Below are 46,115 nucleotides of genomic sequence, written 5' to 3' on the forward strand. Positions count from 1 at the left end.
ATGGGATGACGGGGGGTCTTCGTGTTTCACTCTCGCAAACGAATAGCTTGCACGGGCAAAGTTGAGCGGGCCGGCCGGGCCGGCGTTGAGCGGGCCGGCCAGGCCGGCGTTGAGCGGGCCGACCGGCCGGTAAGACGAGGAGTGACGCGCGATGAAGGACCGCCGCAAGGTCAGGGCCGGTCTCGCCGCGGCGGCGGCGCTGTGCGCGGTGGCCGCGGCACCGGGCACGTCTCTCGCCGACGGCGCCGCCGGGGCCCGGGCGTACGAGACCCGCGGCACCCGGATATCCGGCTCCGACGGTGACGCGGGAGCCCCTTCCCTGACGGCCGGCCATACCTATGTCGACAGCGTCGGGCCGGGCGAGAAGCGGCACTACGGCGTGACGCTCGACACGAAGTCGGCCGCTTATGTCTCGGCGGTCGCGGCACCCCGGCCGGGCGCGGAGGTGACCTCGTATCGCGACGGCGTGAAGGTGACCCTGGAGAGCCCCGACGGGGGCATCTGTGGCACCGCCTCCCCCAAGATCGAGACGAGCGGTGTGGCCTATCCCCTGGCCGACTACGCCTCCCGCCAGATCGACTCCGGCCCGGCCTCCTGCCACCAGGCGGGGCGCTATGCGGTGACGCTGGAGCGCCAGGACGGGTCCCCGGACCCGGAGCGCTGGCCCGTGGAACTCCGGCTGATGGTGGAGCCACCGGTGAAGGGCGGGGCCACGGGGGCGGCCCCGGAGGGGAGTTCGAGCCCGCCGTCGCCCGAACCGCTGGACGGCACTCCGTTGCCGAGGCGCGGCGGGCGCGGCTTCACCGACGCGCCGACCCTGGGGACCGGGGTGTGGAAGGACGAGATCACGCCGGGGGAGACGCACTTCTACCGGGTGCCCGTGGACTGGGGGCAGCGCCTCTCCGCCGTCGCCGAACTGTCCGCCGACGGCAAGGACCAGAGCACCCGTCCGCTCGACCGCGCCCTGGCGCTGCACGCCTACAACCCGGCGCGCGGGCTCGCGAAGCGCGGCACCCCCGCCGCACAGGACGGCGAGTCGCTCCGCACCCAGGTGGCCACCGCGCCGGTGGCCTACGGAAACCGGTATGCGAACACCGGCTCCACGGTCCGCGCGATGAGCTTCAGCGGTGGGTACTTCCTGGCGGTCACCCTCAACCCGCCGCGGGTGGCACCGCATCTGAACGGTTCGGTGCCGGTCGTGCTGCGGGTACGGGTCGCGGGCGACGCGCGCGGCGGGCCCACCTACGGCAAGGACCCGGTCAAGGCGGGGTTCGGCCTCACGGCGGCCGACCGGCGGGCGGCCAAGCGGCATCCGGCCGCGGCGGACGGCGACGGGGCGGGGAGTTCCGGCTCCGGCGCCGCCGACTCGAAGGACGCGCTGCGGGTGGTGGGGTACGCGGGGATCGGCACCGGGACGGCGCTGGTGCTCGGGCTCGGGGTGTGGACGCTCACCGCCCGGCGGCGAACCTCGGCGCGGCAGCGGTACGGGCCGCCGCCCGCTTGGTAGTTGGCGGCCGTTTCGTAGTTGTGGCCCGGGGCCGTGTCAGCCCGCTGCCACCAGGGCCCAGGCGCCGATCGCGAAGCACAGCGCCGCCACGACCAGGATCGAGAGCGTCGCTTTTCGGGACGGTCCGGGGCGCCGCCGTGTCGTGGCGGGAACCTGCGGCCGCTCCGCGGTGTATGGACGAGTAGAAGGGAAAACACGCGGGGGCGGCGTGGGTGTCGGGGTCGGAGTCGGCGTGGGTGTCGGCGTTGGCGTCGGTGTCGGCGTGTGTGCCGCGTTCGGAGCGGGAGCGGGGGTGGGCGTATGCGGGTGCGGGTGCTGCACCGGCTGTACGGGGTGTGGGGGCTGCTGTGGTGCGTGGTGCGGGTGGTGTACGGGCGGCTGTGGGGCCGGTGGGATCGGGGCCGCGGTCGAGGGGGTCGGCGGGGTCAGCGGGTGGGGTATGGACGGCCGCTGGACCGGTGGGGGCGGAGTCGCGGGCTGGGCGGTCGGCGGCGGGGGTGTCGGCGTCGGTGGGCCCGCGGGCCGGGGCGGCGGGGTCTGGTGCGGTGGGGGCTGGTTCGGAGGCGTCTGGGCGTGCGGCGGTTCGGGGTGCCGGACTTCGGCGTGCGGGACGCCGGAGGACGGAGTTCCAGGAGCCCCGGGGGCCTCGGTGTGCGGGGCGCGCGGCTGGTCGTTCCGGGGGAGCGGCGGTGGGAGGGTGAAGCTGCCGGTGTCGGACATGGAAGGCCGTGGGGCGGCCGGCTGCTGGGGAGCCGCGTCGGGGCCGGGGGCCGCCTCGTCGGAGGGGCCCGAGTCGGCCGCGGACTGGTGCCGGGCCGGCACCGCGCCGTTGCCCTGGGGCGGGTCGGCCTTCGCGTGGCGGCGGCGCGGCCGGGTGGGACCGTCGGGGCCGAAGCCGGTCGGCAGCGGCCCGAGTTGGTCGAAGACCTCGATGGCATCGTCGTCCAGGTCGGCCTCGGGCAGCAGATCGACCGCCGTCGCCAGCGCCTTCCGCGCGCCCGTGGCGGTGCGGAAGCGGTTCTCGGGGTCCGGCTGCAGCAGTCCCGCGGTCACCTGCCACAGGGGTTCGGGCACCCCGGCGGGTGCGTTCGGCACGCCTTGCTCGAAGAGCTTGACGAGCGCCTCCCCGTCCGGCTTGTGCCCGGTGATCAGATAGAGCGCCACCAGCCCGACGGCGAAGAGGTCCGCGGGAAAGTCGGGGTCGTCGCCCATCATCTGCTCGGGCGCGAAGTAACCCGGCGTGCCCATCACGTAGTTGGCCTCGGTGAGGCGCGGCTCGCCCTTGGTCAGCGCGATGCCGAAGTCGGACAGCCGGACGTGCGGCCGTCCGGTCCCGGTGGATTCCAGCAGAATGTTCGCGGGTTTGATATCCCGGTGCACCACGCCCTCGGCGTGCACCGCGGCCAGCCCGGAGAGCAACTGGTCGATCAGGGTGCACACATAGCGGGGCGGCAGCGGGCCGTAGTCCCCGATCAGATGGGCGAACGAGCCGCCGCCCACCAGGTCCATGGTGAACAGCACCTTGTCGTCGTCGGCCGCCCAGCTGGCCGGTGCCAGCACATGGGGGTGATCGATCCGGAGGGCCTGTTCCCGGACGAAGCGCAGCAGCGTATGGGCGTCACGTTGCTGGAGTACCTTCGCTGCCACGTACCGTCGGCGGCGGTGGTCCCAGACGCGCCATACCGCGCCCACGCCCCCGCGCCCGATCGGGTCCACCAGCTCGTACCGGCCCGCGAAGATCTCACCCATCGCGCCGTGCCCGCCCCGTCATCGACTCGTCAGCAGTTCAGCCCGTCAGCTCTGGTACGCCTCGTAGTGGGCGACCGCCTCGGCGGTCCGCCCGGCGCCGTACACACGGAGAAACTCTGCCAGCTCGGGGTGGGTGGGGGCGAGGGAGTCGGCGGCATCGATGATGTCCCCCGCGGCCGCCACGGACCGCAGCAGCGACTGGATCTCGCGCACCACTCGCCGTACGGTCGGGGCGCCCGTGCTCGCCGTGGTCTGGGTGGAGTTGAGGACCGAGCCGCCCGCGGACTTCTTGATCTCCTCCATGCGCTCGGCGGCCTCGGCGGCGCTGACCCTGCCGTCCGCCGCCTGGCTGGACAGCTCCTGCAGCGCCTGCACCCGCTGGACCACGGCAGGATTGCCGATCTTGGCGCGCTGACCGCTCATGAGCTGCGAGAGCATGGGCGCGGACAGACCGAGGACGGCGGCGAGACGGGCTTGGTTCAGGCCGAGATCGTCGATGAGACGGCGAAAGAGCGCTCCCAGCGGCTCCCCGTACCAGCTGCGCTGAAGCTCCCGTGCACGCGCGGTGGCATCCTGCTGTGTTGCGTCCATCTCGCTCTCCCCTTCGCTTCGCTGCCGCGAATCTTGCGTGGCATCCTACGGAGAGCGCTACGCGCGAGCGATACCCGGTCGGGAATGGTGGTCGGTACCAGGTATCCTGATCGGCGAAGGGGCCTTAGCTCAGTTGGTAGAGCGCCGTCTTTGCATGGCGGATGTCAGGAGTTCGACTCTCCTAGGCTCCACCTCCCACATCAGCCAGGACAGCGGACCGATGTCCTGGCTGATGTGTTTTCGCCCCCGATATCGGTGTTGCCACTCTTGCTCATTGCCCGGCGCAACACCCGTGGGATGCTCCAGGGTGTTTTCCACAACTCGGGCAGATCGCCCGGGAGTCGTCTGATCGGTGCGTTGCGCCGTACAGGGGGACACGATGAGTGGGCTGCATCCGCTGGGCGGGAACCTGCCCGAGGAGTGCCGGGCGTTCGCTGTGGAGCTGAGGAAGCTGTTCCTGGGGCTGGGGGTCTCGGTGCGCAGATACGCGGTGCGCAGGCACCGGGATCCGAGCACCATCTCGCGGTTCCTGAACGGCACCCGCATCCCGCCGTGGGAGTTCGTCTTCGATCTGTTCACCGATCTCGCCGAGCGGCGGGGCGTCGCCCCCACCCCGGCCGCCATCGAGCTGGTGCGGGAGCTGCACCGGGCCGCGGTCCGCACCAGCCGCTCCCCCGGGCATGCCATGGAGATCCTGCAGATCCAGCTTGCCGACGCCGACCGGGACGCGCGGGTCTCCATGGCGCACCAGGACGTGCTGGGCGGGGCGCTGCTGGACCTCAAGCACCGCATCGCCGATCTCGAGGTGCGGCTGAACCAGGCCGAGGCGGCATGGGCGACAGAGCGCGCCCGGGCGGACGCGCTGGAGCGGGACATCCCGGACCGGGAGGAGCTGATCAAGGAGCGGGACCTGCTCCAGCAGGAGGTGCGGCGGCTCACCGAGGAGCTGGACGAGGTGCGGCTGCGAGGGCGGCTGGCGGAGGAGCGCTGTCTGGTCCTGGAGCGGCAGCTGGCCATGGTGGAGTCCCAGCGTCCGGCCGTGGTGCCACAGCAGGAGGAGGAGCCCATGGGACGGGAGGGGCCCGCGGCGCCCCAGCGGGCCGTGGGGCCGCGGCCGAAGATCCTCGTGGTGGACGACCAGCAGAACAATCTGCTGGCCATGGAGGCCGTGCTGGCCACGCTCGACCAGGAGCTGGTGACCGCGACCTCCGGGCAGGAGGCCCTGAAGGCGCTGCTCGACCATGACGACTTCGCGGTGATCCTGCTGGATGTGCAGATGCCCGAGATGGACGGCTACGAGACGGCGGCCCACATCAAGCGGCGCCCCCGTAACCGCGACATCCCGATCATCTTCCTCACCGCGATGGGCTCCGATCCCGAACACTCCTCGCGGGGCTATGCGGCCGGTGCGGTGGATTACATGGCCAAGCCGTTCGACCCCTGGGCACTGCGGGCCAAGGTCTCGGTCTTCACCGAGATCTTCCTGGAGCGGCGGCAGCGCCGTTCCCACGGGGAGGACCCGGTGGACTGAGCTGGGGCCGGAGTCGGAGCCGACCCCCGGGCCGGAGCGGGAGCCGGGGCCGGGCTGGGGCCGGGGAAGGCGCCGGGGCCGGGGAATAGGACGAGGGGCGGGCGATCAGGAGATCTCCCGCCCCTCGTGGAGGGCCTCGTGGAGGGCCTAGTGGAGGGCTTGCGCCGGGCGCCGTGGGCGGCGCCGTTCAGCGCTCGTCGTCCCTGCGGGCCTCGGCCTCGGCCTGCTTGGCCTGCACCTCGGGGTCGAGGGCGTTCTGATCGCTGCCGTCCACCGCCGAGAGCCGCTCGCGGTCGCCCACCTCGGTCGCCGCCGGGGGCTCGACCAGCCAGTCGGGGTTGGCCTGCTTGTCCCACCACTTCCACGCGGCGTAGACGGCCGCACCGACCAGCCCGATGAAGGCCGCCCGCTTGGCGAAGCGGGCCGTCCGGGCCCGGCGGCGGTGCTTCCGGGCGAGCTTCTCGATCTCCGCGGCCGTCACATGGGTGCGCAGCGCCGCGATGGCCGCCGCCGTGCGGACGGTCGCCTCCTCGCGTGCCGGTCCTGCGGCGGCGCGCACTCCGGCCATCGCCTGCTCCACCCGCGGTGCGGTGTAGTCGGCGGCGTGGCGTGCCGCCTTACGGGTCCGCTTGGCGGCCCGGGTGGCGGCCTTGTCCACCTTCGGCGGCAGGGTGCCGCGGGCCTGGTTGAGCCGTGGCGCGATATGGGAGTGGTACTGGGCTCCGGCCGTGCACCGGGCCTGGTGTGCCGCGGTCGAGACCTTCGGCGCCAGCCGGACGCGGGCCTCGTGCGCGTAGTGCGTCGCGGTGTCCTTGGCCGTGCCGGCATAGGGCGCCACCGCCTCCGCGGCGTGCAGGACGCTGCCCTTGGCTGTGCCGGTCGCGGCTCGCACGCTGTCAATGCGGGTCACGGGATCCTCCTCCTCGGTGGCGTGGTCAAGCTCCGGGGTTCAGAGTCGTGCGTTCTCGTTGCTCGCTCTATTTGCCCAGTTTCGTGTTTCCATCCCAAGAAAGATCATGCCTGTTTGTGGAGATCATGCCCGTTCGCAGCATGGCCGGCATGTGTGATCGGGCATCTGGGTCATACGGAGGATTCTCGGGGAAACCGCGCGGATCGGCGCGCCGGGCGTCGCCTCAGCCGCTACTCGTCCGCCTTCCGTCCGTGCGAGGATCAGGAGACGTAAGTGAAAACGATGGAAGGTTGATCGTGGCCGAGCAGCTATACGCCACCCTGAAGACGAACAACGGCGACATCGTGGTCCGGCTGCTGCCGAACCACGCGCCCAAGACGGTCAAGAACTTTGTCGAACTGGCCGAAGGCAGTCGCGAGTGGACCCACCCGGCCACTGGCAAGAAGGCCAAGGAGAAGCTCTACGACGGCACCGTCTTCCACCGGGTGATCAGTGGCTTCATGATCCAGGGCGGGGACCCGCTGGGCAACGGGACCGGTGGTCCCGGCTATGAGTTCGGCGACGAGTTCCACCCGGACCTGGCCTTCAACAAGCCGTACCTGCTCGCGATGGCCAACGCCGGCCCGGGCACCAACGGCTCGCAGTTCTTCATCACGGTCTCCCCGACCGCGTGGCTGACCGGTAAGCACACCATCTTCGGCGAGGTCGTCGACGAGGGCAGCAAGAAGGTCGTCGACGCGATCGCGGGCACCGCGACCAACCCGCGCACCGACCGTCCGCTCCAGGACGTCGTCATCGAGTCGGTCGTCGTGGAGACGCGCGAGGGCTGAACCCGTACGGGGAACTTTCATGCCCCGCTTGTCCGTGTGAACAAGTGTCCGTGTGAACAAGCGGGGCGGGGGAACGCCCGACTAGAAGTGGACAAGGGGCGAGGGGACACCATGGAGGACCAGGCGGTCTGTTGCTACCGGCACCCCCAGCGGGAGACCGGCATCAGCTGCACCCGCTGTGAGCGCCCGATCTGCCCCGAGTGCATGATCAGCGCGTCTGTGGGGTTCCAGTGCCCCGAATGTGTGAGCGGACGGGCGTCCGTCGGATCCGGGGCCTCGGCCGCCGGTCCGCCGCCGCGCGCCGCCCAGCCGCGCACCCTGGCCGGCGGCACGATGGCCTCCGACCCCCGGCTGATCACCAAGATCCTGGTGGCCATCAACATCGCGGTATGGCTCGCCGCGCTGTCCGTGGGCGACCGGCTGGTGAACGATCTCGACCTGGTCGGCCGGGCCTACGACCCCGGCACGGTGCAGATCGTCGGCGTCGCCGAGGGGCAGTGGTGGCGGCTGGTGACCTCGGTCTTCCTCCATCAGCAGCTGATGCACATCGCCTTCAACATGCTCTCGCTGTGGTGGATCGGCGGCCCGCTGGAGGCCGCGCTCGGCCGTGTCCGCTTCATCGTGCTCTACGCGCTGTCGGGGCTGGGCGGCAGTGCGCTGTCATATCTCCTGGCCGCGCAGAACCAGCCGTCGCTGGGCGCCTCCGGCGCGATCTTCGGCCTGCTCGGCGCCACCGCCGTGCTGATGCGCCGGCTGAACTACGACATGCGGCCGGTCATCGCGCTGCTGGCGCTGAATCTGCTCTTCACCTTCACCTGGTCCGGCATCGCCTGGCAGGCCCATGTCGGCGGCCTGGTCGCGGGCACGGTGGTGGCGTACGGGATGGTGCACGCGCCCCGGGAGAAGCGGGCGCTGGTGCAGCGGGGGACCTGCGTCCTGGTGCTGCTCGCGATCGTCGCGATGGTGTGGATCCGGACGGTGCAGCTCACCGGCTGAAGCCACCGGCTGAGCGGGGCGGCCGACCGATGAGCGGTCGGCCACGGCCACCTGGGACGAGCCGGACCCGGTCAGTTGTCCACAGCGCGTGGCGGATCTTACGCAACCTGTGGAGAACTTGCGCACGCCCCCCGACTGACCTGCGTTTTCGCAGGAAGGCGGGGGTGTGAACGATCGAACAGACACCCGTCACCGGTCACACCGGCGTCAACACGGCAGAGGTTATCCACAGATCTTCTGAGTTTTCCCCGGCTGTGGATAACTCTGTGGACAACCTGGGGACGAGCGTGGGGACCGCTGGGTCACTTCCACTGGGTGGAGACGACGAACCCCGCGGCGATGAAGCCGAAGCCGACCACGATGTTCCAGTTGCCCAGCGATTCGACCGGCATGTCCCCCGTGGTCACGTAGAAGATGACGATCCACGCGAGGCCGATCAGGAACATGGCCAGCATCAGCGGTGCCACCCACCGGCGGCCGCTGTTCAGACTGATGCTGGCTGCCTGCTTCGCCGGCGGCGGCGTGAAGTCGTCCTTCTTGCGGATCCGTGACTTCGGCACGAGGAACTCTCCTGTCGATGCGCTGCGTGACCGCGCGGGGATGTGTACGGACGGCGCCGGGGCGGGACAGCGACGGGGACCACGTCCCTCCCCCACACGTCCGTTAGCGTAGTCCTTCCGCGGCGTCGTAAGGAGTAAGGGTACGTTGAGCAATTCCGCTGACTCCCCCACCCCGGCGTCCCGCCGCCCCCGGTTCCGCCCCGTGCGGCTGCTGACCGGCGCGGTCTTCGCGCTGGCCGGAGTGATCTTCTGGACCAGTTTCAATACGGCCCAGGGCACCAACCTCCGCAGTGATGAATCGATGCTGCGGCTCTCCGATCTCATCCAGGAGCGCAGCCGTAAGAACGGCACCCTGGGCGACAGCACGGGCAAAATACGCTCCGAGGTCGACGCCCTCGCCCGGCGGGACAACGGCAGCACCCAGGCCGAGCGCCGCAAGCTGGCCGAGCTGGAGCAGACCGCCGGGACCAAGAAGCTCACCGGCCCCGGCCTCACCGTCACCCTCACCGACGCCCCGCCGAACGCCACCCCGCAGATCCCCGGCGTCCCGGACCCCCAGCCCAATGATCTCGTCATCCACCAGCAGGACCTCCAGGCCGTGGTGAACGCGCTGTGGCAGGGCGGCGCCGAAGGGATCAAGGTCATGGACCAGCGGCTGATCTCCACCAGCGCGGTGCGCTGCGTCGGCAACACCCTGATCCTCCAGGGCCAGGTCTACTCGCCGCCCTACAAGGTCACCGCCGTGGGTGACCGGGGCAAGCTGGGCGCCGCCCTCGCCGCCTCGCCCGCGATCCAGAACTACCGCAGCTATGTCGACGCGTACGGCCTCGGCTGGAAAGTCGACCAGCACAACACGGTGACTCTTCCCGGCTACTCCGGCACAGTGGATCTGCACCAGGCACAGCCCATCGGATAGCACCGGCGGACCGGCGCGCGGCACCGGCTCAGCGGGGCGGACAGTGGGGGCCGATGAGAACGCGGCTGATCGTCAGGACGCTCAGTGAGATCTGCGTCACCGTCGGAGCCTTGATCATCCTTTTGGTGGTCTACGTCCTGTACTGGACCTCGGTACGGGCCGACCGCGCCATGGACGGCGAGATCGACCACCTCCAGGACCGCTGGGCCACCGGTACGGTCAGCGCCGGTGCCGAGCCCTCCGCGAAGCCCCGCCGCTACCGGCCCGGCGCCTCCTTCGCGATCATGTACATCCCGCGGTTCGGCGACGGCTGGGCCAAGCCCGTCCTCGAGGGCACCGCCACCGGCACCCTGAAGAAGGGGCTCGGCCACTACTCCCGCACCGCCCGCCTCGGCGCCCTCGGCAACTTCGCCGTCGCCGGGCACCGCCGCACCTACGGCGACCCCTTCAAGGACTTCCCCGAGCTGCGCCCCGGTGACGCGGTGGTGCTGACCGACGGCACGACCTGGTTCACCTACCGCGTCGACCGGCGGCCCTACCGCACCCTGCCGACCGACACCGGGGTGATCGATCCGGTGCCGCGCGCGTCCGGCTTCCGGCGCCCCGGCCGCTATCTCACGCTGACCACCTGCGAGCCGGAGTGGGGCCACAGCCACCGGCTGATCACCTGGGCACACCTCGACGCGACCCAATCCGTAGCCCAAGGCAAGCCCAAGGCTTTGTACAGCTGACCCTCCGGCCCCACCCCTCGCCCCTTACTCTGGTGCTGCACTCCGGTGCTGCAATCGACTTCGTCATCGGTGAGTAGGGATGGCATGTACGGCTGGATCTGGCGGCATCTGCCGGGTAACGCATGGGTGCGGGCAGTGATTTCGCTCGTGCTGGTGCTGGCGATCGTCTTCGTGCTCTTCCAGTACGTCTTCCCCTGGGCGGAGCCCCTGCTGCCGTTCAACGACGTGACGGTCGACCAGGGAATGGCGGGTCCGCGATGAGCACGCGCATCCTGGTCGTCGACAACTACGACAGCTTCGTCTTCAACCTCGTCCAGTACCTCTACCAGCTCGGCGCCGAGTGCGAGGTGGTGCGGAACGACGAGGTCTCCCTCGGCCACGCCCAGGACGGCTTCGACGGAGTCCTGCTGTCCCCCGGGCCCGGCACCCCGGAGGAGGCCGGGGTCTGCGTCGACATGGTGCGGCACTGCGCGGGCACCGGCGTACCGGTGTTCGGCGTCTGCCTGGGGATGCAGTCCATGGCCGTCGCGTACGGCGGTGTCGTCGGACGGGCCCCGGAGCTGCTGCACGGCAAGACCTCGCTGGTGGCCCATGAGGGAGCCGGCGTCTTCAGCGGGCTGCCCACCCCCTTCACCGCCACCCGCTATCACTCGCTGGCCGTGGAACGGGGGACGGTGCCCCCCGAGCTGGAGATCACGGCCTGGACGGAGACCGGCATCGCCATGGGTCTGCGCCACCGTGAACTGCGGGTCGAGGGCGTCCAGTTCCACCCCGAGTCGGTCCTCACCGAATGGGGCCACCGGATGCTCGCCAACTGGCTGGTGGAGTGCGGGGACACGGATGCCGTGGGGCGGTCCGCGGGGCTCGCCCCGGTGGTCGGGGCGGTCGGCGGTAAGGCCGGCGAGTGACCGGACCGCGCCCCGAGCGCGAGGGCGCCGCCCAGGGCACCCGGGAGCCCGCCCCGTACGCGCCGTACGGGTCTCATGAGCGGCCCGCCGCCCCCGGTGCGCACGGCGCCCATGGGGACCCGGACGCGTTCCCGGCGACTGCGGAGGGCCTGCGGGACCCGCTGACCGACCCACTGCCGGACTCCGCCCCGGCCGGGCCCACCGGACGTGCCGTGGGCACCGCGTCGCTCTCGGTGCCGCCGCCCACCGGCCGCAGACGGCGCGCCCGCCCGGCCGCCGCGGGGCCGGAGGAGGCCGCCGAGGCGGCCGGATCGCCCACGGGGCGTCGCCGCGCTCGCACGGTCCCGTCGGGGGCGGAGACCGCTGAGGCCGCCGGGCCGCCCACCGGGCGCAGACGCGCCCGTACGGCCCCGGCGGGGCCGGAGGAGGCCGCTGAGGCGGCCGGGCCGCCCACCGGGCGCCGCCGCGCCCGTGCGGCCCCCACAGGGCCCTCAGAGCCCGCATACGCCGCTCAGTCGCCCGCTCGCCCCCCGGGGCCGTTCCCGCGCTCGGGCGAGGGCGAGACGTCCCCCCGGTCCGCCGAGACGTCCCCCCGGTCCGCCGAGACGTCCCCCCGGTCCGCCGAGGCCTCCGCACGCGCCCCGGAGGCCGCCGAGACGGCCGTCCTGCCCCCGGTGAGGCCCCGGGGCGACGCCGAGACGGCCGTCCTGCCCCCGGTGAGGCCCCAGGGCGACGACGAGACGGTCGCCCTGCGCGCCGTGGAGGCCCCGGCCGCCGACCGGACCATGCTGCTGCGCAAGGTCGAGGCCGACCGGGACGGCGATCCCGAGCCCGCGCCCGGCGGCCGGGCCGCCCGCCGTAAGGCCGCCCAGGGGGCCGGGAAGCGCGCCGGAAAGCATGGCTCCCGCGCCGCCCGGAGTGGCACGGCGGAAGCGGGCGCCACCCGGGCGGCGGAGGGCGCGGGGAGCGCCGGGGACGCCCGGCCCCGCACCCGTATGGAGGCCAAGCGCGCCGCGCGGGCGCGCAAGGACAGCCCCGGCGTGGTGGCGAGCCGGGTGGTCGGCGAGCTGTTCATCACGCTCGGCGTGGTGATGCTGCTCTTCGTCACCTATCAGCTGTGGTGGACGAACATCCTTGCCCATCAGCAGGCCAGCGGCGCCGCGAACAACCTGCAGAAGAAGTGGGACGAGAGCGGCGACGAGCGGGACCCGGGCACCTTCTCCCCCGGACAGGGGTTCGCGATCATCTACATCCCCAAGCTGGATGTGAAGGCCCCGATCGCGGAGGGCATCGACAAGCACAAGGTCCTCGACCGCGGCATGGTCGGCCACTACGGCAAGAGCCCGCTGAAGACCGCCATGCCGTGGGACAAGAAGGGCAACTTCGCGCTCGCCGGGCACCGAAACACCCATGGCGAGCCGTTCCGCTACATCAACCGCCTCAAGCCCGGCGACGAGATCGTCGTCGAGACGCAGAGCCGGTACTACACCTACGCGATGAGCAGCATCCTGCCGCAGACGTCGCCGTCCAACACGGGCGTCATCAAGCCGGTGCCGCCCGGCTCCGGCTTCACCGGACCCGGGCGGTACATCACGCTGACCACCTGCACCCCGGAGTTCACCAGCACCTACCGGATGATCGTGTGGGGCAAGATGGTCGAGGAGCGGCCGCGTAGTGAGGGAAAGCCGGACGCGCTGGTCGAATGAGCGGGAACAGCCGGGTAACCAGAAAAAGGGGTACGACGCGGTGGCACGGACCGACCACGACGAGCGGCAGGACCGGCACCCCGGCCCGCCCGCAACGCCCAGCCGCCGTCCCGGCCGTGGACGGGTGGCCGCGGCCATCGCCGTCTTCGGCGAGCTGCTGATCACCGCGGGGATCATCCTCGCCCTGTTCGTCGTCTACTCACTGTGGTGGACCAACGTCCTGGCCGACCGTGAGGCGAAGAAGCAGGGCGACCGGGTGCGCAAGCACTGGGCGCAGCAGGGGCCGGGCGAGCTGGACACCAAGAGCGGCATCGGCTTCCTGCACGTGCCGTCCATGCACAACGGCGAGGTGCTGGTCAAGAAGGGCACCAGCACCGAGACCCTCAACGACGGCGTGGCCGGGTACTACACCAAGCCGGTCAAGTCCGCGATGCCGTGGGCCAAGAAGGGCAACTTCAGCCTGGCCGCGCACCGGGACGGGCACGGCGCGAAGTTCCACAACATCGACAAGGTCCACGAGGGCGACCCGGTGGTCTTCGAGACCCGCGACACCTGGTACGTCTACAAGGTCTACGCGACGCTGCCGGAGACCTCGAAGTACAACGTGGACGTGCTGGAAGCGGTCCCGAAGGAGTCGGGCCGGAAGCGGCCGGGCCGCTACATCACGCTCTCGACCTGCACCCCCGTCTACACCTCCCGCCACCGCTACATCGTGTGGGGCGAGCTGGAGCGCACCGAGAAGGTCGACGCGGACCGCACGCCCCCCGAGGAACTGCGCTGACCCGAGGAACTGCGCCGGCCCCCGGCGGGCCCTGAGCACGGAGAAGCCCCCGGCACCCTGAGAAGGTGCCGGGGGCTTCCCGTGTCACGGTGCCCGGAGGCCGGCTAGAAGCCGTTCTGGCCGCCGAAGATGCCTCCGCCGTTGTCACCGCCGCCGTTTCCGCCGTTGCCACCCTGGCCGGCGACCGTGATGAGGTTCACGGACTGGCCCTTGGGCACCTGGGTGCCCGCGCCCGGCTGGCTGGCCACCACGGTGGCGTTGTCGTCCTGCGGACCGGCGATGTTACCCACGTTGAGGCCCAGGTCCTGGAGCGCCTTCTTGGCGTCCTTGAGCTTCTGGCCGCCCAGGTTGGGCACCGGCACGTTCTCGGCCTGCGCGGGCTCCTTCGCGACGGTCAGCGTGACCGTCGAACCGGGCAGGACCTCCTGGCCGCCCTTGGGCGTCTGGTCGGTGACCGTGCCGGCCTCGACGTCGCCGTTCTCGACCTCCTGGGTCTGGACCTTGAGGCCCTTCCCCTCGAGCGACTTCGTGGCGTCCTCGACCTTCTGCGTGGTCACGTCCGGGACGACGACCTTCTGCTGGGCCTCGGCGACGGTCAGGGTGATCGTGGCGCCCTTGGCGACCTTCTTGCCGCCCTTCGGGTCCTGGTCGATCACCTTGCCGGCGGTCTGGTCCGACTGCTGGGTCTTCTGGTCGACCGTGAAGCCCTTGGCCTCGAGCTGTTGCTTGGCCGACTCGTACTGCACGTTCAGGACGTCGGGAACCTCGACCCTGGCCGCGGGCTTGGGGCCCTTGGACATGGTCAGCTCGACCGTGCCGTACCGCTTGACCTCGTCGCCGCCCTTGGGGGTCTGCTCGCAGACGGTGTTCTTGTCCGCGTTCTCGCAGAACTTGGAGCCGACGTTCTTGACCTTGAAGTCGCCGTTCTCCCCTTGGCTCTTGGCGTCCTCGATCGTCTTGCCGACGAGATTGGGGACCGGGACCATGCCGTCGTTCTTACCGCCGGAGAACAGCGACTTCCCGATGAAGATCGCACCGACCAGCACCAGGATCCCGGCGATGATCAGCAGGATCGTCGACAGGTTGCTCTTCTTGCCGGGGCCCCCGCGCCCCCGGCCGCGGTCCGGCCGCTCGTCGTAGCCGAAGCCGCCGTCGTCCTCGCGCATCGGCGGAAGCATCGAGGTCTGCGCCCCGGCGCCGGAGTTCTGCGGCCGCAGCATCGCGGTGGGCTGGTCTTCGGATCCGTAGCCGACCGCGCCCAGCGCGGCGGTGGCGGCCACCGGCTGGCCCTCCAGGGCCGCCTCGATGTCGGCGCGCATCTCGTCGGCCGACTGGTAGCGGTAGTCGGGGTCCTTGACCAGCGCCCGCAGGACGATGGCGTCCATCTCCGGGGTGATCTCGGGGTCGTAGGTGCTCGGCGGCTGCGGTTCCTCCCGCACGTGCTGATAGGCGACGGCCACCGGGGAGTCGCCCACGAACGGCGGCCTTACGGTCAGCAGCTCGTAGAGCAGACAGCCGGTGGAGTACAGGTCGCTGCGCGCGTCGACGGTCTCGCCCTTGGCCTGCTCGGGGGAGAGGTACTGAGCGGTGCCGATGACGGCGGCCGTCTGCGTCATGGTCATACCGGCATCGCCCATGGCGCGGGCGATGCCGAAGTCCATCACCTTGACCTGGCCGCTCCGCGTGAGCATGACGTTGGCCGGCTTGATGTCCCGGTGGACGATGTTGTTGCGGTGCGAGTACTCGAGGGCCTGGAGGATGCCGGTGGTCATCTCCAGCGAGCGCTCGGGGAGCAGCTTTCTGCCCGAGTGAAGAAGCTCACGCAGCGTGGAACCGTCGACGTACTCCATCACGATGTACGGGATCGAGACGCCGTCGACGTAGTCCTCGCCGGTGTCGTAGACCGCGACGATCGCGGGATGGTTGAGCGAGGCGGCCGACTGGGCCTCTCGGCGGAACCGGGCCTGGAAGGACGGGTCGCGGGCGAGGTCGGCCCGGAGCGTCTTCACAGCGACAGTACGGCCGAGGCGGGTGTCGTGCGCGAGGTAGACCTCCGCCATGCCACCGCGGCCGAGCACTGAGCCCAGCTCATACCGGCCGCCGAGGCGACGCGGCTCTTCCATAGCTACTCCAGCCCTCTTCCGTGGTTCCCGGCCGCACCTGTGGGCCGGCGAAGTGCTGCTCGCGCATACCGTACCCGGCACGTCTTACGGGACCCGGCCTCAGTGGCTATCTGATACCGGACCGGTACGGCGACGTGCGGGATTGGCATCCGGACGTGACGGGGGTCACTTGTCGCGCTCGGTTTCCAGGACGGCCTGCATCACGTGCTTGGCGATCGGCGCGGCCAGCTTGCCACCGGCGATGTCGCCGCGGAGGGTGTTGGACCCTTCGATGACGACCGCGACCGCGACCGGCGAGCCGTCGTTCCCCTTGGCGTAGGAGATGAACCACGCATAGGGGTTCTTGCTGTTGGCGACGCCGTGCTGGGCGGTACCGGTCTTGCCACCGACCGTGACGCCCGGGATCTGGGCGCTGGTGCCGGTGCCCTCCTTGACCACGGTCTCCATCATGCTCTGGAGCTTCTGGGCGTTCTCCGAGCTGAGCGGCTGGCTCATCTGCTCCGGGTCGGTCTGCTCGATGGTGTTGAGGTTGGGGGCGCGCAGCGAGTCGACCATGTACGGCTTCATCAGCTTGCCGTCGTTGGCGACCGCGGCGGCGACCATCGCCATTTGCAGCGGGGTGGCCCGGTTGTCGAACTGGCCGATGGCCGACATCGCGTTGCCCGGCCGGTCCATCTTCTCGGGGTAGACGCTGGCGTAGGCGCGGACGGGGGTGTCGACCGTCTCGTTGAAGCCGAACTTCTCGGCCTCCTCGAGCATCTTCTCCCTGCCCAGGTCGTCACCGAGCTTGCCGAAGACCGTGTTGCAGGAGTAGCGGAGCGCCTGCCGCAGCGAGGCGTTCTTGCAGGGGATGTTCCCCTCGTTGGGCAGCGGCTGGGTGGACAGCGGGAGCTTCCAGGGGTCCGGGGACTCGGTCGCCCCGTCGATGTCGGTGTACTTGCCGTTCTCCAGTGCGGCCGCGGCGGTGACGACCTTGAAGGTCGAGCCGGGCGGGTAGGTCTGACGGAGCGCCCGGTTGAGCATCGGGTCGTCCTTGTCCGTCTTCGGCTGGAGCCCGAGCCACGCCTTCTTGTCCTTGGAGGTGGCACCCGCGATCTTCGACGGGTCGTAGCTCGGAGTGGAGGCGAGGGCGAGGATCTTGCCGGTGCGTGGGTCGAGCGCGGCGACGGCGCCCTTCTTGTCACCGAGGCCCTTGAACGCGGCCTCCTGGGCCTTGCGGTTCAGGGTGGTGATGACGTCGCCGCCCTTCTGCTTCTTGCCGGTGATCATGTCGATCGTCCGGTTGAAGAAGAGGCGGTCGTCGTTGCCCGTGAGGATCTCGTCCTCGATCTTCTCGATCTGGTTGGCGTCGTACGCCTGCGATGCGTACCCCGTGACCGGCGCCCACATGGGGCCGTCCTTGTAGGTGCGCTTGTACTTGAAGTCGATGCCGCCGGTCTCGGCGGATCCGGTGATCGGCTGGCCGTCGACGATGATGTTGCCGCGCGGCTGGCTGTAGCGGGCGATCAGAACCCGGTGGTTTCCCTCGTGGTTCTTCAGATCGTCGGCCTGGACGTACTGGATCCAGTTGTCCCGCACCAGCAGGGCGAGGACAAGGAGTCCGCAGAAGATCGCGATTCGGCGCAGGGGCTTGTTCACGGTCGGACCACCTGGGTCATCTCGGCGTCTGTGGTGGGAGCGGGCGTCGGCGCCGGGCGGCGCGCGGTGTCGCTGACCTTGATCAGGATGGCGACGAGCGCCCAGTTGGCGATGACGGACGAACCACCCTGCGCGATGAACGGCATGGTCATACCGGTCAGCGGGATGAGGCCCATCACACCGCCCGCCACGACGAAGACCTGGATGGCGAAGGCCGCGGAGAGGCCGATGGCCAGCAGCTTGCCGAACGGGTCACGGGCGGCGAGGGCGGTGCGCACACCGCGCTCCACGATCAGGCCGTAGAGCAGCAGGAGCCCCATGGTGCCCGCGAGCCCGAGCTCCTCGCCGACGGTGGCCAGGATGAAGTCGGAGTTGGCGGCGAAGCCGATGAGGTCGGAGTTGCCCTGGCCGAGGCCGGTGCCGAAGACGCCGCCGGAGCCGAAGGCCATCAGCGCCTGGGCGATCTGGTCACTGCCGCCGTTCTTGGCCACCTCGAAGGGCTGGAGCCAGGCGTCCACACGCGACTGGACGTGCGGTTCGAAGGTGGCGACGCCGACCGCGCCGGCCGCGGACATCAGCAGACCGAAGACGATCCAGCTGGTGCGCTCGGTGGCGACGTACAGCATCACGACGAAGAGGCCGAAGAACAGCAGCGAGGTGCCCAGGTCGGTCTCGAAGACCAGGATGAGGATGCTCATCCCCCAGACCACCAGGATCGGGCCGAGGTCGCGGCCGCGCGGCAGGTACAGCCCCATGAAGCGGCGGCTGGCCAGGGCGAGCGCGTCCCGCTTGACCATCAGATAGCCGGAGAAGAACACGGCGATGATGATCTTGGCGAACTCGCCGGGCTGGATGGAGAAGCTGCCGAGGGTGATCCAGATGCGGGCGCCGAAACGCGCCGGGAAGAACATCGGAAGGATCAGCAGGATCAGCGCCACCACCATGGAGATGTAGGTGTAGCGCTGGAGGATGCGGTGGTCCTTGAGCAGGATCAGGACGCCGACGAAGAGGGCCACGCCCAGTGCCGAGTAGATCAGCTGGTTGGGGGCCGAGGGTGCGAACGCCATGCCGGCGTCCTTCGCCCGCTGGGCCAGCCGCCTGGACTGGTCCAGTCGCCAGATGAGCACCAGGCCCAGCCCGTTGAGGAGCGTGGCGATCGGCAGCAGCAGCGGGTCCGCGTACGGCGCGAACTTCCGGACCACCAGATGGCCGACGGCGGCCAGCAGGCCGAGCCCGAGGCCGTAGCTGAGCATGCCGGAGGGCATCTCGTCGCTGAGCGCCAGGCCCGCGTTGGCGTAGGCGAAGACCGGAATGATCACCGCGAAGACGAGCATGGCCAGCTCGGTGTTCCGCCTGCTCGGCGGCCCGGCCGTACTGATCGTCGTCGTGTTGGTCGTACTACTGCTCATGGGTGGACGGCCCCTTACGGCTTCACTGCTGGGTGCTGCTGCACTGCGGGACCAACTTCTTCTCCTCCTCCGAGAGGGTGGGGCCGGGGTTCGGAGTGGGAGACGTCGTCGGCGTGGGCTTGGACGTGGCCTTGGCGGCGTTCGTTCCGAGCTGGTTCTCGGTCTTCCCGTTCCCGGGCTTGCCGCTGCTGCTCGCGGACGGGTCGGCGCTGCTGGATCCACCGCCGCTCGGCGGCTTGTCGCCCTTGCCCTTGTCGCCGCCGGTGAGGTCCTTCTGGCTCTCCTCGGCCTTCTCCTGGGCGTCGGCCTTCTTGCAGGCGCTGGCGAGGGTGGAGAGGTCCTTGGTCTTGTCCCGGGCCTGGCTCAGTCCGCTGACCGTGATGGTGTCCTCCACACGGCCGCGCTGGTCGGCCGGGAGGTACTTGAGTTCGATCTCGCGGTGGTCCTCATGGACCTTGTTGAGCTTGATCCAGGCCAGATCCTGGCTGATGCCCTGGTAGATCGCGACATGGTCGCCGTTGGAGCCCACGTAGTACTGCGTCTGGGTCCAGCGATAGCCGCCGTAGAGGCCGCCGCCGATCACGGCGAGGCCGAGCACGATGAAGAGCGACCGCTTGGCCCATGTCTTGCGGCCGCTCTTCTTGGTGAAGTCGCCGTCGGCGTAGTCGCCGTAACTGCCCTGCGGCATACCGCCGATGGCCGGATCGCCGCTGCCGGGCGGTCCGAAGCCGCCGCGCGCGTCGCCCTGCTGCGGGGGTACGGACCGGCCCAGCTCGGCGGCGCGGCCCGCGGGGGTGTGCGCGGCGCCGCCGTCCCCGAGCGGGATCTGGTTCTCGGCGACCGCGCCCACGATCACGGGGGTGTCGTTGAGCTGGGCGGCGAGGGTGTCGGCGCCGTCGACGTCGAGGACGTCGGCGACGATGCAGGTGATGTTGTCGGGGCCGCCGCCGCGCAGGGCGAGCTGGATCAGCTCCTGCACGGTCTCGTGGGGGCCCTGGTAGCTGGCGAGGGTGTCCTCGAGGGTCTGGTGGCTCACGACGCCGGACAGGCCGTCGGAGCAGATCAGATAGCGGTCGCCGGCCCGGACCTCGCGGATGGACAGATCGGGCTCGACGTGGTCGCCGCTGCCCAGCGCCCGCATCAGCAGGGAGCGCTGCGGGTGGGTGCCCGCCTCCTCCTCGGTGATCCGGCCCTCGTCGACCAGGCGCTGCACCCAGGTGTGGTCCTGGGTGATCTGGGTGAGCACCCCGTCGCGCAGCAGATACGCGCGCGAGTCGCCGACATGCACCAGACCGAGCCGCTGGCCGGTCCACAGCAGGGCGGTGAGCGTGGTGCCCATGCCCTCGAGCTGCGGGTCCTCCTCGACCATGACGCGCAGCTGATCGTTGGCCCGCTGCACGGCGGTGCCGAGGGACGTCAGGATGTCCGAGCCCGGGACGTCGTCGTCGAGCTGGACGAGGGTGGAGATCACCTCGGAGCTGGCGACCTCGCCGGCGGCCTGGCCACCCATGCCGTCGGCGATCGCGAGCAGCCGGGGACCGGCGTAGCCGGAGTCCTCGTTGCCCTCCCGGATCATGCCCTTGTGCGATCCGGCCGCGAAACGCAGTGACAGACTCATGCGCACCTCGCCCGTCGGCTCCGGGTACAGCCCCTTGCCAACCACGCTGCCCACCCTCCGGTCGTCATGGTCCTACTACTTCCGCAGCTCGATGACGGTCTTGCCGATACGGATCGGCGCACCCAGCGGAATCGGTGTCGGTGTGGTGAGTCGGGTCCGGTCGAGATAGGTGCCGTTGGTGGACCCGAGATCCTCGACGATCCACTGGCCGTCACGGTCCGGGTAGATCCTGGCATGTCGGCTGGAGGCGTAGTCGTCGTCCAGCACGATTGTTGAATCGTGCGCACGGCCGAGGGTGATGGTCTGCCCCTGCAGGGCGACCGTGGTGCCGGTGAGCGTGCCCTCGGAGACCACCAACTTGGTGGGGGCACCGCGGCGGCCGCGGCCCCCGGACTGCTGGCGCTGCGGCGGCGGCGCGCTCTGCTGCCGCTGCTGCTGCGTTTGCGGCCGGTCGGGGGCGGCGGCGCGCCGCGCCGAACCGCGCTGGGTCACGCGGGTCCCGAACAGGTCGCTGCGGATGACCTGGACGGCCACGATGACGAACAGCCACAGTACGGCGAGGAAACCCAACCGCATGACCGTGAGGGTCAGCTCTGACATTGCCCCCGCTTCACCCTTCGGCTTGCCGGTAAACGATGGTGGTGCTGCCCACGACGATCCGCGAGCCGTCGCGGAGCGTAGCGCGCGTGGTGTGCTGCCCGTCCACCACGATGCCGTTCGTCGATCCGAGATCCTGGATGGTCGGTGGGGTTCCGACCCGGATCTCGCAGTGTCTGCGGGAGACACCGGGATCGTCGATCCGCACGTCAGCGTCGGTGGAGCGGCCCAGAACGAGCGTGGGCCGGGAGATCTGGTGGCGGGTGCCGTTGATCTCGATCCAGCGGCGGGTCTGACCCTGCGGCTGGGCTCCGGCGCCGGCCGTTGCTCCGCCGCCGCGGGGCGCCGGACGGGCGCCGGGGGGCGCGGACGGCATCGGCGGGGCACCGGCGGGCTGGGCGGGGTAGCCGTAACCGCCGGGGCGCTGCTGCGGGGCCGCTGCCGCTCCGGCACGGCCCGGCGCCTGCTGTGGGCCCTCCGGGCCCTGGGACTCGCTGGAGGCCAGGGTCCGGCTGCGCACCCGGTACAGGCCGGTGTCGAGGTCCTCGGCCTTCTGCAGATGCACCTTGATGGCGCCCATGAAGGTGTATCGCTGCTGCTTGGCGTAGTCGCGGACCATTCCGGCCAGCTCGTCGCCGAGCTGTCCGGAATACGGGCTGAGCCGCTCGTAGTCGGGCGCGCTCAGCTCGACGATGAAGTCGTTGGGGACGACCGTCCGGTCGCGGTTCCAGATCGTGGCGTTGTTGTCGCACTCGCGCTGGAGCGCGCCGGCGATCTCGACCGGCTGGACCTCGGACTTGAACACCTTGGCGAAGGTGCCGTTCACGAGGCCCTCGAGACGCTGCTCGAAGCGTTTCAGTACTCCCACCGGGCACCTCCTTCCTCAGTCGTGCTCTGGGTCGTCCTGGTACTGCTTACTGATCGTATCCACGCGTCGGGAAATCGGGTGGTTCCCCTTCCTGGCCCTGTGGAGCAGTGTCACCTCTCACAGGGATCGTAGAGGTGCCCTGACGACAGTGTCCCGCAACCGTGACGCTCCACGGACGGGTGGGGGCGGGGCCTCGGTAACGGGTGTGATTGCACCCGGAGGAGCGTGCTAGTGTTCTGGATGTCGGAAGGCGCTCCACACGAACCGGACGGATCAAGAAGATCGGGCCGGGGAGCGAGGCGAGTGGCCGGACGGCAGCACCCATGCGCGGGTGGCGGAATAGGCAGACGCGCTGGATTCAGGTTCCAGTGCCCGAAAGGGCGTGGGGGTTCAACTCCCCCCTCGCGCACCAGTCGGAGCGGGTCTCTCCGGAGTGACGAAAGTCGCTCGGAGGGGCCCGCTTCGCGTTTGTGGCAGGGGCCTTACGGGCTTTCTGTGCAGGGCTTCCTGCGCCGGGCTTCCTGGGGAAGCGGCAGGGGCCTCCTGGGAAGAGGAGGCCCCTGCGGCCTGATGTCCGGTGAACCGGGTCAGGCAGGTCAGGCGGGTCCGGCGGATCGGTCGGCCTCGGTGGATCAGACGCGTCCGGCAGATCTGTCGGATCAGGCGGCGGCGAAGCGGGTGGCGAGCTCCTTGGCCTTGGCCGCGACGTCCTCATGCGCCTTCGCCTTGGAGGCGTCCGAGAGCTCGACCAGGTCGGCCATGGCCGGATTGCTGCGGGCCAGCGTGAGTTCCGGCACAACGAACGTGACATCGAGGCCGAGGCCGTCGCCCAGGGCCTTGCCGAGGTAGTTCGTCACGAACTCGAAGCTCTCCCGCGGGGTGCCCGGGCCGTAACCGCCGCCGCGGCTGGCGACGACGATCGTCGGGGTGCCCGAGGTGGTGGTCTGCTCGGCGCCCGCGGTGCGGCCCATGATGATCACGTGGTCCAGCCACGCCTTGAGGGTGGAGGGAATCGTGAAGTTGTACATCGGGGCGCCGATCAGGACCACGTCGGCCTGCTCGAGCTCGCTGGCAAGGGTCTCCCGCAGCGCGAAGGCCGCGTGCTGCTCGGGGGAGCGCTGGTCGGCAGCGGCGAAACCGGCGGCGGCGGCGAGGCCGTCCAGGTGCGGCAGCGGCTCGGCGGCCAGGTCGCGATAGATCACCGTGCCATTCGGGTGCTGGGCTTCCCATTCCTTGCGGAAGGTGGCCGTGACCGAGCGGGAAGCGGAGGCTTCACCGGGGAAGACGGAGGTGTCGAGGTGCAGAAGAGTCGGCATGGATGCCTCCAGTGACAAGGCTCGGGAAGGAGCCAGTAATACCTACGTACCTACAGAAGGCACAGTAGCTTACTTTTTCGTAGTCCCGAACCAGAACGCAGTAGTCTGTATTCCATGGCGAAGGATCGTGGGGACCACAACGAGCAGGCCTGCAAGCAGGTCGACGGCGAGATGACGCGGGTCTTCGAGCTGTTCGGCAAGCGATGGACGGGGCTGATCGTGGCCGTGCTGACGGAGCAGGGGGCGTACTTCGCCGACCTGCGGCGGGCCATCCCGGGGATCAGTGAGCGGATGCTGTCGGACCGGCTCACCGAGCTCGCCACGGCGGGCCTGGTGGTGCGGGAGGTCGACGCCGGGCCGCCGCTGCGGGTGGCCTACCGGCTGACGGACGCGGGGAAGGCGATGGAGCCCGCTCTGAAGGAGCTGTCGCGATGGGCGGAGAACCACCTGCCCTCGGGCGGCAAGGGGTGCCCGGAGCAGTTCCGGGGCTGAGCCGGATCACTTTCTGCCCCGGGGCTCGCCTTCTGCTCCGGGGTTCGCCTTCTGCTCCGGGGCTCGCCTACGGGCGGGGGCTTGCCTTCCGATCGCGGACCCGCCTTCCGATCGGGGGGCTTGCTTGCCTTCACTTCCGATCTGGGGGCCGTCTTTGGGATTGGTCTTCTGATCTGGGGTTTCGCCATGATCGTCAAGGTTTTCCACAGGCTCTGACGGGGTGGGGCGACAGGCGGTACGGTCGGCTCAGTCGATTCAGTCGATGTCGTGTGCGAGAAGGGCGGGGGCGCGATGACGGACGACCGGAGCGTTGAGGGCGACGGCAGTGGCGAGGGCGGCCGAGCCGGAGCGGAGGGCCGGGGCGACGGCAGCGGTGAGCGTAGGCCGAGCGGCCGGGATGCCGCGGGCGGGGCGGCCCGGCGGCTGCCGCCGGTTCCGGGCTTCGCCGTGTGGCACGGTGAGGGGCCCACTCCCCGGCAGCGTGGCAAGGCGCTGCGCAAGAGCGTGCCGCGCTCGGCGCATGCCGAGGCGCCGAGGGACACCGAGCGGCCGGATCCGGTGACGGCGGTCGAGCGGTCGAACGCCGGGCGGCTGCCGGAGCTCACCCCGATCCGGGTGGGGCGGATGGCCGCGACCCCCTTCTCCTTTCTGCGCGGGGCCGCCGGACTGATGGCGCACGACCTCACGACCACGCCGGTGACCGGTATCGGGGCCCAGTTGTGTGGCGATGCCCATGCCGCCAACTTCGGGATCTACGGGGACGCGCGCGGTGGCCTGATCATCGATCTCAACGACTTCGACGAGACCGTGCACGGTCCGTGGGAGTGGGATGTGAAGCGGCTCGCGGTCTCGCTGGTGCTGGCCGGCCGTGAGGCGGGCGCCGACGAGGACACCTGCCGGGCGGCCGCCCGGGACGCGGTGGGCGCCTATCGGCGCACGGTGCGGCTGCTGGCCAAGCTCCCGGCGACGGAGGCGTGGAACGCGATCGCGGACGAGGAGCTGGTCTCCCACACGGACGCCAAGGACCTGGTGGGCACGCTGGAACGGATCTCCGAGAAGGCCCGGCGGAACACCAGCGCGCGGTACGCCGCCCGGTCCACCGAGCGCGTCCCGGGCGAGGAGGGCGTCTCCGGCCGCCCAGAGGCCCGGCGCTTCGTGGACGCGCCGCCGGTGCTGCGCAGGGTGCCGGACGAGGAGGCGGCGGCGGTGGCCTCGTCGCTCGCCGGATATCTGGGCACGCTGCCGGAGGACCGGCTGCCGCTGCTCTCGCGGTACGAGGTGCACGATGTGGCGTTCCGGGTGGTCGGCACGGGCAGTGTGGGCACCCGCTCCTATGTGGTGCTGTTGCTCGACCACCGGGGCGAGCCACTGGTGCTCCAGGTGAAGGAGGCGCGGCCCTCCGCGCTGCTGCCCTATGTGGCGAAGGCCGGTTTCGAGGTGCCGGATGTCACGCACGAGGGGCGGCGGGTGGTGCTCGGCCAGAAGCGGATGCAGGTGGTCAGCGACATCCTGCTGGGGTGGACCACGGTGCGGGGGCGGCACTACCAGGTGCGGCAGTTCCGCAACCGCAAGGGAAGCGTGGACCCGGCGGCCCTGGCCGCGGACCAGATGGACGACTACGGGCGGATGACCGGGGCCCTGCTGGCCCGGGCGCACTCCCACAGCGCGGACCCCCGGATGCTGGCCGGTTACTGCGGCAAGGGGGAGGAGCTGGACGAGGCGGTGGCCGCCTTCGCGATGGCGTACGCGGATCGCACGGAAGCGGATCACTCCGCGCTGGTCATGGCGGTGCGCAGGGGACGGATAGCGGCCGAGATGGGGGTGTGAGGCGCGGGCCGGGGGTGTGACCTCCGTCGCCGATCACCGCCGGACGTAGTCTGAGCGGGTGACGAATCCGGAAGCGCAGCAGCAGGCACGGCAGTCGATGTCGGACGCGGAGCCCCAGGCGGAGTCGCACGACCGGTCGCAGGAGGAGGCTCAGGCCGCCGAGCGGCTGGAGCGGGCGGTGCGCGCGGCCGAGCAGGCGCTGATCGAGTTCGAGATAGCGGTGGAGACCTTCCGGGTGGAGGTGGAGAACTTCTCCCGGCTGCACCACCAGCGGCTCGGGCCGATGTACTCGCGCCTCGACGAACTGGACGCGCTGATCGCCGAGGCGCTCGCGGCCCGCACCGGCGATCCGGAGGACCTCCGCAAGGCCCGTGAGGCGCGGGGGCTGGTGCAGCCGATGCCGGGCGTGGAGGAGCTGTTCCACGGCTGGATCGACTCGGAGGGGCTCTCGCCGGAGGCGGCCGCGATGCTCACCGAGCGGTCCGTGCAGCCGCCGCCGCGGGTGCGGCCGAGCGAGGAGGCCCGCCGGATCTACCGTGAGCTGGCCCGTAAGGCCCATCCGGATTTGGCCGAGGAGGAGGCCGAGCGGGAGCGGCGCGGTGCCTTCATCGTGCGGGTCAACGCGGCCTACGCGGCCGGGGACGAGGAGGCGCTGCGGGCGCTGGCCGAGGAGTGGGAGGCCGGTCCGCCGCCGCCGGAGCGGCGGGCGAGCCGCAGCGAGGAGCTCTACGCCCGGCTGGAGTGGCTGGCCGAGCGCAAGGAGATGCTGGCCGCGGTCGCCGCGGAGCTGGAGTCGAGCGCGATCGGCGCGATGATCAAGATGGCGCCCGAGGACCCCGATGGGCTGCTGGACGAGATCGCCGAGCAGCTGCTGGCCCAGGTCTCGGAGAAGGAGGCCCGGCTCGCGGAGCTGGTGCGGTAGTAGGTTTGCCGCAGTTGCCGATGTCGTGTGAGAGGTGTGTCCGATGCATTTTGCCCAGCTTCCCCAGGTGGAGGCGGCGGCGGTACCGGCCGATGGCCTGCTGCTGGACGTCCGGGAGGACGACGAGTGGGCGGCCGGGCATGTCGAGGGCGCGCTGCACATCCCGATGGGTCAGGTCATGGCGCGGTTCGACGAGCTGGCCGCGGCGGCCGGCGAGGGGCGCCGGGTGCATGTGATGTGCCGGGTCGGCGGCCGCTCCGCGCAGGTGACGCAGTATCTGGTCGCCCAGGGGCTGGACGCGGTGAATGTGGACGGCGGGATGCTCGCCTGGGACGCGGCGGGCCGGCCGATGGTGAGCGGCCCCGACGGCACCGCCGAAGGGGCCTTTGTGCTCTAGAGGTTTCCCTAATGATCTTCCCCGCTGATCGGCCGGGCGCGCCGATCAGGTGAGGGGGCGGCGGTCAGCCGAGGGGGTGGGCGGCGAGGAGTTCGCCCAGTGCCTCCTCATGGGCGGCGGCGGATCCCAGCGAGAGCTCCAACTGCTTGCCCCAGGCGTGATAGCGGTGCAGGGGGTAGTCGGTGACCGCGCCGAAGCCGCCGTGCAGATGCTGGGCGGTCTGGACGACGCGGCGCACGCCCTCGGCGGCCCAGATCTTGGCGACGGCGACATCCCCCGCGATGGGCAGCGCCCCGCTCACCGTGGGCCGCTCCTCGTCCAGCGACAGCCGCCAGGCCGCCTGCCACAGCGTGGCCTCCATGGCCCGCAGATCGATATAGCGGTCGGCGGTCTGCACGGCGACCGCCTGGAAGGTGGCGAGCGGGAAGCCGAACTGCTCGCGCTTGCTCACATACGAGCTGGTGAGGTCCAGCACCGCCGAGCCGAGGCCCAGGGCGAGGGCGCAGGTGCCGGTGGTGAGGAGATCGCGCAGCCACTCCCAGGCGCCGTCCGCGGTCAGCACCTCGCGGTCGGCGAGCCGCACCCCGTCCAGCCGGACCTCGGCATGCCGCTCACCGCTGGTGGAGATCTGCTCCTCGAGGGCGACGCCCTCATGGTCGCGGGGGACCAGGGCGAGGACCGAACCGCCCTCCCCGGTGTGGGCCGGGATCAGCACACGATCGGCGCCATGGGCCCAGGGGACCGCGGTCTGGACGCCATCCAGCACCCAGCCCTCGCCGTTCCGCCGTGCCTGGACGGCGAGTTCGGCCGGGCCATGGCCGGTGCGGCCGCCGGCGGCCACGGTGAGGACCAGCTCACCGCGGGCGGCCCGGGGCAGTACATCGGCACACAGCTCGTCCCCGCCGTACCGCTGCAGGGCCAGTGCGGCGGCGCTGGATTCCAGCAGCGGCACCCGTGCCAGCACCCGGCCGCATTCCCGCAGCATCAGGCAGAGGGCGAGCGGGTCCAGGCCCGAGCCGCCGTGCCGGGGGTCGAGGGTCAGGCCCAGCAGATCGCTCTCGGCGAGCTTCCGCCACAGCGCACGGTCGAAGTCGTCGGCGACGGCGCCCGCGGTCAGCGCGGGGCTGGGCACGCTGTCCGGCGTGACGGAGGAGAAGACGGCCTTCGCCGCCTCGACGGCCGCCTGCTGCTCCTCGGTGAAGGTGAAGTCCACTGTCCGTACCTCCCGCGCCGCGGCAATATCTGACGGCCCGTCAAGATAGAACAGGTTCTACAAGAAGGGAACGCCGATGCCGTGCCCGAAGGCCGATGCCGCGCCCGGGGGCTGGTGCCGCGCCCGAAGGCCGATGCCGTGCCTGAACGCCGTTGCCGCGCCCGGACGCTGGCGCCGCGCTCGGGGGCTGGTGCCGCGCCCGGGGGCTGGTGCCGCGCCCGGACGCTGTCAGCGGTCGAAGTCCAGCTCCACCCGCTCGCCCACCGGATGGGACTGACAGGCCAGCACATAGCCCGCCTCCACCTCGTCCGGCTCCAGCGCGAAGTTCCGGTCCATCCGCACCTCGCCCGAGACCAGGAAAGCCCGGCAGGTGCCGCAGACCCCGCCCTTGCACGCGTACGGCGCGTCGGACCGATTGCGCAGCACAGTCTCCAGCAGCGGCTCCCCGTCCTGGACCGGCCAGGTGCCCGAGCGGCCGTCCAGGGTCGCCGTGACCGAGCTGTGCGGGGCGATCGGGGCCGGGTCCGGTATGGGGGCGCCCTCGGCGGGGGCCGCGTCCACATGGAAGATCTCCTGGTGGACCCGGCCGCGGGGGACCCCGAGGCCGCGCAGCGCCCGCTCGGCGGCGCGCACCAGACCGTAGGGCCCGCACAGGAACCAGCCGTCCACCGAGGCGACCGGCAGCAGCGCCGGGAGCAGCCCGGTCAGCCGCTCCTCGTCGAGCCGCCCGGACACCAGCCCGGCCTGCTGCTCCTCCCGGGAGAGCGCGCTCACCAGCTGGAACCGGTCGGGCCAGCGGTCCTTGAGGTCGGCGACCTCCTCCAGGAACATCGTGGAGGCCGCGGTGCGGTCGCTCTGTACCAGGCAGAAGCGCGCCTCGGGCTGCCGGCTGAGCAGCGTGGCGGCGATGGACAGCACCGGGGTGATACCGCTGCCGCCGACGACCGCCGCGAAGTGACCGGGGCGGGGCTCCAGGACGAACCGGCCGGCCGGGGCCATCACCTCCATGACCTCGCCCACCGCCAGCTCCTTGAGGGCATAGGTCGAGAACTCGCCGCCCTCGACCAGCCGCACCCCGATCCGCAGGAACTCGGGGCCCTCCGCGCCCGGGGCCGGGGTGCAGATCGAGTATGTCCGGCGGATCTCCGCGCCATCGGCGAACCGGCGCACCGCGATGTGCTGCCCCGCCGCGAAGCGGAACGCCTCCCGCAGTGCGGGCGGCACCAGGAGGGTGACCGCCACCGCGTCATCGGTGAGCCGCTCGACCGCCGCCACCCGCAGCGGGTGGAACGCGCCGTGGCGGGGCGTGACCCGCTTCACCGCCTCCGCGGCCATCACAACTCCTTGAAGTGGTCGAACGGTTCGCCGCAGGCCGCGCAGCGGCGCAGCGCCTTGCAGGCGGTGGAGGAGAAGCGGCTGAGCAGCTCGGTCTCGGTCGAGCCGCAGTGCGGGCAGCGCACCGCGAGGGCCACCGGGACCGGACCGCCCCCCGCCGCCGCGTCGCGCGGCGCGGGCGGCGCTATGCCGGACTCCGCCAGCTTGCGGCGGCCCTCGGCGCTGATCGCGTCCGTCGTCCAGGGCGGGGAGAGGACCGTGCGCACGGCGACCTCGGGGACGCCATGGTCATGGAGTATCCGCTCGATATCGGTGGCCATCGACTCCAGCGCCGGGCAGCCGGTGTAGGTGGGGGTCAGCTCGACCTCGACCCGGCCCGGCCCCAGCAGCCGCAGCCCGCGCATCACTCCCAGCTCGGCCAGGGACACCATCGGCAGCTCCGGGTCCGGTACGGATCCGGCCAGCCGCAGCAGCTCCTCCTCGAGCGGGGTGAGGCCGGTATCGGACGCGGCGGGCGTGGGTGCCGCGGCGGGCGTGGGCGTCACCATGTCGCCCCCGGGTGGCTGCGGTGCAGATGCTGCATCTCGGCGAGCATCCGGCCGAACGGCTCGGTATGGATGCCCTGGCGCCCGGCGCCGGCCGCCCAGCCGCCGCGCCGCGGCCCCTCGGGCACCGCCAGGGTGGCGCGCTCCAGGACCGAGGTGATCCGGGTCAGCCAGGCGTCGTGCAGGGTGTGCCACTCCACCTCGCACCCCTCGACCGGCTCGAAGAGCTCACCGGTGAACCGCCAGAGCGCGTCCAGCCCGCGCCGCATCCGCTCATGGCTCTCGTCCGTGCCGTCGCCGAGCCGCAGGGTCCAGTGCTCGGCGTGGTCGCGGTGGTAGGCCACCTCCTTGACCGCCTTGGCGGCGAGCGGGGCGAAGGGGCCGGTGCCGCGCGCCAGCCGCTCGTACAGCAGCTCCTGGTAGGTGGAGAAGTAGAGCTGACGGGCGATGGTCTGGGCGAAGTCCCCGTTGGGCTGCTCGACCAGCTGGACGTTGCGGAACGCCCGCTCCTCGCGCAGATACGCCAGCTCGTCCTCGTCACCGGCGAGGGAGAGCAGCACCCGGGCCTGGCCGAGCAGGTCGAGGGCGATATTGGCGAGCGCGACCTCCTCCTCCAGCACGGGGGCGTGCCCGGCCCACTCCCCCAGCCGGTGGGAGAGCACCAGCGCGTCGTCGCCCAGGGCGAGGGCCGCGGTCACAGGTGCCGCACCCCCTCGGGGATCGCGTAGAAGGTGGGGTGGCGGTAGGGCTTGTCGGCGGACGGCTCGAAGAACGGATCCCGCTCGTCCGGCGAGGAGGCGGTGATCTCGGCGGAGGGCACCACCCAGATCGAGACGCCCTCGGAGCGGCGGGTGTACAGATCCCGTGCGTTCCGCAGGGCCATTTCCGCGTCCGGGGCGTGGAGGGATCCGGCGTGGGTGTGCGACAGTCCGCGCCTGCTGCGGACGAACACCTCCCACAGCGGCCACTCGGCGCTCGGGCTGCCGCTCATGCCTGTGCCTCCCCGTGCTTGGCCGCGTACGCCGCGGCTGCCTCGCGCACCCAGGCGCCTTCCTCATGGGCTCGGCGGCGCTGGGTGATCCGCTGCGCGTTGCACGGCCCGTTTCCCCGCAGCACTTCGCGGAACTCGTCCCAGTCGATCGGGCCGAAGTCGTAATGCCCCCGCTCCTCGCTCCACCGCAGCTCGGGATCGGGGAGGGTGAGGCCGAGGGATTCGGCCTGGGGGACGCAGATGTCGACGAAGCGCTGGCGCAGCTCGTCATTGGAATGGCGCTTGATCTTCCAGGCCATGGACCGCGCGGAGTGGGCCGAGGCGTCGTCCGGCGGGCCGAACATCATCAGCGACGGCCACCACCAGCGGTCCACCGCGTCCTGCGCCATGGCGTGCTGGGCCTCGGTGCCCCGGCTCAGGGCCAGCAGCAGCTCGTACCCCTGGCGCTGGTGGAACGACTCCTCCTTGCAGATGCGGACCATCGCCCGTGCGTAGGGCCCGTAGGAGCAGCGGCACAGCGGGACCTGGTTGGTGATCGCGGCACCGTCCACCAGCCAGCCGATGGCGCCGACGTCGGCCCAGGTCAGCGTGGGGTAGTTGAAGATCGAGGAGTACTTCTGGCGGCCGCTGTGAAGCTTGTCCAGCAGCTCGTCCCGGCTGGTGCCCAGGGTCTCCGCCGCGCTGTAGAGATACAGGCCGTGGCCCGCCTCGTCCTGGACCTTGGCCATCAGGATCGCCTTGCGCCGCAGCGAAGGGGCGCGGGTGATCCAGTTCGCCTCCGGCTGCATGCCGATGATCTCGGAGTGGGCGTGCTGCGCCATCTGCCGCACCAGCGAGGCCCGGTACTCATCGGGCATCCAGTCGCGCGGCTCGATGCGCTCGTCCGCGGCCAGGGCGGCGTCGAACACCGCCTCGTACGCTCCCGCGTCCGCCGCCATCGTCGTCATGCGAAGCCCCTCCGCCATTCGTCTCCGCCGACCGGCCAGCCGACCGACCGATCGTTCGGTTCAATGGTGTGCTGAGGAACGTAGGGTGTCAACCCTGTGGATAACGCTGAGGACGCTGTGCCGAGTGGTTCCGCATCGGTACGGTGCCGGGGGCGTGGGGGCCACGGGGGCGTGCGCGGCCGACCGGCGTGCGCGAAGACCTGGACCATCGGGAGCGGGGCGGGGTATGGCGGACACGGAGCCGGAACCGGCGGAACGGGAGCCGACGGGGCCGGAGCCGCTGGTGGGGAAGCCGACGGGCCCTGAACCGGCGGCTGGGGAGCCGCGGGAATCGGAACCGACGCGGCCGGAGCCGACCGAATCGAACGCGCCCGAATCGGACGCGACCGAGGCGCCGGACGGCGATGCGGCGGAACCGCTCACCGCGCTCTCCCTGCCCGGTCAGCTGATCATCGCGGTGGCCATCGCGGTCGCCGCCGTCGCCGCCGCGATCCATCTCTCGGCGGCCTTCCTGAACGTCTCACCGCCCAACACCCTCACCAAGCGGCACGGCGCGGCGATAGACGACTACGTCTACCCGGAGTTCGAACGGGTCTGGAAGCTCTTCGCCCCCAACCCGCTCCAGCAGAACATCGCCGTCCAGGCCCGCGCCGAGATCCGCACCTCCGACGGCGGCACCGCGACCACCGGCTGGCGCGACCTCTCGGCCCAGGACGGCGCGGCCATCCATCACAACCCGCTGCCCAGCCACACCCAGCAGAACGAGCTGCGCCGCGGCTGGGAGTTCTACGTCGGCTCGCATGACACGCGGGAGCGGCCGCAGGGGATGCGCGGCAACCTCTCCGAGCAGTACATCCGCCGGATCGTGATGCTCCGCCTCGGCCGCGAGGAGGACGGCGGCACCGTGGAGCGAATACAGGTGCGCTCCGCGACCACTCCGGTGGCACCGCCGCCCTGGAGCGACGAGAAGATCGACACGAAGACGGTCTACCGCACACTGCCCTGGTGGACCGTGACCTCCGATGACCTCCCGGAGGCGAAGCGCCGGTGACCCCCTCCGCCCGCCTCCAGACCGCCGTGGCGCATGGCTACACGCGCGTCACCACGTCCGCGCTCGGCCCCCGGCAGAGCGCCGTCGTGCGCATCGGCTTCTCCTTCACCTGGCTGCTCTTCCTGGTCCGCGAATGGCCCCACCGCCGTGAGCTGTACGGGCCGGACGGCCCGTGGAACTGGGAGATGGCCGCGCGGCTGATCGACGGCAACCGCGCCTTCAGCGCGCTCATGTGGTCCGACAGCACGGTGTGGTTCGAGATCGTCTACGCCCTCGCCATCGTCTCCAGCGCGCTGCTGCTGGTGGGCTGGCGCACCCGCACCATGTCCGTGCTGTTCATGATCGGGGTGCTGTCGCTGCAGAACCGCAGCATCTTCGTGGGGGACGGCGGCGACAACCTCATCCATCTGATGTCGATGTATCTGGTGCTGACCCGGTGCGGGCAGGTGTGGTCCCTGGACGCGCGCCGGGCGGCCCGGCGCGCGGACCGCGCGTGGCCGCCGCGCGACACCACCGGAGTCGTGCTGTGGGCCGTCACCGGGACCGCCCTGCTCTGGGCGCAGTTGTTCACCGAGGCCAGGCTCTCCCTGACCGCCGACGGGCCGCTGCCCGGGCTGGGCTGGGCCACCGTCCTGTGGGGGCTGTGGCTCGTCCAGGCCGGATGGTGGTTCGTCAGGCGTTACGCGCCGGGGGAGCCGCGCACCGTCCTGGACGCGCTCGCCAATGTGGCGCACAACGGCACCCTGCTGGTGATCATGGCCGAGGTGTGTCTGCTCTACGCCTCGGCCGGCTGGTACAAGGTCCAGGGCTCGCGCTGGCAGGACGGCACCGCCCTCTACTACCCGTTGCATCTGGACTACTTCTCGCCCTGGCCCTGGCTGGCCGACATCATGGCGTCCAGCGGCACCCTGGTGATGGTGCTGACCTACGGCACGGTCATCGTCCAGGTGGCCTTCCCGTTCACCCTGCTCAACCGGCGGGCCAAGAACGTGATGCTCGTGCTGCTGATGATGGAGCACCTCGGCATCGCCGTGATGCTCGGGCTGCCCTTCTTCTCGCTCGCCGTGATCGCGGCGGACTCGGTCTTCCTGCCGACGAACGCCCTGCGCTGGGCCGAGGCGCGACTGGGCCGGGCGCGGGACCGGCTGGCGGCGCGAGCCGTGTGGCTGCCGGGGCAGCGGGCGCGGGAGAGCGACGAGGAAACCCCGGCCGGCACCCTCGTACGCTGAGGGGATGATCGATGACGAGTCCGCGCGGGCCGTACGGCACTGGCGTGCGACGGCCCCCGACACCGTGCTGCTGGACGGCTTCCACGCGCTGAAGCACGCGCTGCGGTTCGGCGCGGAGGTGCGCGCCGCGGTCACCAGCGACAAGGCGTCCGCCGTGGAACTCGCCGAGGACCTGGCCGACGACCTCACCGGGGCGATCGCGGACCTTCTGGTGGAGGTCGACGCCGCGACCCTGCGCGATCTGGTGCCCAGGGTGCATCCCACCCGGGTCGCCGCCCTGGCGGTCCGGCGGGGCCGCCAGGCGAATCTGGACGAGTTGTCCCGGCGGCCCCGGCAGGCTCCCGTGGTCGTCCTGGACAACCCCCGCAACCTGGGGAACGTCGGGGCCGTGGTCCGCCTCGCCGCCGGGTTCGGGGCCACGGGCGTGGTCACCACCGGCGACATCGACCCCTGGCATCCGAACGCCGTGCGCTCGGGCGCGGGGCTTCACTTCGCCACCGCGGTGGAGCGGCTGCCGGACGACGCGCTTCCGGAGGGGCCGCTGTACGCCCTGGATCCGGAGGGGGAGGACATCCGGTCCATGACCATCCCCGATGACGCGCTGCTCGCCTTCGGCTCCGAGCGCCACGGGATCTCACCGGAGCTGCGGAAGCGGGCCACGAGGCTGGTGGCCCTCCCCATGCGGCCACAGGTGTCCAGCTACAACCTGGCCACCAGTGTGGCCATGGCTCTCTTCCACTGGGGTGGCCCCGCCTAGGCCCCGCCTAAGCCCCGCTTAGCCCCGCCTGGGCCATGTCCGGGCGGGGCGTGCGCGGTGGCCCGCCCCGCGCCGCCCCGCCCACCGGGCCCGTTACTCCGCCGGGCGGCGGACCTCGACCATCCGGAAGCGGCCGGCCACGAACGCCCCGTCGCACAGCGCGGCATTGGCCGACGGGTTGCCGCCCGTGCCGTGGAAGTCCGAGAACGCCGCGGTCTGGTTCACATACACCCCGCCGGTCAGATTGAGCGACAGCTGGGCGCACTCCTCCAGACACGCCTCCTCGATCAGCCGCTCCGCCTCCGGTGAGGTGGTGTACGCCCCGACCGTCATCGCGCCCTTGTCCCGGGTGGTCCGGCGCAGCAGCGCCACCGCGTCCTCGGTGGAGGCGACGGCGACGGCGAAGGAGACCGGGCCGAAGCACTCGGCCAGATAGGGCGCGTCCGCGTCCGCCCCCTCCCAGAACTTCCGCGCGCCGTCCGCCTTGACCATCAGCGGTGTGCGGACCGTGGCGCCCGGGAAGTCGGGGTGGGTCACCGTGCGGGAGGCCAGGGCGACCGCGCCCAGGCCGGGGGCGGCCTCCAGCCGCTCCTGGACCCGCGGTCCCACGATCGCGCCGAGCAGCGCGCTCGCCCGTGCGTCGTCGCCCAGCAGCCCGTCCACCGCCGCCGCCAGGTCGGCCACCACCTCGTCATAGGTCTTGGGGCCGGCGTCGGTGGTGATGCCGTCGCGGGGGATCAGCAGATTCTGCGGGGTGGTGCACATCTGGCCGCTGTAGAGGGACAGCGAGAACGCCAGATTGGCGAGCATGCCCTGGTAGTCGTCGGTGGAGTCGATCACCACCGTGTTGACCCCCGCCTTCTCCGTGAAGACCTGGGCCTGGCGGGCGTGGGTCTCCAGCCAGTCGCCGAAGGCGGTGGATCCCGTGTAGTCGATGATTCGGATCTCGGGGCGGACGGCGAGGACCTTGGCGATGCCCTCGTCCGGCCGCTCGGCGGCCAGCGCCACCAGATCGGGGCTGAACCCCGCCTCCTTCAGCACCTCGCGCGCCACCTGGACGGTCAGCGCGAGCGGCAGCACGGCCTGGGGGTGCGGCTTGACCAGCACCGGATTGCCGGTGGCGAGCGAGGCGAAGAGCCCCGGATAGCCGTTCCACGTCGGGAAGGTGTTGCAGCCGATCAGCAGCGCGATACCGCGCGGGACGGCCGTGAACGTCTTGCGCAGGCGCAGCGGGTCGCGCTTGCCCTGCGGCTTGGACCAGTCCGCGGCTCCCGGAGTGCGGGTCTGCTCGGCGAACGCGTACGCCACCGCCTCTAGACCGCGGTCCTGGGCATGGGGGCCGCCGGCCTGGAACGCCATCATGTACGCCTGTCCGCTGGTGTGCATGACGGCCTGGGCGAACTCATGCGACCGGGCGCCGATCCGGGCCAGGATCTCCAGGCACACCATGGCCCGCGCCTCGGGACCGGCATCCCGCCAGGCGGGCATCCCCGCCCGCATCGCCGGGAGGAGCACCTCGATGTCCGGATGCGGATACTCCATGCCCATCTCCGCGCCGAACGGAGAGACCTCGGAGCCCGTCCAGCCGTCGGTGCCCGGCTGGTCCAGCTCGAAGCGCTTGCCGCGCAGCGCCTCGAACGCCGCCTGGCCCTCGGCGACGCTCAGGCTCGGGCGCCCGCCCTGGCCCTCGCCGCCGTAGGCCTTCGGGTGCTCGGGGTGCGGGGACCAATAGGCGCGGGTACGGATCGCCTCCAGGGCCTGGTCGAGGGTGGGGCGGTGCTCTTGCGTCAACTGCGCGGTGGTGAGTGCGGCGGTCACGACTGACCAACTCCTCGTCGAGCTGGGGCTGGGCTGGAATGGGCGACAGGGTTAGAGTAACCGAACGATCGGTCGGGACAAGAGGGCCTGGCGAACCTGTGGACAACTTCGTCGAAAAGGATCTGCGGCATGACTGCGATCGACCGTGGGACCGCCCGAGCCGGCCTCGTCGCCGTCGTCGGCACCGGCACGATGGGCCAGGGGATCGCCCAGGTGGCGCTGGCCGCGGGCCATCCGGTGCGGCTCTACGACGCCGCGCCCGGCCGGGCCTCCCGGGCCGCCGACGCCGTCGCGGACCGGCTCGGCCGGCTGGTCGCCAAGGAGCGCCTCACGGCCGCCGACCGTGACGCCGCCCTCGGCCGGCTCGCCCCCGTGGCCGACCTCGCGGACCTGGCCGAGGCCGATCTGGTGGTCGAGGCGATCCTGGAGGAACTCGGCGCCAAGCAGCAGCTGTTCACCGCGCTGGAGTCGGTGGTCTCCGACGGCTGTCTGCTCGCCACCAATACCTCCTCCCTCTCCGTCACCGCCGTCGCGGGTGTTCTGCGCCGCCCCGGCCGCCTCCTCGGTTTGCACTTCTTCAATCCGGCCCCGCTGATGCCGCTGGTGGAGGTGGTGCGCGGCGCCGCCACGGACGAGGCCGCCGCCGACCGGGCCCACGCCACCGTCGCGGCCTGGGGGAAGACCCCGGTGCGCTGCGCCGACACCCCCGGGTTCATCGTCAACCGGATCGCCCGCCCCTTCTACGCCGAGGCGTTCCGGGCGTACGAGGAGCGCGTCGCCGACCCCGCCACTCTGGACGCCGTGTTGCGCGAGTCCGGCGGCTTCAGGATGGGGCCCTTCGAGCTCACCGACCTGATCGGCCAGGACGTGAACGAGGCCGTCACCCGATCCGTGTGGGAAGCGCTGTTCCACGATCCGAAATTCACCCCGTCCCTGGCCCAGCGGCAGCTCGTCGCCTCCGGGCGGCACGGGCGCAAGACGGGCCACGGCTGGTACGACCACTCCGAGGGCGCCGGGCGACCCGCCCCGCACACCGCGGAGCCGTGCGAGCCGCCGGGCAAGGTGGCCCTCCACGGCGACCTGGGGCCCGCACAGGGGCTGGTCGGCCTCATCGAGGAGGCGGGCATCCCGGTGACCCGCGAGCCCGCCGGGGCCCATCTCGCCCTGCCCGACGGCACCCGGCTGTCCCTGGCCGACGGCACGACCGCCACCGACGACCCCTTCGCCGCGTCGGTCCGCTTCGACCTGGCGCTGGACTACCGCACCGCCACCCGCGTCGCCCTGACGCCGTCCATGGCCGCACCCGAGGCGTCCCTGCGGTCCGCGGCCGGCCTGTTCCAGGCGCTCGGTAAGGACGTCAGCGTGGTCCAGGACGTCCCCGGCATGGTCGTGGCCCGCACGGTCGCGATGCTCGTGGACTTCGCCGAGGACGCCGTCGCCCGCGGGGTGGCGAGCCCCGAGGACATCGACACCGCCATGCTGACCGGCGTCAACTACCCGCGCGGACCGCTGGCCTGGGGACGCGCGCTCGGCGCCCGCTGGGTGCGGGACACCCTGCGCAACCTCCACCACGCCTGTCCGACCGGCCGCTACGCCCCTTCCCAGGCGCTGATCCGGCGTGCGGCCGCCGATGAGAAGCTGCTCTAATCATGACCATGGCCAAGCGCGACACCTACACGCCCGAATCGCTGCTCGCGGTCGCCGTGGAGGTGTTCAACGAGCGCGGCTACGACGGCACCTCCATGGAGCACCTGTCCCGGGCCGCCGGGATCTCGAAGTCCTCGATCTACCACCATGTGAAGGGCAAGGAGGAGCTGCTCCGGCTGGCCATAAGCCGTGCCCTGGACGGGCTGTTCGGCATCCTCCAGGAGCCCGCCGCGCGCGAGGGGCGGGCGATCGAGCGGCTGGAGCACGTGGCCCGGCGCACCGCCGAGGTGCTGATGGACGACCTGCCGTACGTCACGCTGCTGCTGCGCGTCCGGGGCAACACGGACACCGAGCGGTGGGCCATGGAGCGGCGCCGGGAGTTCGACCACCAGGTGGCCGAGCTGCTCAAGCAGGCGGCGGCCGACGGCGACCTGCGGTCCGACGTGGACGCCCGGCTGGCGACCCGGCTGCTCTTCGGCATGATCAACTCCATTGTGGAGTGGTACCGGCCGGGCCGTGGCGGGGCCGCGACCTCCCATGAGGTGGCCGAGGCGGTGGTCCGTACGGCCTTCGCGGGCCTGCGCACCCAGACCTGACCCGCGACGCCTGCGCACCCAGACCTGACCCGCGACGCTCGCGGGGCGGGCCTGCGTACCCGGTCGTGACCCGGGAGGCCCACGGGCCGGTGCGACCGCGCCCGGGTCCTGACCCGCGACGCTCGTGGGCCGGTACGACCGCACCCGGTCCCCTGGCGCACCCGCACCCGCGCCCGTGTCCGGCCCCCGCTACGGCTCCGAGTCCAGGTCAGTCTCCTCGAAGACCAGCAGCGTCCTGGTGCTCAGCACCTCCGGTATGGCCTGGATCCGGGTGAGGACCAGTTCTCGCAGCGAGCGGTTGTCCTCGGTGTGCACCAGCAGCAGCACATCGAAGTCCCCGCTGACCAGCGCGATGTGGGTGGCCCCTGGAAGCTGCCGTAGCTGTTCGCGCACGGTGCGCCAGGAGTTCTGGACGATCTTCAGCGTGATGTACGCGGAGGCGCCCTGCCCGGCCCGCTCCTGGTCCACCCGGGCGCTGAAGCCGCGGATCACCCCGTCGTCGATCAGGCGGTTGATCCGGGCGTAGGCGTTGGCGCGCGAGACGTGCACCTGCTCGGCCACGGAGCGTATGGAGGCGCGGCCGTCCATTTGGAGCAGACGCAGGATGTCGCGGTCGATGGCGTCCAGCGGGCGCGCCGGGGGTTTGCCGTCCGGATTGGCCATCTGTTCGCCCGGCATATCGTCCCGCCTCCCCTTCATGGACGTCCTGTCCTCATCTCAGGGGCTGCAGAACCGTTTGTCCACAGGCTTGGGTCGCCTGTAGCCAAAATGCGTCAACGACCGAACAATCGGTAGGGGAGGGCGATGCCGCCCGGCACGCCCCGCCCTCCCGCCGTACGCCACGCCCAGGAGGTCGCGTCATGACGGTCCTTGAGCAGCCCGGTGCCTACCGGCCCACTCCCCCGCCCGGCTGGCAGCCCCGCGTCGACGCCGCGCCGCTGCTGCCCGACGCGGAGCCGTACCGCCTGCTGGGCACCGCCGCTGCCGTCGGCATCTCCCCCGATCTGCTGACCCGGCTCCACCGCGAGCTGGTGCGCGGCCGCCGGTACAACACGCAGGCCACCGCCCTCACCCGGCAGGGCCGGCTGGCCGTCTATCCCTCCTCCACCGGGCAGGAGGCCTGTCAGGTCGCGGCCGGGCTGGTGCTGGAGGACCGCGACTGGCTCTTCCCCAGCTACCGCGACACCCTGGCCGCCGTGGTCCGCGGGCTGGACCCCGTCGACGCCCTGACCCTGCTGCGCGGCGACTGGCACTCCGGCTACGACCCCCACGCCCACCGCGTCGCCCCGCTGTGCACCCCGCTGGCCACCCAGCTGCCGCACGCCGTCGGCCTCGCCCACGCCGCCCGCCTCAAGGGCGACGACGTGGTGGCCCTAGCCATGGTCGGCGACGGCGGCACCAGCGAGGGCGACTTCCATGAGGCCCTCAACTTCGCGGCCGTATGGCACGCCCCGGTCGTCTTCCTCGTCCAGAACAACGGCTTCGCGATCTCCGTCCCGCTCGCCAAGCAGACCGCCGCGCCCTCCCTCGCCCACAAGGCGGTGGGATACGGGATGCCCGGCCGTCTCGTCGACGGCAATGACGCGGCCGCCGTCCACGAGGTCCTGGCGGAGGCGGTGCGCCGGGCCCGCGGCGGAGGCGGCCCCACCCTGGTGGAGGCGGTCACCTACCGCATCGAGGCGCATACCAACGCCGACGACGCCACCCGCTACCGCACCGACTCCGAGGTCGAGGCATGGCGCGCCCACGACCCGATAGCGCTCCTGGAGGAGGCCATGCGGGACCGCCATCTGCTGGACGACGAGGGGGTCCGGGCCGCGCGGGAGTCCGCGGAGCGGCTCGCCGCGGATCTGCGGACGCGGATGCACCAGGACCCGGTCCTGGACCCCATGGCGCTCTTCGAGCACGTCTACGCCGACCGGACCAGCCAGCTGCGCGAGCAGGCGGCCCAGCTGCGCGCGGAGCTCGACGCCGAGGCCGCGGACGCCGGGAAGGGGGAGTGATGACCACCGCCGTAGGGGCCGACACTGCCCGTAAGCCCGCCACCATGGCCCAGGCCCTCGGCCGCGCGCTGCGCGACGCCATGGCCGCCGACCCGTCCGTCCATGTCCTCGGCGAGGACGTGGGCACCCTGGGCGGCGTCTTCCGGATCACCGACGGGCTCGCCGAGGAGTTCGGCGAGGACCGCTGCACGGACACACCGCTGGCCGAGGCGGGCATCCTCGGCACCGCCGTGGGCATGGCGATGTACGGGCTGCGGCCGGTGGTCGAGATGCAGTTCGACGCCTTCGCCTACCCGTCCTTCGAGCAGCTCATCAGCCATGTCTCGCGGATGCGCAACCGCACCCGGGGCGCGATGCCCATGCCGATCACCGTCCGGGTGCCCTACGGGGGCGGCATCGGCGGCGTCGAGCACCACAGCGACTCCTCCGAGATCTACTACATGGCCACCCCCGGGCTCCAAGTCGTCGCCCCCGCGACCGTCGCCGACGCCTATGGGCTGCTGCGCGCCGCCATCGCCTCCGACGACCCCGTGATCTTCCTGGAGCCCAAGCGGCTGTACTGGTCCAAGGCCGACTGGTCGGCCGACGCCCCCGAGCAGGTACCGCCCATCGGGCGCGCGGTGGTGCGCGGGCCCGGCAGCGGCGGCCGGCGCAGCGCCACCTTGATCTCCTACGGCCCCTCCGTGCCGGTGTGCCTCGAAGCCGCCGAGGCGGCCCGGACCGAGGGCTGGGATCTGGAGGTCGTCGATCTGCGCTCGCTCGTCCCCTTCGACGACGAGACGGTGTGCGCCTCCGTGCGCCGCACCGGCCGCGCGGTCGTCGTCCATGAGTCCACGGGCTTCGGCGGGCCCGGCGGGGAGATTGCCGCCCGGGTCACCGAGCGCTGCTTCCACCATCTGGAGGCGCCCGTGCTGCGGGTCGCCGGATTCGACATCCCCTACCCGCCGCCCATGCTGGAGCGGCACCATCTGCCCGGCGTGGACCGGGTGCTGGACGCCGTCGCCCGGCTGCAGTGGGAGTCGGAGTGGACCGAGGGGAGCGCGGTCTGATGGCTGTCGTAAGGGAGTTCACCCTGCCCGATCTGGGCGAGGGGCTGACCGGTGCCGAGATCGTGCGCTGGCTGGTCCAGGTCGGCGATGTGGTCGCGGTCGACCAGCCGGTGGTCGAGGTCGAGACGGCCAAGGCGATGGTGGATGTGCCGTGCCCCTACGGCGGTGTGGTGACGTCCCGTTACGGCGAGGAGGGCGCGGAGGTGCCGGTCGGGGCGCCGCTGATCACGGTCGCCGTGCCGGAGGGTTCGGACGACGGTTCCGGTCCGCCGGTCACCGAGAGCGCGATCGACGGCGCGTCGGGCAATGTGCTGGTCGGCTATGGCACGGCCGGTCCCGCCGCGCGGCGCCGTCGCGTTCGGCCCTCCCCCGGGCCGCTGCGCGAGACGCCCACGGCCCCTGGCGGACCGCTGCCCGAGACGGCGGCGGCTCCCGCCGCGCCTGTACCTGACGCGACGGCGGCCTCCGCCGGGCCGGTGCGCGAGACGGCGGCGGCCTCCGCCGGGCCGGTGGGCGAGACGGTGACGGCTCCCGCCGGGCCCCTTCCGGTGATCTCGCCTCTGGTGCGGCGGCTGGCCCGGGAGCACGATGTCGATCTGCGGCAGCTCAGGGGCTCGGGCCCCGAGGGGCTGATTCTGCGGGCGGACGTCGAACGAGCGGTCGCGGGCACGGCGCCCGCCCCCGTAGTACCCGCCTCCGCCGCACCCGCCTCCGCCGCACCCGCCACCGCCGCGCACGCCTCCGCGGCGCCCGCCCCCGTAGTACCCGCCACCGCCGCACCCGCCACCGCCGCGCACGCCTCCGCGGCCCCCGCCCCGGAGGGGGAGCGGGTTCCGCTGCGAGGGGTGCGGGGTGCCGTGGCGGACAAGCTCGCGCGCAGCCGGCGCGAGATCCCCGACGCGACCTGCTGGGTGGACGCCGACGCGACCGAACTGCTCGCCGCCCGTGCGGCGATGAACGCCGCGGGCGAGTCCAAGGTCTCCGTGCTCGCCCTCCTGGCCCGTATCTGCACGGCGGCCCTCGCGCGCTTCCCCGAGCTCAACGCCACGGTGGACACGGTCGGCCGGGAGATCGTCCGGCTCCCCGACGTCCACCTCGGCTTCGCGGCCCAGACGGACCGGGGTCTGGTGGTCCCGGTGGTGCGCGACGCCCACACGCGGACCATAGAGGGGCTCTCCGAGGAGATCGCCCGGTTGACCGAGGCCGCGCGGACCGGGACCCTCGCCCCCGCCCAGCTCACCGGCGGCACCTTCACCCTGAACAACTACGGGGTGTTCGGGGTCGACGGCTCGACGCCGATCCTCAACCACCCCGAGGCGGCGATGCTCGGGGTCGGGCGGATCTCCCCGAAGCCCTGGGTGCACCAGGGTGAGCTGGCGGTGCGCCAGGTGGTGCAGCTGTCGTTCACCTTCGACCACCGGGTGTGCGACGGGGGCACCGCCGGTGGATTCCTGCGGTTCGTGGCCGACTGCGTGGAGCAGCCCATGGTGTTGTTGCGGCGGCTGTAGCGGATGCGCGGCGGCGCCATACTCATGGGGTGACTCCAGGTGCGTATGACGCAGTGATCCTGGCCGGGGGCGCCGCTCGGCGGCTCGGTGGGGTGGACAAGCCCGCGCTGCGGGTGGGCGGGCGAGCCCTGCTCGACCGGGTGCTGGGCGCATGCCGCGGCGCCGGGCGGACCGTCGTCGTCGGCCCGCGCAGGCCCACGGCACGGCCGGTGCGGTGGGCCCGGGAGGAGCCCCCCGGCGGTGGCCCGGTCGCGGCCGTCGACGCGGGCATCCGGCAGACCACGGCTCCGGTCGTCCTCGTTCTCTCCGCCGATCTGCCCTTCCTCACCCATGAGACCGTCGAGACCCTCCTCACCGGTCTCCAGGGCGCCGAAGGGGCCGTGCTCATCGACCCCGACGGCCGTGAGCAGCCCCTTGTCGCCGCCTACCGCGCCGAGCCGCTGCGCCGCGAGATCGCCCTCCTCGCCACCGAACACGGCGGCCTCGGCGGGCTGCCCCTCCGCCTCCTCGTCTCCGAGCTGGCCCTGGCCCGCCTCCAGCACCCCACCGCGTCGTTCGACTGCGACACCTGGGAAGACATCACCACGGCTCGAGCACGCATCAGGGAGCATGGACACGTGTTGGACGAATGGATTGCCGCAGTCAAGGCCGAGCTCGGGATCGACCTGGATGTCGACACCGCGGCCCTACTGGATCTGGCCCGTGACGCCGCACATGGTGTCGCCCGGCCCGCCGCCCCCCTGACCACCTTTCTCGTCGGCTACGCCGCGGCCCAGAAGGGCGGCGGCCCCGAGGCGCTGGCCGCCGCCACCGAGAAGGCCGCGGCGCTGGCGGCGCGTTGGGCCGAGGAGCAGTGACACCTCGCCACCCCCGGGACGGGGACCCGCTCGACCGCGAGGTCGACGAGGCGCTGGCGCTGGCCAATGAATCACCGCCGCAGGGCCCGGAGCCGCCCGGAGCGGAATCGGAAGAGGACTGGGCCGACGCCGCCCTCAGCCTGGCCAATGGCCGCCCGGCCCAACCCGCCCGGGAGCGAGGCCCCGGCGACACCGACGGCCCCCGCGAGCCCGACGGCACCGGCAACACCGGCAACACCGGCAACACCGGCAACACCGCCAACACCGCCAACACCGCCAACACCGCCAACACCGCCAACATCAGCGACATCGGCGACCCGACCCGGACCGACTGGGTCGAGACCGCGCTCGACCTGGCACGGGAAACGGCGGAAGAGCCCGCGGTGGTCCTGGACGCACGGGGCCATGTACGCCGAAGGCCGGAGGTGTATTCGAGGAGCCGGTCTTCGGGTAGTCCGACGTCGGAGGGCACTGGCACCAAGAGCACGCGGTCCAGGGCCCCCGCCCAACAGACCCCGGCCCCGCACCCGAAACGCACCCCCGGCGCATCCACGCCCCACCCGCATCCCTCCATGAACCCACCGCACCGCACCCCCACCTCCTGGCCCGACGCCCGCGCCATCGCCGCCCGCGCCGCCGTCAAGGAGGCCGCCCACGCCGCCCCGGTGATGCGGCCGCTGTCCGAGGCGCTCGGCCAGGTCCTGGCCGCGCCGCTCGCCGCGCTCACCGATCTGCCGCCCTTCGACACCTCCGCCATGGACGGCTGGGCGCTCTCGGGCCCCGGCCCCTGGCGGCTGCCAACCGGCACAAAGGACCAGGAGCACCAGGGCATCCTCGCCGGACACGGCGAGACGGCCCCCCTCCCCGACGGCCACGCCGTCCGCATCGCCACCGGTGCCCGCGTCCCGCCCGGCGCCACCGCCGTACTGCGCAGCGAGTACGGCACCGACGAGGGCGACGGCTGGCTGCACGCGTCCGCCGCCCACCCCGTCGTCCTCGGCCAGGACATCCGCACCCGCGGCCAGGAGTGCCGCAGCGGTGATCAGTTGCTGCCCGCCGGGACCCTGGTCACCCCCGCCGTCCTGGGCCTGGCGGCCGCGGCCGGGTACGACGAGCTGCCGACGGTGCGCAGGCCGCGCGTGGAGGTGCTGGTCCTCGGCGATGAGCTGCTCACCGAGGGGCTGCCGCACGACGGCCGGATCCGGGACGCGCTGGGCCCGATGGTCGCGCCGTGGCTGCGGGCGCTCGGCGCCGAGGTCCTGGGCACCCGGCGGCTGGCCGACGAGGCGGACGCGGTGTACGCGGCGGTGGCCGAGTCGTCCGCCGACGTCGTCGTGACGACCGGGGGCACGGCCGCGGGCCCCGTGGACCACGTCCACCCCACCCTGCGCCGCCTGGGCGCCGAGCTGCTGGTGGACGGGGTGGCGGTGCGCCCCGGCCACCCGATGCTGCTGGCCCGCCTCGCCCGCGAGAACCGCGCCAACCCCCGAAACCCCACCAACCCCACCAACCCCACCAACCCCCCCCCTCCCCCCCCGCCCGCCCCCACCCCTCCCCCCCCCCCGCCCCCCGGCGGGCCCCCAGACAACCCCCCCGCCATACCCCCCCACTGCGCCCCCTGACCGGGGAACACGAACACCGAACGC

At 71.8% G+C, this 46,115-nt stretch carries 43 protein-coding genes and 2 tRNA genes; 26 read left to right on the forward strand and 19 right to left on the reverse strand.

What is annotated here, in order from left to right; all coding sequences use genetic code 11:
- The first annotated feature begins 151 nt into the window (after positions 1 to 151).
- Positions 152 to 1,507 (forward strand): hypothetical protein, encoded by a 1,356-nt coding sequence (locus NP777_RS43590; protein WP_256655748.1) that lies wholly within the window; start codon positions 152 to 154, stop codon positions 1,505 to 1,507.
- 36 nt (positions 1,508 to 1,543) lie between these two features.
- Here the strand turns inward: NP777_RS43590 and NP777_RS43595 are convergent, their stop codons facing one another.
- Complete coding sequence (locus NP777_RS43595) at positions 1,544 to 3,256, reverse strand: serine/threonine-protein kinase (RefSeq protein WP_256655749.1); 1,713 nt, start codon at positions 3,254 to 3,256, stop codon at positions 1,544 to 1,546.
- A 45-nt stretch (positions 3,257 to 3,301) separates the two neighbouring features.
- Complete coding sequence (locus NP777_RS43600; protein WP_256655750.1) at positions 3,302 to 3,847, reverse strand: helix-turn-helix domain-containing protein; 546 nt, start codon at positions 3,845 to 3,847, stop codon at positions 3,302 to 3,304.
- Positions 3,848 to 3,965: 118 nt separating this feature from the next.
- Between NP777_RS43600 and NP777_RS43605 the strand changes: the two genes are divergently transcribed.
- Both NP777_RS43605 and NP777_RS43610 read left to right on the forward strand, forming a co-directional pair.
- Positions 3,966 to 4,038: transfer RNA gene (locus NP777_RS43605), tRNA-Ala, on the forward strand.
- Between the two features lie 188 nt (positions 4,039 to 4,226).
- Entirely contained in the window at positions 4,227 to 5,378 is a 1,152-nt protein-coding gene (locus tag NP777_RS43610; RefSeq protein WP_256655751.1) for a response regulator, read from the forward strand.
- 187 nt (positions 5,379 to 5,565) lie between these two features.
- Here NP777_RS43610 and NP777_RS43615 read toward each other — a convergent pair whose 3' ends face one another.
- Positions 5,566 to 6,288, reverse strand: a complete 723-nt coding sequence (locus NP777_RS43615; protein ID WP_256655752.1) for a DUF5324 family protein — start codon at positions 6,286 to 6,288, stop codon at positions 5,566 to 5,568.
- 296 nt (positions 6,289 to 6,584) lie between these two features.
- Between NP777_RS43615 and NP777_RS43620 the strand changes: the two genes are divergently transcribed.
- Together NP777_RS43620 and NP777_RS43625 are read left to right on the forward strand one after the other, a co-directional pair.
- Complete coding sequence (locus NP777_RS43620) at positions 6,585 to 7,118, forward strand: peptidylprolyl isomerase (protein WP_121825279.1); 534 nt, start codon at positions 6,585 to 6,587, stop codon at positions 7,116 to 7,118.
- 111 nt (positions 7,119 to 7,229) lie between these two features.
- On the forward strand, positions 7,230 to 8,114 hold the full coding sequence (locus NP777_RS43625; RefSeq protein WP_256655753.1) for a rhomboid family intramembrane serine protease: 885 nt from the start codon (positions 7,230 to 7,232) through the stop codon (positions 8,112 to 8,114).
- Positions 8,115 to 8,416: 302 nt separating this feature from the next.
- Here NP777_RS43625 and crgA read toward each other — a convergent pair whose 3' ends face one another.
- Complete coding sequence (gene crgA, locus NP777_RS43630) at positions 8,417 to 8,674, reverse strand: cell division protein CrgA (protein ID WP_020869949.1); 258 nt, start codon at positions 8,672 to 8,674, stop codon at positions 8,417 to 8,419.
- 145 nt (positions 8,675 to 8,819) lie between these two features.
- On the opposite strand from crgA, the gene NP777_RS43635 reads away from it, so the two are divergent.
- The 6 genes from NP777_RS43635 to NP777_RS43660 all read left to right on the forward strand — a co-directional run bounded on the left by NP777_RS43635 (position 8,820) and on the right by NP777_RS43660 (position 13,716).
- Positions 8,820 to 9,590, forward strand: a complete 771-nt coding sequence (locus NP777_RS43635; protein WP_256655754.1) for a DUF881 domain-containing protein — start codon at positions 8,820 to 8,822, stop codon at positions 9,588 to 9,590.
- Positions 9,591 to 9,643: 53 nt separating this feature from the next.
- Positions 9,644 to 10,321 (forward strand): class E sortase, encoded by a 678-nt coding sequence (locus NP777_RS43640; protein ID WP_256655755.1) that lies wholly within the window; start codon positions 9,644 to 9,646, stop codon positions 10,319 to 10,321.
- 84 nt (positions 10,322 to 10,405) lie between these two features.
- Complete coding sequence (locus NP777_RS43645; RefSeq protein WP_256655756.1) at positions 10,406 to 10,582, forward strand: hypothetical protein; 177 nt, start codon at positions 10,406 to 10,408, stop codon at positions 10,580 to 10,582.
- Positions 10,579 to 11,229 carry an aminodeoxychorismate/anthranilate synthase component II gene (locus NP777_RS43650; RefSeq protein WP_256655757.1) on the forward strand — a complete coding sequence of 217 codons (651 nt, stop codon included), beginning with the start codon at positions 10,579 to 10,581 and terminating at the stop codon, positions 11,227 to 11,229. Before NP777_RS43645 ends, NP777_RS43650 begins: the two co-directional genes overlap by 4 nt.
- Positions 11,226 to 12,935, forward strand: a complete 1,710-nt coding sequence (locus tag NP777_RS43655; RefSeq protein WP_256655758.1) for a class E sortase — start codon at positions 11,226 to 11,228, stop codon at positions 12,933 to 12,935. Before NP777_RS43650 ends, NP777_RS43655 begins: the two co-directional genes overlap by 4 nt.
- 40 nt (positions 12,936 to 12,975) lie before the next feature.
- The gene (locus tag NP777_RS43660; RefSeq protein WP_256655759.1) at positions 12,976 to 13,716 is read left to right on the forward strand and encodes a class E sortase; all 741 of its coding nucleotides are present in this window, start codon (positions 12,976 to 12,978) and stop codon (positions 13,714 to 13,716) included.
- 104 nt (positions 13,717 to 13,820) lie between these two features.
- On the opposite strand, the gene pknB is transcribed toward NP777_RS43660, so the two are convergent.
- The 6 genes from pknB to NP777_RS43690 form a co-directional block, all read right to left on the reverse strand.
- A complete protein-coding gene (gene pknB, locus NP777_RS43665; RefSeq protein WP_256655760.1) occupies positions 13,821 to 15,839 on the reverse strand; it encodes a Stk1 family PASTA domain-containing Ser/Thr kinase in 2,019 nt (672 codons plus the stop codon).
- Positions 15,840 to 16,004: 165 nt separating this feature from the next.
- Positions 16,005 to 17,477: a peptidoglycan D,D-transpeptidase FtsI family protein gene (locus NP777_RS43670; protein ID WP_256655761.1), complete on the reverse strand. Its 1,473-nt coding sequence runs from the start codon at positions 17,475 to 17,477 to the stop codon at positions 16,005 to 16,007.
- Entirely contained in the window at positions 17,474 to 18,886 is a 1,413-nt protein-coding gene (locus tag NP777_RS43675; protein ID WP_198278848.1) for an FtsW/RodA/SpoVE family cell cycle protein, read from the reverse strand. Before NP777_RS43675 ends, NP777_RS43670 begins: the two co-directional genes overlap by 4 nt.
- A gap of 22 nt (positions 18,887 to 18,908) precedes the next feature.
- Positions 18,909 to 20,504, reverse strand: coding sequence for a PP2C family protein-serine/threonine phosphatase (locus NP777_RS43680; RefSeq protein WP_256655784.1), 1,596 nt, complete (start codon positions 20,502 to 20,504; stop codon positions 18,909 to 18,911).
- Between the two features lie 75 nt (positions 20,505 to 20,579).
- On the reverse strand, positions 20,580 to 21,104 hold the full coding sequence (locus NP777_RS43685) for an FHA domain-containing protein FhaB/FipA (RefSeq protein WP_256655762.1): 525 nt from the start codon (positions 21,102 to 21,104) through the stop codon (positions 20,580 to 20,582).
- 10 nt (positions 21,105 to 21,114) lie between these two features.
- Positions 21,115 to 21,969, reverse strand: coding sequence for an FhaA domain-containing protein (locus tag NP777_RS43690; protein WP_256655763.1), 855 nt, complete (start codon positions 21,967 to 21,969; stop codon positions 21,115 to 21,117).
- Positions 21,970 to 22,294: 325 nt separating this feature from the next.
- Here NP777_RS43690 and NP777_RS43695 point away from each other — a divergent pair.
- A tRNA-Leu gene (locus tag NP777_RS43695) sits at positions 22,295 to 22,381 on the forward strand.
- A gap of 247 nt (positions 22,382 to 22,628) precedes the next feature.
- On the opposite strand, the gene NP777_RS43700 is transcribed toward NP777_RS43695, so the two are convergent.
- Complete coding sequence (locus tag NP777_RS43700; RefSeq protein ID WP_256655764.1) at positions 22,629 to 23,285, reverse strand: FMN-dependent NADH-azoreductase; 657 nt, start codon at positions 23,283 to 23,285, stop codon at positions 22,629 to 22,631.
- Positions 23,286 to 23,399: 114 nt separating this feature from the next.
- On the opposite strand from NP777_RS43700, the gene NP777_RS43705 reads away from it, so the two are divergent.
- The 4 genes from NP777_RS43705 (at position 23,400) to NP777_RS43720 (ending at position 26,923) form a co-directional block, all read left to right on the forward strand.
- On the forward strand, positions 23,400 to 23,777 hold the full coding sequence (locus NP777_RS43705) for a winged helix-turn-helix transcriptional regulator (protein WP_256655765.1): 378 nt from the start codon (positions 23,400 to 23,402) through the stop codon (positions 23,775 to 23,777).
- A gap of 291 nt (positions 23,778 to 24,068) precedes the next feature.
- Complete coding sequence (locus NP777_RS43710) at positions 24,069 to 25,604, forward strand: DUF2252 domain-containing protein (RefSeq protein WP_256655766.1); 1,536 nt, start codon at positions 24,069 to 24,071, stop codon at positions 25,602 to 25,604.
- A gap of 97 nt (positions 25,605 to 25,701) precedes the next feature.
- Complete coding sequence (locus NP777_RS43715; protein WP_256655785.1) at positions 25,702 to 26,526, forward strand: hypothetical protein; 825 nt, start codon at positions 25,702 to 25,704, stop codon at positions 26,524 to 26,526.
- Between the two features lie 43 nt (positions 26,527 to 26,569).
- Complete coding sequence (locus NP777_RS43720) at positions 26,570 to 26,923, forward strand: rhodanese-like domain-containing protein (RefSeq protein ID WP_256655767.1); 354 nt, start codon at positions 26,570 to 26,572, stop codon at positions 26,921 to 26,923.
- Positions 26,924 to 26,987: 64 nt separating this feature from the next.
- Here the strand turns inward: NP777_RS43720 and NP777_RS43725 are convergent, their stop codons facing one another.
- The 6 genes from NP777_RS43725 to paaA form a co-directional block, all read right to left on the reverse strand.
- Positions 26,988 to 28,136 (reverse strand): acyl-CoA dehydrogenase family protein, encoded by a 1,149-nt coding sequence (locus NP777_RS43725; RefSeq protein ID WP_256655768.1) that lies wholly within the window; start codon positions 28,134 to 28,136, stop codon positions 26,988 to 26,990.
- 228 nt (positions 28,137 to 28,364) lie between these two features.
- On the reverse strand, positions 28,365 to 29,471 hold the full coding sequence (locus NP777_RS43730) for a 2Fe-2S iron-sulfur cluster-binding protein (protein ID WP_256655769.1): 1,107 nt from the start codon (positions 29,469 to 29,471) through the stop codon (positions 28,365 to 28,367).
- Positions 29,471 to 30,019 (reverse strand): 1,2-phenylacetyl-CoA epoxidase subunit PaaD, encoded by a 549-nt coding sequence (gene paaD, locus NP777_RS43735; protein WP_256655770.1) that lies wholly within the window; start codon positions 30,017 to 30,019, stop codon positions 29,471 to 29,473. Before paaD ends, NP777_RS43730 begins: the two co-directional genes overlap by 1 nt.
- Positions 30,013 to 30,714, reverse strand: a complete 702-nt coding sequence (paaC, locus tag NP777_RS43740) for a 1,2-phenylacetyl-CoA epoxidase subunit PaaC (RefSeq protein ID WP_256655771.1) — start codon at positions 30,712 to 30,714, stop codon at positions 30,013 to 30,015. The genes paaD and paaC overlap by 7 nt, the downstream gene beginning before the upstream one ends.
- A complete protein-coding gene (paaB, locus tag NP777_RS43745; RefSeq protein WP_046088802.1) occupies positions 30,711 to 31,007 on the reverse strand; it encodes a 1,2-phenylacetyl-CoA epoxidase subunit PaaB in 297 nt (98 codons plus the stop codon). Before paaB ends, paaC begins: the two co-directional genes overlap by 4 nt.
- Positions 31,004 to 31,954: a 1,2-phenylacetyl-CoA epoxidase subunit PaaA gene (gene paaA, locus NP777_RS43750; protein WP_256655772.1), complete on the reverse strand. Its 951-nt coding sequence runs from the start codon at positions 31,952 to 31,954 to the stop codon at positions 31,004 to 31,006. The genes paaB and paaA overlap by 4 nt, the downstream gene beginning before the upstream one ends.
- Positions 31,955 to 32,180: 226 nt before the next feature.
- Between paaA and NP777_RS43755 the strand changes: the two genes are divergently transcribed.
- Genes NP777_RS43755 through NP777_RS43765 form a run of 3 tightly spaced genes read left to right on the forward strand, consistent with a single transcriptional unit; the run spans position 32,181 to position 34,991 of the window.
- Positions 32,181 to 33,005 carry a DUF5819 family protein gene (locus tag NP777_RS43755; RefSeq protein WP_256655773.1) on the forward strand — a complete coding sequence of 275 codons (825 nt, stop codon included), beginning with the start codon at positions 32,181 to 32,183 and terminating at the stop codon, positions 33,003 to 33,005.
- Positions 33,002 to 34,234 (forward strand): HTTM domain-containing protein, encoded by a 1,233-nt coding sequence (locus tag NP777_RS43760; protein ID WP_256655774.1) that lies wholly within the window; start codon positions 33,002 to 33,004, stop codon positions 34,232 to 34,234. The genes NP777_RS43755 and NP777_RS43760 overlap by 4 nt, the downstream gene beginning before the upstream one ends.
- Positions 34,235 to 34,238: 4 nt before the next feature.
- Positions 34,239 to 34,991, forward strand: a complete 753-nt coding sequence (locus tag NP777_RS43765) for a TrmH family RNA methyltransferase (protein ID WP_256655775.1) — start codon at positions 34,239 to 34,241, stop codon at positions 34,989 to 34,991.
- Positions 34,992 to 35,084: 93 nt separating this feature from the next.
- On the opposite strand, the gene paaN is transcribed toward NP777_RS43765, so the two are convergent.
- The gene (paaN, locus tag NP777_RS43770; protein WP_256655776.1) at positions 35,085 to 36,809 is read right to left on the reverse strand and encodes a phenylacetic acid degradation protein PaaN; all 1,725 of its coding nucleotides are present in this window, start codon (positions 36,807 to 36,809) and stop codon (positions 35,085 to 35,087) included.
- A gap of 129 nt (positions 36,810 to 36,938) precedes the next feature.
- Between paaN and NP777_RS43775 the strand changes: the two genes are divergently transcribed.
- On the forward strand, positions 36,939 to 38,456 hold the full coding sequence (locus NP777_RS43775; RefSeq protein ID WP_256655777.1) for a 3-hydroxyacyl-CoA dehydrogenase: 1,518 nt from the start codon (positions 36,939 to 36,941) through the stop codon (positions 38,454 to 38,456).
- Between the two features lie 2 nt (positions 38,457 to 38,458).
- Entirely contained in the window at positions 38,459 to 39,052 is a 594-nt protein-coding gene (locus tag NP777_RS43780; protein WP_256655778.1) for a TetR/AcrR family transcriptional regulator, read from the forward strand.
- Between the two features lie 189 nt (positions 39,053 to 39,241).
- Here NP777_RS43780 and NP777_RS43785 read toward each other — a convergent pair whose 3' ends face one another.
- Entirely contained in the window at positions 39,242 to 39,730 is a 489-nt protein-coding gene (locus NP777_RS43785; RefSeq protein WP_137978737.1) for an Lrp/AsnC family transcriptional regulator, read from the reverse strand.
- Between the two features lie 182 nt (positions 39,731 to 39,912).
- Here NP777_RS43785 and pdhA point away from each other — a divergent pair, with 182 nt between their 5' ends.
- From pdhA to NP777_RS43810, 5 genes are all read left to right on the forward strand, one after another.
- Entirely contained in the window at positions 39,913 to 41,055 is a 1,143-nt protein-coding gene (pdhA, locus tag NP777_RS43790; protein WP_256655779.1) for a pyruvate dehydrogenase (acetyl-transferring) E1 component subunit alpha, read from the forward strand.
- The gene (locus tag NP777_RS43795) at positions 41,055 to 42,104 is read left to right on the forward strand and encodes an alpha-ketoacid dehydrogenase subunit beta (RefSeq protein WP_256655780.1); all 1,050 of its coding nucleotides are present in this window, start codon (positions 41,055 to 41,057) and stop codon (positions 42,102 to 42,104) included. Before pdhA ends, NP777_RS43795 begins: the two co-directional genes overlap by 1 nt.
- The gene (locus NP777_RS43800) at positions 42,104 to 43,612 is read left to right on the forward strand and encodes a dihydrolipoamide acetyltransferase family protein (RefSeq protein ID WP_256655781.1); all 1,509 of its coding nucleotides are present in this window, start codon (positions 42,104 to 42,106) and stop codon (positions 43,610 to 43,612) included. The genes NP777_RS43795 and NP777_RS43800 overlap by 1 nt, the downstream gene beginning before the upstream one ends.
- A 29-nt stretch (positions 43,613 to 43,641) precedes the next feature.
- Complete coding sequence (locus tag NP777_RS43805) at positions 43,642 to 44,469, forward strand: NTP transferase domain-containing protein (protein WP_256655782.1); 828 nt, start codon at positions 43,642 to 43,644, stop codon at positions 44,467 to 44,469.
- A 383-nt stretch (positions 44,470 to 44,852) separates the two neighbouring features.
- On the forward strand, positions 44,853 to 46,091 hold the full coding sequence (locus NP777_RS43810) for a molybdopterin molybdotransferase MoeA (RefSeq protein ID WP_391858691.1): 1,239 nt from the start codon (positions 44,853 to 44,855) through the stop codon (positions 46,089 to 46,091).
- The last annotated feature ends 24 nt before the right edge of the window (positions 46,092 to 46,115 follow it).

This window comes from Streptomyces rugosispiralis (assembly GCF_024505145.1).
Classification (GTDB): domain Bacteria; phylum Actinomycetota; class Actinomycetes; order Streptomycetales; family Streptomycetaceae; genus Streptomyces; species Streptomyces rugosispiralis.

Coding starts and splice junctions, on each gene's coding strand:
- pdhA (WP_256655779.1), top strand. CDS start 39,913: ATGACGGTCCTTGAGCAGCCCGGTGCCTACCGGCCCACTCCCCCGCCC.
- paaD (WP_256655770.1), bottom strand. CDS start 30,019: ATGGTGACGCCCACGCCCGCCGCGGCACCCACGCCCGCCGCGTCCGAT.
- NP777_RS43590 (WP_256655748.1), top strand. CDS start 152: ATGAAGGACCGCCGCAAGGTCAGGGCCGGTCTCGCCGCGGCGGCGGCG.
- NP777_RS43680 (WP_256655784.1), bottom strand. CDS start 20,504: ATGAGTCTGTCACTGCGTTTCGCGGCCGGATCGCACAAGGGCATGATC.
- NP777_RS43720 (WP_256655767.1), top strand. CDS start 26,570: ATGCATTTTGCCCAGCTTCCCCAGGTGGAGGCGGCGGCGGTACCGGCC.
- NP777_RS43640 (WP_256655755.1), top strand. CDS start 9,644: ATGAGAACGCGGCTGATCGTCAGGACGCTCAGTGAGATCTGCGTCACC.
- paaA (WP_256655772.1), bottom strand. CDS start 31,954: ATGACGACGATGGCGGCGGACGCGGGAGCGTACGAGGCGGTGTTCGAC.
- NP777_RS43800 (WP_256655781.1), top strand. CDS start 42,104: ATGGCTGTCGTAAGGGAGTTCACCCTGCCCGATCTGGGCGAGGGGCTG.
- NP777_RS43650 (WP_256655757.1), top strand. CDS start 10,579: ATGAGCACGCGCATCCTGGTCGTCGACAACTACGACAGCTTCGTCTTC.
- NP777_RS43785 (WP_137978737.1), bottom strand. CDS start 39,730: ATGCCGGGCGAACAGATGGCCAATCCGGACGGCAAACCCCCGGCGCGC.
- NP777_RS43730 (WP_256655769.1), bottom strand. CDS start 29,471: ATGGCCGCGGAGGCGGTGAAGCGGGTCACGCCCCGCCACGGCGCGTTC.
- NP777_RS43645 (WP_256655756.1), top strand. CDS start 10,406: ATGTACGGCTGGATCTGGCGGCATCTGCCGGGTAACGCATGGGTGCGG.
- NP777_RS43700 (WP_256655764.1), bottom strand. CDS start 23,285: ATGCCGACTCTTCTGCACCTCGACACCTCCGTCTTCCCCGGTGAAGCC.
- NP777_RS43625 (WP_256655753.1), top strand. CDS start 7,230: ATGGAGGACCAGGCGGTCTGTTGCTACCGGCACCCCCAGCGGGAGACC.
- NP777_RS43705 (WP_256655765.1), top strand. CDS start 23,400: ATGGCGAAGGATCGTGGGGACCACAACGAGCAGGCCTGCAAGCAGGTC.
- NP777_RS43775 (WP_256655777.1), top strand. CDS start 36,939: ATGACTGCGATCGACCGTGGGACCGCCCGAGCCGGCCTCGTCGCCGTC.
- paaB (WP_046088802.1), bottom strand. CDS start 31,007: ATGAGCGGCAGCCCGAGCGCCGAGTGGCCGCTGTGGGAGGTGTTCGTC.
- pknB (WP_256655760.1), bottom strand. CDS start 15,839: ATGGAAGAGCCGCGTCGCCTCGGCGGCCGGTATGAGCTGGGCTCAGTG.
- NP777_RS43795 (WP_256655780.1), top strand. CDS start 41,055: ATGACCACCGCCGTAGGGGCCGACACTGCCCGTAAGCCCGCCACCATG.
- NP777_RS43595 (WP_256655749.1), bottom strand. CDS start 3,256: ATGGGTGAGATCTTCGCGGGCCGGTACGAGCTGGTGGACCCGATCGGG.
- NP777_RS43780 (WP_256655778.1), top strand. CDS start 38,459: ATGACCATGGCCAAGCGCGACACCTACACGCCCGAATCGCTGCTCGCG.
- NP777_RS43755 (WP_256655773.1), top strand. CDS start 32,181: ATGGCGGACACGGAGCCGGAACCGGCGGAACGGGAGCCGACGGGGCCG.
- NP777_RS43610 (WP_256655751.1), top strand. CDS start 4,227: ATGAGTGGGCTGCATCCGCTGGGCGGGAACCTGCCCGAGGAGTGCCGG.
- NP777_RS43675 (WP_198278848.1), bottom strand. CDS start 18,886: ATGAGCAGTAGTACGACCAACACGACGACGATCAGTACGGCCGGGCCG.
- NP777_RS43685 (WP_256655762.1), bottom strand. CDS start 21,104: ATGTCAGAGCTGACCCTCACGGTCATGCGGTTGGGTTTCCTCGCCGTA.
- NP777_RS43710 (WP_256655766.1), top strand. CDS start 24,069: ATGACGGACGACCGGAGCGTTGAGGGCGACGGCAGTGGCGAGGGCGGC.
- NP777_RS43765 (WP_256655775.1), top strand. CDS start 34,239: ATGATCGATGACGAGTCCGCGCGGGCCGTACGGCACTGGCGTGCGACG.
- NP777_RS43600 (WP_256655750.1), bottom strand. CDS start 3,847: ATGGACGCAACACAGCAGGATGCCACCGCGCGTGCACGGGAGCTTCAG.
- NP777_RS43715 (WP_256655785.1), top strand. CDS start 25,702: ATGTCGGACGCGGAGCCCCAGGCGGAGTCGCACGACCGGTCGCAGGAG.